The organism is Mongoliibacter sp., from assembly GCF_007692705.1.
In the GTDB taxonomy this organism is placed as follows: domain Bacteria; phylum Bacteroidota; class Bacteroidia; order Cytophagales; family Cyclobacteriaceae; genus Mongoliibacter.
Window position 1 is genome coordinate 1 of record NZ_REBN01000240.1, and the last position, 54171, is coordinate 54171.

The window sequence follows — 54171 nt, forward strand, 5'->3', positions numbered from 1 at the left end:
CCATGAGACATATAATCTTCACCCTCATCTCCCATGATTGGAATATTTCTGACCAGATGATAGCCGGGATTGTCAAGTGGAACAAGTATCATGCTGGCTCTTTGGTATGGATTAGGGTTTTCAGGATCAGTTACCGCCATGACTATCGTAAAAGTGGCTCCATCTGCAGATGAAGTAAACCATTTGTGACCATTGATGATATATTCATCACCAACCCGGACTGCAGTTGTAGAAAGATGTTTTGGATTACTCCCCGCATGCTGTGGCTCAGTCATTGCAAAGCAGGACCGTATTTCTCCTCTTTGAAGAGGGCCTAAATATTTTTCTTTTAGCTCTTTCGATGCGAATTGGTGCATCAATTCCATATTTCCAATATCCGGAGCTTGACAATTGAATACATAATGTCCAAGGGGACTTTTTCCCAAGATTTCTGATATCCTTGCAAAATCCGTGAGGTTTAATCCTAATCCACCTTCATTTTCTGAAAGGTGGGGAGCAAAAAGTCCTTCACTTTTCGCCAAATCACGAAGAGCATTTAGTTTTGGGAGTGCATTTCTAAATGAGCCATAAACTGCCTCCTGTTCAAGTGGTATAATGTGTTTTTTTAGGAACTCATCATACCGGGAAAGTAATTTTTCCAAGTCGTCCCTGATCTGAATAGTTGAAAAATCCATGTTATTTTGGGTTAAATTGTAAATCCACCATCTGCAGTCAAAACTATTCCTGTGGTATAGGAAGAGGCTTTTGAGGCAAGAAACAAAGCTGCTGCTCCAATTTCTTCAGGTTCACCGACACGCTTAATCGGTAAAGCTTTCATCATGTGGTTCATGATTTTCTCATTGCTCCAAAGTGCCTCTGAAAATTTGGTTTGGATCAATCCAGGGCATATCACATTCACCCGGATTTTGTGATCACCCCATTCTTTAGCAAAAACCTTTGTCATGGAGATCAGCCCTGCTTTACTTACTGAATAGATACCAAGACCTTGCTCAGGGGAAATACCACCAATGGAAGAAATATTGATAACAGAAGCATTGGAAGAAGACCTGAGGTAAGGAAAACATAATTTCATCAGATGAAATGGTGCTTTAAGGTTGACATCCATGATTTTATCATATGCTTCCAGACTGGTTTCATGCACCGGTCCGAAGACAGGATTGGAAGCAGCATTGTTGACCAGGACATCAATTTGACCGTAGGTTTCAATAGTTTTTTTGACAAGGTTTTCAAGGTCCTCTCCTTTGCCAACATTACAGGCTATTCCTGTGACCTCATATCCTTTTTGTTTCAATTTTGCAGCCATTTCATCCAAGGAATCCTGCTTTCTGCTAGAGATAACCACTTTGGCACCCGCTGCTGCAAATATCTCAGCGATACTGAAGCCAATTCCTTTACTAGCTCCTGTAATGAGGGCTACTTTGCCCATCAATGAAAATAATCCTGATAAATCCATATTATGTTGTTGGTTAAAGTCAGCTTTCAAGATAAAGAATTCTGCCTTTGATTTCCCATTATGCATAGAAAAATATTATGCATACCGAGTATTTTTGTTTAACTTCAACTCATTAGAAACCCAAAAATATAGAAAATGAAACAAGTGATTTTTAAAGAAACCGGGCTGCCGGAAGATGTACTGGTACTGGAAGAAGCGGAAATACCAAAACCAAAACCCAGTGAGGTGCTCATAAGAGTGACTGCGAGAAATATCAACCCATCTGATGTAATGTTTATTAGAGGTATGTATGGCATTACACCAAAACTTCCTTCGAGTGCAGGGTTTGAGGCCGTTGGAATAGTTGATCAAAGCGATGAAAAGGGTACAGTAGCCAAGGGTAGTAAGGTGATTTTTACAGCTATTGGTACTTGGAAGGAATATGTCTGTGCACCTGCCCAAACTGTAATTCCAGTACCCGATCAAATGCCTGATGAAGTTGCTTGCCAAGCATTTATAAACCCTATGACGGCTTTTGGTATGTTGGAATCCTCTGGTCTTAAGGAAGGAGATTGGGTCCTTATAACTGCAGGAGCATCAGCATATGGGAAATTAGTTATCCAAATGGCTAAAAGTAAAGGTATAAAAGTGGCTTGTACGGTTCGACGTGACGAACAAAAAGGTTCTTTAGAAAAGCTAGGTGCAGACCTGGTAATCAATACTGAAAAAGAAAAACTACAAAAAGTTATCATGGAAAAAACTGGTGATGGAGTTTCCGTGGTATTCGATGCTGTGGGAGGTGTTTTAGGTGCCAAAGCCTTGGCCAGTTTAAAAAATAACGGAAAGCTTATGGCCTTCGGCGCATTGAGTTTGGATAATATGCCAGTGAATTCAGGTTTGATGATATTCAAAAACCTTAAAATTGAAGGATTTTGGCTAACCACCTGGATAGAAAGTCTTAATAATGAAGAAAGGCAAAAAGCTTTTAAAACAGTCCTCGGATATTTGATGAAGCAGGATGTAAAAGTTGATGTGGCTGGAACTTATGCACTTGAAGAATTCAAGGAAGCTTTAGAAGCATATCAAAAACCCGGAAGAAACGGAAAGATAATTTTGAAATAAACATAAAAAGCCCGACCTGCGGGCTTTTTATGTTTTCCATCATACTTTAAAACAACGATGCCTGTACAACCTGAGGTTTATTAGCCTGGATTGTTCCTTTTAACATTTCCTGCATCAGTTTGACGAAACCCGGTTTCCAGTTTTCTAGGTGGATTTTAATTTCTTTTCCCTCATAGCCAACAGGACCCATTAATCTTTCATATCCTATCAACATGCTCCAAATCGTATAAAAAGTGACTTCTGCTTGTAATTCGGGCCTGATGCTTCCATCCCTCAATCCCATTGTAACCATCTGAATTCCGATTTTTCCGCAGTCATGCTGAATTTCCAATAGTTTTTGAAAGTGCTCACTTTCCAATATCAATGGATCAATTTGACGCCTTAATTCTTCATTATTATACTGCTGTACAATACCCATAAAATTTAAAATAGCAGCATAATATATTTTATTTGCCTGAGTAAAATCTATGTAAGCATGTGCTAAGTCTGTGATCATCTGCAAACCTGATTTCCCTTTAACCTTATAGATTTCTCTAAAAATCGATTTGAATTCATCAAAAGCTTTTTTGGTGACGGCCATATAAAGGTCTTCCTTATTTTTAAAATAAAAATAGGTAAGCCCCTTTGAAATACCTGCCTCTTTGGCGACATCTTCCATTTTGGTAGAAGCAAAACCTTTGGTGGTGAAAAGCTTGATGGCTACGTCTAAAATAAGTTTACTCTTCTTTTCTCTTGCAGAAATAGGCATGATGAATATTGGATATGAACAATAGTCAAAGATATTAAACCCCGTTCAATAATAAGGGGAGAAATTTTAAATTATCAGTAAAGTATTGAAAGACAGAAGAGAATTTTTTTTGGTGTTAATCCAATACGCAATCCACAAAAGCATCCCACTGTCCATCATCAAGTCTGTTTCGGATATTTTCGATATAAGTCCTCAAACAAGTCCTTAATTCGTCACCATAAGATTCTTTGAGTTCTAAAAGTTCAGCACGAAACCTATTCCTTAACTCATTTAGCTGCGTCAGCAAACTGGAAGTATTACCCTGGTGGTTGGCGATCAATTGCTTTCTCTGGGCTTCCATATTCTGAAGAAGACTGGAAAAATCTCCTCGATAGTTTCTGGTCACTCTATTCCTACACGCGCTGAAATTATTTGTCGCTCCTCTAATTTGATTGAGTTGAGGAAGACTCAGTCCAATTGACTGAAAACAATTGAAAAGATTGCCTTTATTTCCTTCTAAGCTATTGGCATCTGTTCGGGAAACACCATAAATACCATGAAGACCTTCATTTTTGTCCTCATAAGCCCTGTTTTGGTCTCCACCCTCAACTTCAAACTCAAAAAATGTCTGATGAAGCACATCAGTGATTTTATCTATTTCAGACTCAATTCTAGTTTCATCAATTGGGTCTAAATCTGATTTGGATTGACAACTGACAATCAAAAAAATCAAGATAATAAGTTCATATCCGTTTTTCATCATAAAAGTCATTTTTTGAATCAAATATAAAAAAATGATACCTTAATTTTTGATTTAGTAGCGTTTTTTAAAGAAAAAAAAGCCCTCCGAAGAGGGGTTTTATTACTGTATTTCCATGATATAGTAATTTTTCTTTCCTTTTTGTACCAAAAGGTATTTGCCTTGGAGCAAAGCAAATGATGCCGAGGCATTTGGATCTGTCAATTTTTCCTTATTTATAGAAACTCCTCCTCCTTGGATCATTTTTCTCGCTTCTCCTTTGGAATTGAAAATGATCCCTGAAGCTTGTTCAGACAAGAGGTCTACTACGTTTTGAGTGGACTCATAGTCTTGTCTGGTAAGTTTAGCCTGAGGCACCCCTTCAAAGACCTGAAGAAAGGTACGCTCATCCAGCGCTGCAAGTTCCTCTGTAGAAGATTTTCCAAAAAGAATGGAGGATGCTTTCAATGCCATTTCATATTCTTTTTCACCATGAACCATAATGGTTACTTGCCGGGCAATCTCTTTTTGAAGGCTTCGCATATGTGGCGCTTCTGCATGTTCCTTTTCTAGGTTTTCAATGGAAATTTTATCCATGGTGGTGAAAATCCGGATGTATTTGGCAGCATCTTCATCTGAAACATTCAGCCAAAATTGATAGAATGCATAAGGAGATGTTTTATTAGCGTCTAGCCATACTGAACCCCCTTCGGTTTTCCCAAACTTAGAACCATCTGCTTTGGTGATCAAAGGTACAGTGAGGGCAAATGCAGAACCTCCGGATATTTTTCGGATCATTTCAGTTCCTGTAACTATATTTCCCCATTGATCCGAACCTCCCAACTGAATACTTACACCCTCATTTTTCCACAAGTGGTAAAAATCATATCCTTGTATAAGTTGGTAAGAAAACTCTGTAAAGGAAAGTCCATTTCCATCTTCCAACCTTCTTTTGACAGAATCTTTGGCCATCATATAATTGACCGTGATATGTTTACCTACATCCCTGATGAACTCTAGGAAGCTGAATTGAGACATCCAATCGTAGTTATTGACTAACTCAGCTTTATTGGAGCTACCTTCTGTGAAATCCAGAAACTTGGCAAGTTGGTTTTTTAAACAAGCTACATTGTGATCTAATGTAGCTGCGTCCAACAAATTTCTTTCAGAAGATTTGAAAGAAGGATCACCGATCATTCCAGTAGCACCACCGACCAATGCAAAGGGTTTGTGTCCAGCTCTTTGGAAGTGCAGGAGTGTCATGACTCCAACCAAATGCCCTATATGCAAAGAATCTGCTGTAGGATCGAAGCCAAGATAAGCTGAGGCAGTACCTTTATTCAGGTGTTCCTCTATTTCAGGTGTCATGTCCTGAAGCATTCCTCTCCAGCGCAGTTCTTCTATAAAATTGTTCATGTCAATTCGTTGATTTTTTCAAGCTGCAAATATAGGTTTTTAGCCAAGAGTAGGAAAATATGAATTGTAATTGATTAATATGCGAATTACAGTTATTCACAGTCCTTGAGAAATCTCTAATTTTGGATAAATATTCAGGTACTGATCTTAATAAAAAAAAAACAGCCGAGGCTGCCTTTTTCAAATCATTCTACCTGTTGGATTATCAGCTTTTCAGAATTTTTTCTATTGCTGAAATCTCCTCCGACGAGAATTTGGTATTGCCTGTTGCTTTTACATTGTCTGCGAGTTGTGAGGCTTTGCTGACGCCTACAAGGACAGTGGTGATGCGCTCGTCTTTAAGCAGCCATGCAATAGCCATCTGGGCCATACTTTGAGCTCTATTTTGAGCGATTTCATTCAAAGCTTTGACTTTGGAAATGACTTCAGCAGTGACTTGATCTTCTTTTAAGTACCTTCCGTCTTTGGCTACCCGACTGTCTTTGGGGATTCCTTTTAGGTATTTGTCTGTCAGAATACCCTGTTCTAGAGGTGAAAATGCAATAGCCCCAACACCTTCTTGTTCCAAGACATCCAAAAGTCCATCTTCAACCCATCTATCCATCATGCTATATCTGGGCTGGTGAATCAATAGGGGAGTCCCAAGGTTTTCGAGGATACGAACAGCTTTTGCAGTGTCTCTTGCATCATATTGGGAAATTCCTACATACAAAGCTTTGCCTTGTCTGACGATTTGATCTAAAGCAGCCATTGTCTCTTCCAAAGGCGTATCAGGGTCAGGTCTATGATGATAAAAAATATCCACGTAATCTAGACCCATCCTTTTGAGACTCTGGTCAAGAGAGGCGATCAGATACTTCTTTGAACCATGGTTTCCATAAGGTCCTGGCCACATATCCCATCCAGCCTTGGTAGAAATGATGAGTTCATCTCTTAAGCTACTGAAATCTTTTTGCATAATTCTACCAAAATTTTCTTCGGCAGAACCATAAGGAGGTCCATAGTTATTGGCTAAATCAAAATGTGTTATTCCTAAATCAAATGCTGTCCTTAGTATAGTTCTTGCATTTTTGAAATCCGCATCGTGACCAAAGTTATGCCAAAGTCCTAATGAAATCTCAGGAAGTAAAATCCCACTTTTGCCACATCGACGGAATGGCATTTCGTTGTAGCGGCCTTCATTTGGTAAATAGGTTTTAAGAGGTTCGTGATCGTTTATTTTCATGTGATTGTAATTTTTTTTCTGTAGTCAAAACCTTTCTCGCCCAAAAAACGGGACTGTAGAATCTCGAATGGGGTGATATTTATCCTGCCTTTGAGGTGTTTCCAGTAGCTGGATTTCAGGTTTCTACTTTGTTTGCTATTAGTTTATCAACAACAATATTGATTTTTTCCGGATTATCCTTCACAAATTTGATAGCTGCATCTCTAAGGGCATCCATATTTTTCTTGCTGGCATCGTCCATATTCGGACTGGCCTCGTGTAAATCCGGCTCTAACCTCATAAATCCATCTTGGTTTTTTCCTGCATCAAAAAGCCATTCCAATTGGTGTGAAACGGTCTCGGAATTACCTGACATCATAATATCAATCAATGGTTTTATCCATTGGACAAGACCAAAATTTTTTGCTCGGTCATATGGGAAGGGCTCTTTGACGCAGCCTGTTCCCAAAGAAATCATAAACATGTCCTTGGATGTTGGTTTTTCGATGTTATCAAAATCACATTTCCTTACTTCTGCATAAGCGCACATAGCTGGATTATTGGCAAATACACCTCCATCAATAAGGGGGTAAGATGCTCCAAAACGTGATTTGATAAGTGCTGCTTCAAAATAGGTAGGGGCAGCAGCGGTAGCTTGGGCTACATCACGGATGTAGAAATCATGTGATATATCGTCACATGCTTTTCCCCACTTGAAAAAAGTAGCTTTACGACTTTCAATATCATAAGCAGTAAATAAACATGGCCTAAGCATTTCACTCAAATAAGTGTCGCCGAAATATTCTTTTAGCGCTTTTTTAAGGTTTTCATTAGGGTATTTTTCTTCTCTAACCCCGAATAAAGTCCTCAATCTGTGACCTAAAGGTTTACGGAAAATAGCCCCCCCGTTTTCATGGTAAAGGTTGACGACCTCTTCCATGGAAAACTTAGGTCTTTCGGGTGCAAGAGGATCGGGTGTCAACATCCCACAACCCAATATCCCACCTGTGCTGGTACCTGCTACAAAATCAATGAAGTCCACCAGTCTTGCCTGTGGATTACTTGTCTTTTCTTGTATTTTTTCTTCAATCAACTGTAAGATAGTGCCTGGTATGATCCCCCGGATTCCACCACCGTCTATGCATAATATTGCAACTTTCTTCATGGCTTTAAAAATTTATGGTTAGTGAAAATTTAGTTACATGTACTTAAATGTAAGTAAATCAGATACAAAAGGCCAATAATGACAGTATATATCTGTGCAGAAGTTACTGACTGATGTGCAGATACCCTGAGGTATTAAAAGAAAAATATTCCCGATACAACTGAAAGTGCTGCTATTGCAAAAATCACCAGTAGGGGTTTCCAAGCAAATACTATCCAATCTTTATAAGAAACTCCAGCTGCTGCAAGGATTGCCATCAGCCCTCCATTACTAGGTGTCACCAGGTCCATTATTCCTGCACCATATTGATAAGCGAGGACAACCACTTGTCTTGACATTCCGATCAAGTCTGCAATGGGCGTAAGCAAAGGCATGGTAAGTACCGCCTGACCTGATGTGCTTGGAACAGGGATATGAAGTAGCGCTTGGGAAACCATCATTCCAAAAGCAGATAAGGCTAAAGGCAATTCTTCCAAAGGTGTAAACAAGCCATAGATTATAGTATCTATGATCTGCCCCTCTTCTAATATCAAATAAATACTTCTGGCAAGCCCAACGATTACTCCTGCAAAAATCAACTCACCAAAACCTTCTGAATAGGCCTTACTTGTTCCATTGATTCCCAACTTTCCAATGATTCCGGCAGTAATGCCCATGACAAAAAAAATAGCTGACATTTCGTTATAATCCCAGTCCCAATTACTTAAACCGTAAATCATGACACCAAAGGTTATTGCAACCAAACACAGAATAATCGAATGCGCTGAAGAAAGCTTTTCGGGCTTGTTTGCCTGGTTCCACGACTCAAATTGTTTGAATTTTTCATTCCCATTTCTGATCATATAAAAAACCCAAAAGGACAATGCCAAAATCAGAAAGAACATCCTGTAAAGCCCACCTGAAAAAACCGGGATCTCAGCCACTTTTTGAGCGAGTATCACAGAAAATGGATTGGTAGGTCCAAATGCCCCACCTATAATGGCCGAACCTAAACAAAGGCCTACGATACTTTTTTTACTGTAGCCGATTTTTTCACTTAAAATCATCAAGAGTGGAACCATGGCAATGATCTCTTCCTGTAAACCATTCAGAGCACCTGCTGTGGCAAAAAGAACTCCCACCATACCTAACAAAAACGCCTTTGCGTTTGAAAATTTGAAAATCAATGATTCTAATCCTGCTTGAAATGCACCTGTTTTTTCTACCACATAGAATGCTCCACCAATGATCAAAATCAAAACGACCACCTCTACGCCGGCAATTATACCTTCTGGAATACTCAAGGCCATTTTCCCAAGACCAACAGGATTGTTTTCGATTGTAGTGAAACTGCCTTGTATTACAATTTCTCTTCCTGTATTTTCATCAAGGGTTCTTTGAAACTGTCCCGCTGGGATGAGGTAAGTCAGCAGGGTTGCAAGCATTACAAATGCCAGCATAATGACCATTGGATGGGGAAAGGATAATTTTTTCATTTTAAGTTTATAAAACTAAATGCAAAATTTCACTTTAATCTGTTATGTTTTCCTTTGATTTTATTTGAATCCTTGCCCAAAAAAGGTTCTGAAGACTATCTTAAATTCAATTTAGGGATGGTTTTCCTGGATCCTTTGAAACAACTGTGACATGTGCCTTGGTTTTTCTTTGTGGTCGCAGATTTCTTCAGAGTTTAAAGTACCGGCACCTTCACAAGTTCTACAAGTAGAGAATTCATTCAGGTCACCATCACATCTTGGACATGTGTGTTTGCCTTCTCCATTACACTGATCACATTCATGGTACTCAATGAGATTGAAAACATTTCTTTTGGTAAGCAGTCCATTACCAAAACATTTGTTACAACCTACTACACCTCTTTGTTTGCAAAGACTACAAGATTGAGCCAACTCTTTTTCTCCTTCACAAGTAGTACATGCAACCACACGATAGCCCTGTCTATTACAAAATTCACATGCTTTAATGGCTTCTAATGGCTCTTTGAGATTTTCTTCCAGCACTTTTGCCTCTTCATACTTTTCAGCATTTCTCCCATTGATCTGAAGATACCTGTTGAGGAAGTTCATACTGTTATCATACTGCTCCAATTCATATAGTGTAACAGCAAAATAATATGGCATTTCAGGTGAAATAGGAAGGTTGTTTTCAATGATTTGTCTGAAATAAGTATTAGCCTTTTCATAATCACCCTTTTCCATTTCTTCAAGGGCATAGCTGAAAAGCCTTGATGCCCCACCCAAATTGGGTTGAGTCTGTGCCAAGACACCATTTAAATTACTCAAAGTGAACATGAGTATCAGTATCAATGGGAAGCAAACTGGGAGAAATTTAATTTGACGGGTTAATGTCATGTGTATAGGTACTGTTTGGGTATCGTTTTTCGAAAGTAAGCAGAAAGGCACAAATATACCAATTCAAAAGTTTTTCTTAAAATTTGGAGAAATGTAAGAATTTGCAAGAGCTTTCTTTATTTTTAGGAACATAATGTCTTTATATGAGAAAACCCCTGATCACATTTGTTAAGGTAATCGGTGTTATTATCGGAGTACTTATCTTGATAACGATCGCTTCCTACAGGTCTGATATATCACCCGAAAAATTACTTTCCAAATACACGGATGAAAACTCTTATTTTTTGAAAGTTGGTCAGGAAAATATCCATGTAAGGGTCAAAGGAAGGGGTGAACCTATTTTTCTCATACATGGCAGCTTTTCTTCCCTGCACACATGGGAGGCTTGGGAATCCGAACTGAGTATCTTTTTCAATACTATTTCCATGGATTTGCCCGGTCATGGACTGACTGGTCCATCGGAAAAGAAAGCTTATGGAATTGAAGATTATGCTTTATTGGTTTTTGAAATAGCAGATCAGCTAGGCCTAGAAGAATTTCATGTAGCAGGCAATAGTATGGGGGGAGCTGTTGCGTTAAAAATGGCTTCTGACCATCCTGAGAGAATCATGTCTGTAAACCTCATAGACGCTTCAGGAGCACCAAAACCAAAGAGAGAAGTTGAAAGTGAAGAAAGAAAGAAAACATATGACTCAGGTGCCACTATTTTCAAAGTAGCCAGAAATCCACTATTCAATAATTTCCTGCTCAAATTTACTCCAAAGAAGATTTTTGAAAAAACACTTCAAGAGGTCTTTTATGATCCTTTAAAAGTCAATAATGATTTGGTGACCAGGTATTATGAGTTGATAAGAAGAGAGGGGAACAGGAGGGCTACGCTTGATAGGTTGACCACTTACAAGCCTTATGAAGTTGATTTTGATAAACTTAAAATGCCTGTTTTAATTATGTGGGGTGAGGAAGACGAATGGATTCCTGTGGCTAATGCAGTGAAATTTAAAGAAGCAATACCTGATGCCAAAGTAAAAATATTTGAAAAAACCGGGCATGTCCCAATGGAAGAAAGACCGACAGAGACTGTCAGAGAATATCTTGCATTTCTGGGCATTCAGTTGGATTTGGATTATTTTTCCAGTCCTAAATTCTTAAGCCATGCCCATTGAAGTGATTATTCCTGTATTTCTTTTACTTCAGACAGTTTTGATTTTTTACTTGATTTATGTATTCCAACGCAAGGGATCTCATATGAGTGGGCTCGAAAGACAACTCGCAGAAATCAAACAGGAGCTAAGCCAACAAATGCAAGCCAATAGATCTGAGTTGCAACAAGGTTTGGTAAATCAATTCCAGTTGGTATTTGATAACCTTCGAAGCAATTCCAAAGAGCAGCAGGAAGCATTAAAAGATTTTGGATTGGTGTTTAGAGACAATGTCAATGCTTTCAATTCTCTCCAGAAAGAGAAATTTCAGGAGCTGGTTCAAAAGCAGGAACAAATGCTTCAATCGACTGAGGAGAGGTTGGAAAAAATGCGTGAGACGGTTGATGAAAAGCTACAGAAAACTTTAGAGGCAAGACTGGGGCAGTCATTTGAATTGGTTAGCAAACAGCTATTGGCAGTTCAGAAGGGACTTGGTGAAATGCAGACTTTGGCAACAGGGGTAGGGGACCTTAAGCGGGTCTTGAGTAATGTCAAAAGTAGGGGTGTGCTTGGGGAATACCAATTACAGGGTATTTTGGAGAACATACTTTCTCCTGATCAATATGCTTACAATGTTAGTTTGAAAAAAGGTATGCTTGAAAGGGTGGAGTATGCCGTGAAAATGCCTGGAACCTCTGATGATGGACCTGTTTACTTACCGATTGATGCAAAATTTCCACAGGAGACTTATTACCGGCTATTAGATGCCTATGATGTGGGTGATAAGGCAATGATAGAGGCAGCTAGAAATGACCTTTACAAGGCCATAAAAAAAGCTGCCCAGGACATTTCGCAAAAATACCTGCATCCTCCATATACAACTGATTTTGCTTTGCTTTTTTTGCCGATGGAAAGTCTTTATGCTGAAGTGGTCCGAGATGGGCACTTGGCTCAAATCCTACAAAAAGACTTCAAAATAGTAATTACGGGTCCAACAACCTTGGCAGCCATGCTAAATAGTCTACAAATGGGTTTTAGGACTTTGGCCATTCAACAGAGGAGCTCAGAAGTTTGGAAAGTACTGGGTGCAGTAAAGACAGAGTTTTCGAAATTTGGAGACTTGATCAGTAAAGCCCAGAAAAAAATCAATGAGGCTTCCACTGACCTTGACAATTTAGTGGGAACAAGAACCAGAGTTATTCAAAGAAAATTGAAGGAAGTAGAAGAACTACCGGAGGAAGATGGGAACAAATTATTAGATCCCTAAAAATAAAAAAATGGGGGAATTTAGAATTCCCCCACACTAACATTACCCAAAAAATCAAATTTGTGCTGGAAAAGGATCATAGAATTCTTCTTTTTGTTCAAACTGTATGATTTCATTTTCATTTAAAAGACATGATTCAAGTGTTTCAAGTATTTCTTCCTTGTCTAAATCCTGTCCAATAAATACCAGCTCATTCATCCGGTCTCCCCATTTTTTACTCCATTTGGATTCAATATACTCTTGGTTATAAACGTATGATTCAAATCTAATCCTCTGGGAATACGGCATGCTACACCACCATACACCCGCTTTTTCCATTCTGAATGAACCACCTGCCTGTGAAAAATTCAATGCTTCGTCTGGCCTTGAGGCCAACCAAAATAAACCTTTGGCCCTGATCACTCCTGCAGGATAGTCGTTACTGAGAAAGTCAAACATTCTTTGTGGATGGAATGGCTTTTGATTTCTGAAAACAAAGGAACCGATTCCATATTCTTCTGTTTCTGGTGTGTGCCCATCAGATTGTAACTCTTTTTGCCAACCCGCAGAAGATTGTGCTTCCTCAAAGTCAAAGAGTCCTGTGTTGAGGATTTGAGCAGGCGCTACCTTGCCAAATTGTGACATTAATATTTTGGCATCTGGATTTAATTTTTTGATAGAAGCCTTAAGCAAACCAACAGTGTCAGGATCTACAAGATCTGTCTTGTTCAGGATGATGACATTGGCAAATTCAATCTGATCTGTTAGCAAATTGACTATGGTTCGGTAATCATTTTCCATGTCCGTCAGCTTTCTGTCCATCAAGAGTTCATCTGTATTAAAATCCTTGAAAAAATTGAAACAGTCCACCACAGTTACCATCGTGTCAACGTAACTGAACTTTGAAAGGTCAATCCCATTTTCCTCATCAACAAAGCTAAAGGTCTGGGCAACAGGAACAGGTTCACTAATTCCGGTACTTTCGATCAATAAATAATCAAATCGGCCTTCTTTGGCTAATTTCTCTACTTCTACCATCAAATCCTCTCTAAGGGTGCAGCAAATACAGCCATTACTCATTTCAACCAACTTTTCTTCAGTTCTTGAAAGGGTATTTTCATTTTCCACCAATTTGGCATCCACATTTACCTCACTCATGTCATTGACAATAACGGCTACTTTCAAGCCCTCTTTGTTGTGTAGTATATGATTGAGTAATGTTGTTTTTCCAGCACCTAAAAAACCACTTAGAACTGTGACTGGTAGTTTATTTAAATTCATACTTGTTTAGTCTTAATACCTTTTTATTTATGCAACAATATTGCAAATATAAACTAGATTAATGAAGGCTCCAGCAAAGGATGTAAATTATTTTTAAACCATATTTGTTAGTCATTAAAACAAGTGTTTTTTGAGGAGCATGTTTGCAGGAAAACTAAAAATGTTAATGAATATGAAGTGTAAAAAGGTGTTTTTATTGTATTTTTTTCTTTTTATGGTTTCTGTTTTTTATGCCAATGGACAGAAAATATATGACGTATACCCAGAAGTAAGGGAGAATTCAATTGTGATCAACAATACAGCCTTGGATATGATTGAAGATGAAAAACATGCATCAGCTGCCAAAATACTTGAGTCTGTTTTAGAGGATGATCCCTCTTTTCATCCAGCTTATCTGAATTATTACAGAGCAGGAAGACACGTTCAAGAAAAAATTGAAAAGGTGGTCGAGGTTTTAAAAGTAGGGCTTGAAATTTTTGAAGAAGATGATGAGATGGCTTATTATCTCGGAAATTTATTACAGAAGGAAGAACGGTTCGAAGAAGCAATAGAAGCCTACACAGATGCCATCAATTATAGTAAGGTAAACGGTGAAGATTTTCCACTGGTGTGGGCTTACCATTTCAATAGAGGCAATTGCTATTTGAAAACGGAGCAGTACAAGAAAGCCATACCTGATTATGATTATGCCTTGACGCTAAGTCCTGACAATTATGATATCCTTACCAATAGAGGTTATGCTTATTATAAAACTGAAAAAGGTGAAGCTGCTTGTAAGGATTGGAATACAGCTTTAGATTTAGGAAGTAAAGTTACTGACAAATACCTAGAGACATATTGTAAGTAAATTATAATGTGATTTTTTGGGTAAATATTGAAAAGCATTTACCTTTCGACCAATTGATGTATAGGTTTATTATAAGGACTGTACATATACAAACAAATTATCTTTTATGAATATAGTCATAGCCGGTGCAGGCGATATGGGCTACCACTTATCAGAGCGTCTCAGTTTTGAAAACAAGGATATTACCTTAGTCGATTTGGATAAAGATGCCTTAGATTATGCCTCTGCTCATTTGGACGTTTTGACTGTGTTAGGAGATGCTACATCTATTGAAATCCTTAAAAATGCCAATGTGGCAAATGCCAATATGTTTATGGCAGTGACCACATCAGAAAAAACCAATATACTTGCTGCTATTCTGGCTAAGCAATTGGGAGCAAAGCGAGTAATAGCCAGGGTCAGGAACCACGATTACCTAAATCCAGAGCATGATCAATATTTTAAGAACATTGGAATAGATAATATTATCTCCCCAACTATGCTTTGCAGCGGGGAAATTTCCAGAATGATTAAAAATTCTGTTTTTTCGGATGTTTTTGAATTTGAAGGAGGGAAACTGAACGTAGTGGGAATCACTCTGGACCAATACAGCAACTTGGTCAATAAGAAAATTGCTGATATGCGTGATAACCCTATTTTTGAAGATGTAAAAATCATAGCTATCGTAAGAGATCAGATTACCATCATTCCTAGAGGAAATACCATCATCAGAAATAATGACCATGTATTTTTCATATCCAATAAAAAGGCTGTGAGTTCGATTGTGGATCTTTTGGGGCAAAAAAAGGTATCCATCAAGAATGTCATGATCATAGGAGGTGATGACATGGCTTACACTACTGCATTGACTTTGGAACATGATTATAGGGTAACCTTAGTCCATAAAGATAAGGAAAGGTGTAAGTGGCTTTCAGAAAGGTTAGCTAAAACTCTCGTGATCAATGGAGATTATAAAAATATTGAGCTTTTGATAGAGGAGGGGCTCGAAGAAATGGAAGCTTTTATTTCGCTTACTGAATCTTCCGAAACCAATATCATCACTTCATTGAGTGCAAAAAATCATGGTGTTTACAAAACCATTGCCCATGTAGATACGAGGGAATACATACATATTTCACATAGCATCGGAGTAGATTCATTGATCAATAAAAAGTTGGTTGCTGCAAATCAAATTACCCGGTTTTTCAGAAAGGGAAAAGTGGAAGCCATTTCGGGAATTTATGGGGTTGATGCAGAAATTATCCAATATGTAGTCAATAAAAATAACAGGGTGATTAAGAATCCTTTAAAAAATCTTCATTTCCCCGATACTGCGATAGTGGCAGGTGTTATTAGGGGAGAAGACCAAGTCTTTATTCCTGACGGAGAATTTACCTTACAGTTGGAAGACAAAGCCATTGTTTTGGCTTTGCCGTCAGCTAAAATAGCATTAGATAAACTTTTCCATTAAATATGATTCATTTTAAGGCAATAGGGAAAATCATGGGAGCCTTATTGATGCTCTTGTCTTTGCTAATGCTACCTGGGGTATTTTTTGCATACTATTTTGAAAGTGGAGACCAACTACCTATAATTTACTCAGCATTAGCGTCATTGATCGCTGGAGCTATTTTGTTTTTTTCCTTTTCCAATCAGGATCAGAATATCAGAAAAAGGGAAGGGTACATGATTGTTTCCTTAAGTTGGTTATTCATGAGCATTTTTGGTATGCTGCCATACCTGCTGAGTGGGGTTGTTGATAGCCTCCCTGATGCTATTTTTGAGACAGTATCAGGATTGACTACCACAGGGGCTACAATCCTTACAGACATTGAGGCCACTCCCAAAGGTATACTCTTCTGGAGATCTATGACACAATGGATTGGTGGACTAGGTATCATCGTACTTACTGTTGCTATATTTCCCCTTTTGGGTATAGGCGGTATTGAGCTTTTCGTAGCTGAATCACCTGGCCCTACTTCTGATAAGCTACATCCCCGAATAAGGGAAACAGCTAAAAGACTTTGGTTTGTTTATATAGGACTTACAGTTGCTGTAGGCATACTATATTATTTCGAGGGGATGAATTTTTATGATGCTGTCAACCATGCCCTTACCACAATGGCAACAGGTGGATTTTCGACTAAAAATGACAGTATGGCTTATTTCTCGCCTCTTATTCAGTATACGGCTATTGTTTTTATGTTTTTGGCGGGTACTAATTTTACTGTCATTTATTTTGGGCTGACTGGTAGACTGAAAAAAGTTTTGAAATCGGACGAGTTTAAAGCCTATTCTATTGCAATACTTACCTTTACAGTATTGTTGTTTGGGCCTGTTTTATATTATTCTCAAGAGAATATTGAGAGTGCTTTTAGAGATACCTTGTTTCAAATCGTTTCTTTGATTACTACTACTGGTTATGTAACAACAGATTATACAGCCTATCATTCAGGTTTGACTCTTGTTTTTTTTATGTTTTTATTTCTTGGAGCCTCTGCAGGTTCTACTTCAGGAGGAATCAAATTTATAAGACACCTTACTTTCTTCAAAAATTCATGGTTGGAATTCAAAAGAATAGTACACCCGAGAGCGGTTGTTCCTTTAAAAATCAATGGAGAAAGAGTGACAGGAAAGATTATTACCCATATCATGAATTTCCTACTAATTTACCTGATGATATTTGTAGTAGGATCCATTGTTATTTCTTTGATGGGGTATGACATTTTAACCTCTTTTGGAGCCGTGGCTACCAGCCTTGGAAACGTAGGCCCTGCAATAGGCAGGGTAGGACCTGAGGATAATTTTGCATTCTTTGATCCTTTTTCGAAGATATTTCTTTCCTTTTTGATGTTGCTGGGAAGACTGGAGCTATTTACAATTCTAGTGCTCTTTACACCCTATTTCTGGAGGGCTAATTAAACCTTAGGAATACTGAATAAAAATTCAGAACCTTCTCCTGGAATGCTTTTGGCCCAAATCTCACCATGATTCATTTCGATCAGTTCTTTGGAGAGCATCAACCCTAATCCTGTTCCTTTTTCTTGTTTTGTACCTGGAGACGTTAAAAACTTATTGCTGAAAAGGTTTTCCATGATTTCTGCTTTCATTCCTATGCCATCATCTTTTACAATGAAAATGAATTTATCAGTTTCCTCTTTGACATCAAATACTATTCCGTCACCCTTATGGGTATATTTTAAAGCATTGGTCAGTAGGTTCCTAATGACAATATCCAGCATATCTTTATCAGAATGTACAATCAATGATTCAGGAATCTTATTGATAATGAGTTGGCCTTTATACAAATTGGTTTGATTCAGTAAACTGATGTTTTTTTCGACCAATAAGAAAAAATTTACTTTGGTTTTGTTCACAATCATACCTTTCATCTGATTACGGGACCAAATCAAAAGATTCTCGAGCAGTTGTTCATTTTCTCCAAGACTGCTAGCTACTTTGGGAATGTATTCCTGAAAATCCTCTTTACTCAAATTTTCTTCATTCACCAGCTGCACCATTCCCATGAGTGAATGGAGTGGGCCGCGGAGGTCATGGGAAATAATTGAGAACATCTTGTCCTTCACACGGTTGGTTTCATCAAGTTCTACAGCTTGTTTTTCAATCTGTTTTTTTTGGAGACTCAGGATCTCGTTTTTTTCCCTTTCTTTTTTCAAAAAATGGTAATAAGTGAATAAAACGTAGATGAGTCCTGCCATGATGATCAACATGGCAATAGCCAAGTACCTTTGAATCCGTTTGTTTTTTTCAATCAAGGCATTTTCCCTACTTAGGGCTTCGATTTCATCTTTTTGTTTCCTAATAGTGATAGCAGCAAGGTAGTTTTTTGTTTTTTCTTCATTCAGGATATTTCTTTCTTTTTGTAACAAGTCATTGTAGTAAATGTATTTTTCCTGATCCCCTTTTTGGAAATACAATTGACTGATTTGCTGAAGGATAGGAATCATTGATTCAGTATTTGGTCTCTTTGAATGAAGAGAAATCGCAGTATCCGCATAAGCAATCGCAGCGTCCATGTTTCCTTGTTTAATTTTGAGTTCTACTAGCTTCTCCAAGGCATTTATTGCCCTTACCAGGTCATATTTTTGTCCAAAATTATAAAGGTTCTTAATGTCAATTTCCGCACTTTCATAATCTCCCATATCCAAAAGTAGATTAGCACGGTTGAATTTTGATACAGCAAGTTGTCTTTCATTTCCGAGTTCTTCACGGATTTCAATAGCTTTATTGATCACCTGTATGGCTTCAAGGTATCTTCCCAACTCTCCCAAAACCACGGCCAAACCAGTGTAGTTATAACCCAAACCATCTTTATCTTCTGCTTTCAAAAAATAGCTCTCTGCCTCTCTATAATTTTCCAGTGCTTCCTCAAACAAATCTCTATAAAAGTAAATCTGACCAATGTTATTCAGAGAATGTCCTATTTGAATATCCAATTCAGCCGCTAGGCTCAATTCCAAAGCCTGTTGGTAATGTATGAGCGCCTCTTCTTGGAGGTTTTTATTTCTATAATAAACACCTAACCTATTGATGTTCTGAGTAGCAAGATTGATATTTCCTAATGACTTGGCCAATTCAATTGCTTCTAAATAATAAGCTTGTGCTGTATCGGAGTAGTGAATTTCCCAAACTAACTCTGAAAGCAATTCAAGTCTTTCGGATGGACTACTTGTCTTTTGCAGTAGGCTATGTAAACTATCTGCCTTGGATTTATGATCTGTCAGCAGCTGGTCTTGAGCTAAAACTGAATTAATAAAAATACTAAATACAAAAGTAGATGTATAAAGGAATTTTGCCTGTAAACAAAGGGTGATTATGGCTCTCAAAGTGAGTGTTTTTCTATTTAAGCCTGAAATTATGCTTTTATTGTCCCTTTACAAAATGATTTTTTCATCATGAAATCAATTGTGCTCTCATTTTAGCAATTCTATCCTCCAAGGATTCAGAACTTAGTGAAGCCCTAAGTCTATCGACCATGATTGGAAAGGAAAAAGGAGTAAATTGTCCAGGGTTTTTCAGGACAATTTTCTGCCTGTTTATTTTTTTGATAGCCATTAAGATCTTGTTTTTTTCCATCTGCATATCCAGTACTTCTTTATGCGCTTGCTGCAGCAACAGGTTGTCAGGATCATAGTCCTCAAATACCCCGTAAAGAATTCCCGAATTGGATTGAAGATGTTTGAGTTTGATCGGTTTACCTGGGTAGCCTTGGAATATCAAACCTGATATGGTGGCAACATCTCTGAATTTTCTTTTAGCCATTTCACTTTCATTGATACAGGCTAGGATATCTTCTTCAAGGTTTTTTTCTGTAAAAAGATCTTCCTCCAAAGCATCTTCAATGGGAATAGGCTGGTCTGAATGCAATTCAAAGCCATAATCATTCATGGCGATACTGAGTGTAATAGGATAACTTACCGACAATCTGTAGGCAATCAGTGCGCCTAAAATTTCATGAACCATTCTACCTTCAAAGGGAAAAAAGAAGATATGGTATCCTTCTTTTGATATGTTTTTTTCGATCAAAAACGTATCATTGGCTGGTATAAGCGATAAACTCCGTTGTAAATCCAGAAGTGGTATTAGGTACCTTACTTCTTCAGAATAGTAATTTTGATGTAGACTTTCCTCTAAAATTTCCCTGATTTTTCCAGATAATTTTGAGGTCAATGAAATTCTTCCTCCCATGTAAGAGGGTGTATTACTGCTTTTTTTATTGGATAGCTTAACGATAGCACTCAGTTCTTTGATTTTGACAAACTCCAAGTTCCTACCCGAGAAGAAAAACCTGTCTCCAGGCTTCATTTTTGAGAAAAAGTATTCTTCAACCATACCTAAAAATGCTCCATTTTGAAACTTTACCTTCAGCATGGGATCACTGACAATGGTCCCCATACTCAAACGATGCCTCATAGCTGTTTTTCTGTTGGTAACGTGGTACTTTCCATCAATACCTATTTCCACTTTGGCAAACTCTTCATAACCGCTAAGGGATGAGCCTCCTTTTGTGATAAACGATAGCATCCAATCATACTCTTCTTGACTTAGGTTTTTGAATGAGTAGGTTTCTTTAATGATCCGAAAAAGTTCATCAGGATAAAAACCTTCTCCAACAGCAAGGGTAACCATAAACTGTATCAACACATCATAAGTAAGAGTTGGACAATGTATCGATTCCATATCCTGCTCTAAGGTAGCTTTTCGAAGGGCTGCAGCCTCCAAGAGTTCAAGAGAGTGGGTTGGTACAAAGTAGATTTCACTGGGTAGGCCTGGTTGGTGCCCTGATCTTCCCGCTCTTTGGATGAATCTCGCTACTCCTTTGGGACTTCCGATTTGAATTACAGCATCAACTGGCCTGAAGTCAACTCCCAAATCAAGTGAAGAAGTACACACCACAACTTTTAACTTTCCAAAATGCAGCGCTTCCTCAACCCAAGCCCTTACTTTTTGATCTAAAGAACCATGATGTATGGCTGCCAGACCCGCAAGATCAGGCCGAAGTTCCATAAGTTTCTGGTACCAAATTTCAGTTTGAGCTCTGGTGTTTGTAAAAAGGAGAACTGATTGATGCTTGTCAATAATAGGCAAAACCTTATCAATTAACTTGATGCCCAAGTGACCGGCCCAAGGATATTTTTCAAGTTCGTCTGGAAAGACGGTGTTGATATTGATTTGTTTGTTTACTTCAGCTTTGACAATATGAAGTGGGATTTCGTTACCTAAAAGTACCTTGAATGCCTCCTCAATATTCCCAATTGTAGCGGAGATACCCCAAATTTTGATTTTACTTTGTCGCAAGGAGCGGATATAAGCCATGGCCAATTGCACCTGTACCCCTCGCTTGTTGCCCATGAGTTCATGCCATTCGTCAATGATAATACTATCCAGGTTTTTGAAAAGTATTGAATTTTCTTTCTGAGCCAGAAGCACATGAAGGGTTTCAGGGGTTGTCACTAAGCATTCTGGTGGATTTTTTTTTTGTGCAGTTCTTTCCTTTGTACTGGAATCCCCATTTCGGACAGCTACTTTCCAAGGAAGTCCTAAAGTATCACATACTTCCTGCATTGCTTTTTGGATATCTATGGCTAAAGCCCGCAAAGGTGTTACCCAAATTATTTTAAGCCCATTTTTCTGTGGCTTCTGCCAGGTGTCAGGGTTGTTTTGAATATAATTCAAAATAACCGGGAACCACAGTGCAAATGTTTTACCACTGCCGGTAGGAGCATTAAGAATACCGGATTTTCCATCCAAAAAATCTTTCCAAGTCTGAATTTGAAATTGAAATGGTTTCCAAGACTTGGACTTGAAATAATCAATAGCAGGTTTTAATTCCTTATTCTTCCTTAGCATGTAAAAGTGCTTTGAGCTCCATCAATGTATTCGCTTCTTCTATGGGCTTGTCTTTTCTCCAGCGCTGAATCCTAGGAAATCTTAAGGCAATTCCTGATTTATGCCTGCTGCTTTTTCGAATGCCTTCAAACGCTATTTCAAAAACTAAACCTGGCTTTACCGTTCTTACAGGGCCAAATCGTTCCAACGTATTTTGTTTGACATATTTGTCTACTTCTTTCATTTCAGCATCTGTAAGACCTGAATATGCCTTGGCGAATGGTACCAGGTTTTCTCCATCCCAAACACCCAATGTATAATCTGTATATAAATCAGCACGTCTGCCATGACCCTTTTGTGCATAAATCATCACACCATCTATCGTCAGAGGGTCAATTTTCCATTTCCACCAATTTCCTCGCTTCCTTCCAACTTCGTAGGCTGAGTTTTTGTGTTTGAGCATAAAACCTTCAGCCATCATTTTTCTGGATTCCTTGTGCAACTCTTTCAATGCTCCCCAACTTTCATTAAGAACGATTTCTGAAATATTTAAATGAGGATGTGAAGCCTCTTTGACTACTTTTTCTAAAATCCTTCGTCTTTCTTCAATAGACTTTTTCCTAATGTCTTCACCTTCAAATTCCATAATGTCGTAGCAAATAAAGCTAACAGGTGCATCTTTCAATATCTTTTTACTTAGGTTTTTTCGGCCAATTCTTGTCTGCAAGAGTCCAAAAGGCAAGGGACTCCCATCTCTGTAAGCAATGATTTCACCATCAATCACACAATTGGCAGGAAGGTGAGAAGCCATTTCTGTAAGTTCGGGGAATTTTTCTGTTACCAATTCTTCACCTCTAGACCAGATAAAAATTTCGGATTTTCTATGAATTATCTGTCCCCGGATACCATCCCATTTCCATTCTATTTGCCAATCCCCTAGATCTCCAAGTTCTTCTAAAGGCTTTTCCAATGAATGAGCAAGATAAAAAGGGTAAGGTCTAGATAGGTCGTCTGATAGGTTTTTGGATAGAATCAATTCCTTAAAATCAGTGGATTGGGGATGCCATTGACCCATTAGCCTGTGAGCGACCTCTGTCTTTTCTAAATTAAAGGCATTGGCAACTGCTTGGGTAATCAAGTTTTGGCTGACTCCAACCCTGAAACCCCCCGTAATGATTTTAGTGAAAATAAATTGTTCCTCCTTTTCTAAAACAGACCACGCATAGAGGATTTTAGTTTTTTTTTCATCCTCTGGAATATCTTTCAATTCCATTAGGTAATTAATCCAATAGGAGAGGGATTTATCTTGACTCTGGGAATTGACGGGAAGTAGGAGGGATAGAGTTTCGGCCAAATCCCCCACTGTTTGGTAAGATTCTTCAAATAGCCAGTCAGGTATACCGGTTAGTTCACAGCACCAATCACGAAGCAATCTTGTATTTACTTGTCTTTTGGGTCTTTTATGGGTGAAAAGTGCAAGTGTCCATAATTTATCTTCATCGGAAACATCTAAAAAGTATTTACTCAAGGCCGTCAGCTTATCATTTGTCTTATTGCTTTGGTCTAGTTTAAAAAAAAGTGAGGCAAATTGCTTCATAGTTGGTTTTTTTCCTGATTGGTGATTTATATTACAAAGAAGTGTGAATTTAATACTTAAATTAAACTGAAAATTTAAACTACATAATACTCGCTTTCGTTTTCTTGATTGACAAACTACCCTGTTATGAAAAAGTTAATATATCCGCTCCTTATTTCGCTCTTCTTTATTTCTTGCCAAGAAGAAGACAAAATTGAACAATTATATACTGGAAATGAATTGGAATATACTTTGTACCAAGCATCAGATTTTGAATATTCGGGAGTGCTGTTTGTAAGAGAATTGATGGGAGGGGAGTTGGAGTTGACTATTGAGCTTCAGGGTGAAAAAGGAGAAGAGGAGTATTTTTTTCCAGCCCATTTACATTTTGGAAGCTATGATGTGGTTGATGCACCTATGGCTCATATGTTGAAGCCTATAGATATCCGAACGTTAAAAAGCAGTACTGTTTTGGGAATGCTATCAGATCAAAGGGTATTGACATTTGAAGATTTTAAGACACTAGATGGACATATCAAAGTGCATCTCGCTGATTCTGGACCGGAATACCAAATTATACTGGCTGCTGGTAATGTGGGAGCTAATGACAATAGTCCAGTTAACTTTGACAAAGAAAATGTGACTTTGTGCTCACCATACTTTTAAATTAAGCATCAAAAAAGCCATCTGAAAGATGGCTTTTTTGAACATTTTAAAGCATTAGGCTTCTTCAGGGTCGGTTACTTCATCTATGACATCTCTGTCACCTTCCTGCTCTTCTTCCTTATTTGATTTTTCTAAAAGAATTTCGTGAATCTTATTTTTGATTTCTACAATCTCTTCATACATAATTTTTTGGTATTCCAAATGCTCAGCATCTGAAAAGGGTTTCATCGGGTTATGTACATGGTAGTCTCTCTGATGCTCATCATCATGCGAATGTTCGTGTCCTGGTACTTCAATGATATCCTTATCCCAAGCTTTAAGAAGATCTTTGATGTCGTCGTTCTCAATGCCATTTTCTTTTAAGGTCTTTTCGAGTTCCAAAATTTCTTCCCTGATGTCTAAAGAAGATTGATGAATTTCATTGGCTTCGGCATAAATAGCCGGATCACCATCCTGATCTTTTTGCTGAGAACAGCTTACTACAGAGAGAGCAAAAGCCCCCGCAAGCATTGAAAACAAAACTTTTTTCATAATTGATTTGGTTGGTTAAAAGAAAAGAGGGAAAACCTCTTAAGATTTTCCCTCCAAAATAGTTATTGAATTGTGATTAATCAATATGAACTTCATATACTTTTCTGGTGATATTGCCATTTACATCCTCAGCCCAGATAATAAGTTCCAAATGATCTTCACCTTCAGGAAGAATTATTGCATTTTCTCCTGAAAGAATATCCTCAAATTTCAGTTCTTCTCCGTTGATGATTCCAGGACCACTCATGCCGTCTCTCCATACAGATGTTCCCCAAACTTTTTCATAAAACTCTTCACCTGAAACTCTGCTATTATGGTCATGGTCATGATCTTCGTCTACCAATCTCACCCAAAGGAAAGAAATCTCAGCACTTAATTCGTGGTCACCCATTCCTACGGATCCCACAACTTCCAATGCTTCTCCTGCTTCACCTTCAATCTCACCATCATGTAAATTAGTGACGGAAATCATCGGTGCATACGGTCTTTCAATGTAAAATGTAGCAATGTAATTACTGTTATCTGCAAAACTGGTTTGATTACCATTTACGTCAACCGCAGAAATTACAATATCGTAAGGTCCTGCAAGTACATTGTTTTCAACTCTTGAAGTTGGACCACCCCAGTAAATGTCTGTGGCTGAACCATCAACATTTAAAAATGTAGCTCCTTCAGGAAATCTCAAAAATGCCTGAGAGGCATCAGGTCCATAAATATCCTTCACATTCAAAGCTGTAAATGTATTATTTAATCTTCCGTGGGTATGCCCATCAAATGAATTGTGGACATCTACCAGCACTTGTCCAATACCTGATTCATCTGAAACGCTAAATCGTACGTGCATGTGGTCTGTAGTAGAAGCCCTTACTTCACCTTCCATAGGTCTGAAACTATCCCTACCTTCTGCAAACCCAATTTCAGGTGCATTTAAATCTGATACAGGTGGATTATCATTGTCGTCCGTGCATGAAAAAACAGCTGCAAGAAACAATGAGCTGATCAATAATGGTATTCTTTTCATTGGTTTAGTAATTAATGTAATAAAGTTGTAAATGCAATATGGTTGCAAATATAGCTAGGTAATTTAGTTTAGTCAATAAAATCAGGATTAATTTTTATTTCTTACAGCAATGGGGACTTTGAGAGAAAAGCTAATATTTCTTCCTTGCTCAGGCAAATTCAATAACCTATACCGGCTCAAGTGATTGAAATATACTTCGTTTGTTAGGTTTTGGCCGGAGAGTTGAAACTTCACTTCCTGTTTGGCGATTTTGATATCACCACCAAGCCCTGCTTCTAAAAGGGTATATCCCGGTGTGGATCTTTCATTCCTATCCACACGGTTTTGATCCTCAGCATGTCGTACCTCAGCAAAAAAGTAAAGGTTATCAAGTAGGCGCGCTACTTCTGGCAACTTATATTCAATTCCAGTCAAAGCACTGAATGGTGGGGTCAAAGGTAAAGGTAATCCTGTATCCAGATTTTTATTATAAACATATTCTGCACCAAAGTTGATAGAAAAGCCTTTGAAGGGGGAGAAGGTAGACATCAGTTCACCTCCCGTGAAAATGGCGTTGTTTTGGCGGTATTCCCAAATAATACTAGAGCCTGGTAATGGGGAAAATCTTGCTGCCGGAGAGAGGTAAATATAACCATCATAATAACCAAAGAAAGGACTCAGGGATATCAAAAATCTTTTACTGGAATAGGCCAAGTTAATGTCTGATTGGTAGCTTCTTTCTCGTTCCAAGTTGGCATTACCCACTTCATGACGAAAATTTCCGTGATGAACACCATTGGAAGACAGCTCAATTGGGGTAGGGATTCGATAAGCTGACCCCAAGTTAAATTTTAGGTTGAAATTATCCGAAAATACCCAAGAAAGGCCTGTGGAAGCACTTCCATTAAAAAATTCCTTTTGAATATCAGGATTTCTTTGATCAGTTTCCCCTGTAGGCCTCAACCTTTCAAAGATAGGTTGTAAGTGTTCTTGTATATCGTGATATGCGCCATCCAACCTTAGACCTCCATTAAGGATTAAATTGGGGCTGAATTTGTACTCTCTAAAATAAAAAAGGCCTCCCTGAAATGATTGAAAATTAGGAAGTAAAAATTCAAAACCGCTTTGCTCATTAGAAGAGAATTGGGAGTTAAACCCAATTATAGATTGTCCTTTTTGACCATGAGTTTTATTGATGCGGGCATTTGCTGTAAAGACATCTAATGTAAGGGCTAAAGCAAGGTTACCAAATGGATTGTCAGGACCTACTTCCTGTGTGTGAGGCCTTGAAAATTCCCTTCTTTCATTTTTTTGATAACCAAAGTCCAGTTCTACCCAATTTCCATTGATAAGGATACTATTATTCCACAATACTTTCAAGTGTTGATTACTTTGTTTGGGAATATCAATGTTTCTGAAATCTCCATCGTGTCTTAGGTTGTAAGAATTGGGTACGCCAACTGCACCTGCGAAAATTCCTGCCTCCTGATCAAACTTACTGACAGTTAGTGTGGAATATCCCCAATCTTTTTTTACACCAGCCATGGTAGAAAAATGCCTTTCTCGCCCAGCTGTGTTTTTCAACCTGTTGTTGTTGATAGGCAGGATAAACCCGGCATAATTGAATTGATTGGCAGGAACCCTATAATCCGCAAAATCCTGCATGGTAAACCTACCCCCAAAAATAATATCGCCTTCATTGCCTTCAATTGCAATTGAATTGGAAAACATGTCATTGTTACTCCTGTACATGCTTGTAAAAGAGGCTTCTATTTCATCATTTTGCTTAAATGCGGGCGGGGAAATATTGATGACTCCTGCCATTCCATCGGAGCCATAGAGAAGAGAGGAGGGACCCTTTACTACTTCAACTCTATCTACATCAAAGGGATCAATTTCCAGTCCGTGATCTGCTCCCCATTGCTGGCCTTCCTGCTTGATACCTCGGTCATTGATCATGATTCTGTTGAAACTCATACCTCTGATGACAGGTTTTGCGATACCTACACCTGTATTGATGGTACTGATGCCAGGGAGTTTCTCCAATGCATTGGCGAATGTCCCACCATTGTTTCTTTCCAAATAGTCCCTATCTAAAACCAAAATTGTTTGAGATTGCTCCAAAGGGCCATTTTTAAAAGGGTTTGCTTCAATCGTCAAGCTCTCGAGCTGAATGGCAGATTCTTTCAGGGTTATTTTTACTTCAGAATCTCCTTCTTGGATAAATATATTTTTGTTTTCAGATTTATAACCTACATGGGTAATGTGTAAATGGTATGACCCAGGTCTTAGATTCTTGAATGTAAAATTGCCATCCAAATCTGCAAGTGTACCTTTTCCCAATTCATGAATAGAAATTGTAGCCATCAATCCTGAACCATCTTCATCCTGAACCTGTCCAAACAAAGAAAATCCTGTTTGTTGCGCTTCAAGGGAGAATGTGTTCAAAAAGAATAAAGAAAATATAAAGATATAATGGCGGACCAAGGAAATGCAATATTGTTTCAAATGCAAAAGTATCAAATTGTAAGAATAGTTCCTTGAATAGCCAATGCTTTTTGAAACTTAATTGCAATTTAAATTCGGTTACATGAATGGTCATAATTAAGGATGGAAAAAGTTGAATAAATATATTTTTTTAACTTTTAAATTTAAAATTCTGCAATTCAATTCAAATAGAAGTTTGGTTTAATATGGTGAATACAATATTTAATGTATTTATTTATCTTATTTTTTATTGATCGTAAAATAAAATTTTATAGATTGGTAAGAACATAATATGTATTATTTACATTATCAACTTACTAACCTTTACTAATTATGCTTAAAAAATTTTACGGGATGATCGGTAAACCGATAGGTTTGCTCGTCTTAAGTTTGGCATTTGTAATGACTTCATGTCAAGATGCCGAAAATGAATTGTCTTTTGAGGATTTAGATGTCTTTACCACCGACACACCTCGAGGAGTAATTCCTGGTCAGTACATTGTAGTTTTACAGGAGAATCAACTTACTTTCAGCAGAACAGGTGAGTATACTTCTGTTCAGTCTCTGATGAGAGAATTCACATTGGATTTATTGGCTAGATACGGGGTTGAAGACTCAAGTGTAGAAAGGGTTTATGGAAATTTGATTCCAGGATTTGCGGTGAAGCTGAGCGATGAACAGTTAAACTCACTTGAACAGGATCCTAGTGTAGCTTATATAGAGCCTGATCAATACGCCTACGCCTCTTCAACTACTCAAAGTAATGCAACTTGGGGTTTAGACAGAATTGATCAGCGTGATTTGCCTTTAAATGGAACCTATACTTACAATGCTACAGGGCAAGGAGTTACGGCCTATATTATAGATACAGGTGTTCGCACTACACATGGTGAATTTGGAAATCGTGCACAAAGAGGTTTTGATGCTTTTGGTGGTAATTCTGAGGACTGTAATGGTCATGGAACCCATGTTGCAGGTACTGTGGGAGGTACAGTTTATGGTGTAGCTAAAGCAGTTACCCTAGTGGGTGTTCGAGTATTAGATTGCAATGGATCTGGATCTTGGAGCGGTGTAATAGCTGGTATGGATTGGGTAGCAGCTAATGCTTCCGGTGCTTCAGTTGCCAACATGTCACTTGGAGGTGGAGGAAGTGCTGCGATAGACGATGCGGTAGCCAGAATGTTCGATGCGGGTGTCCCTGTAATAGTGGCAGCTGGAAATGGTGATTTTAGAGGAAGAGAGGCCAATGCGTGTAATTATTCTCCTGCAAGAGCAGCGAGAGCATATACTGTTGGTGCAACTACTAGTACAGACTCCAAGACTTCTTGGTCAAACTATGGAGATTGTGTAGATATTTTTGCTCCAGGTGCATCCATCACAGCTGCTTGGCATACAAGTAATACGGCTACTAATACCATTAGTGGAACTTCCATGGCATCACCGCATGTAGCTGGTGTTGCTGCTCTTTTTTTACAAAGTAATCCTTCAGCATCTGCTCAAGCAGTATATAATTTCCTTTCGGAGACTTCAACAAAAAACAAAGTCACTAATTCCAGAACTGTCAACAACCATTTGCTCTATTCATTAGGTACTTCTTCTGGTGGAGATGATGGCGATAATGGCGGTGATGATGGTGATAATGGGGGTGATGATGGAGACGATGGAGACGATGGTGATAATGGAGGAGACGATCCATCAGCCATTTCGTTAACTGGTTCAGGTACTAAAGTTCAAGGACGTTGGAGAGCAGAACTTTCTTGGTCCGGAGCGAGTTCTTCTCAGGTTGATATATATAGGGATGGTACCAAGATTGCTACTGTAAACAATTCAGGTTCTTATACAGATCAAACCAACCTAAGGGGATCAGGAACATTGACTTATACAGTTTGTGAAGCTGGTTCTGAGGTTTGTTCCAGTGGTGTAACCATTACTTTCTAATTTACAATTACTGAAAAATAGATAAGCCGCGTGTCCATGACAAGCGGCTTATTTTTTATACATTTTTTTTAATTCCGTCAAAATACCTTCTAAACCATTGAGTCGGATTTCATACAAGGTATTCAGCCACATGCCAAGCTTACCTTTAGGAAATCCCTGACCATGCATCCAAACCAGATAGTGTTCAGGAATATCACATAGTAAACGACCCTTATATTTTCCATAGGGCATTGTCTTGGTCACTAGATCTACTAAAATTTCTTTATCCATTTGTCAAAATAAATATAAATTGGCAAGACTATTCTAAAAATTCGTATGAGAAATTTTACAACGATTATTTTGCTTTTAACATTATTACCTTGTTTATCAGTTCAAGCTCAGTCAGCGGAAGGTAGCTGGGAAGGTGTTTTGGATGTAATGGGAACCAAATTACCTTTGGTTTTTAGTTTTGAACAAAAAGATGAAATATGGTCAGGCTTTATGGACAGTCCAAGTCAAGGTGCAAAAGACATTCCTTTGACAAAAGTGCTGTTCGAGGATAACCTCTTACTTTTTGAGCACAGTGCTGCTAACATCACTTTTGAAGGAATACTATTGGGTGATCAGATTTCAGGAACCTTCAAACAGGGAGGAATGTCTTTTCCTTTGGCACTAAGAAAGAGAGATACCATTGAAACTGATGAAATTATTAAGCCCTTGAGACCACAAACGCCTCAAGCTCCTTTTTCTTATGAATCCAAAGATGTGAGTTTCCCAAATGAAGAAGTAGGACTCAATTTATATGGTACACTTACCATTCCTGAAGGTGAAGGACCATTTCCAACCATAATTCTTGTGACTGGTTCAGGACCTCAGGATAGGAATTCTACCATATTTGACCATCAGTCCTTTTGGGTCTTAGCCGATTTTTTCAGTAAAAATGGCGTGATGGTGTTGAGGTATGATGAGAGAGGAGTAGGGGAGTCAGATGGAAATTTCGCGTCTGCAACTTCTGAAGATTTTAAAAATGATGCGCAGCATGCAATTTCTTATCTAAAAACCTTAGAACAAGTAGATACTAGTAGAATTGGGGTGTTGGGGCATAGCGAGGGAGGAATGATTGCGTGGATGATGGCAGCTGAACAAAAGAAACAGCCCTTGGACTTTATTATTTCTTTGGCAGCACCTGTGGTAAATATTCCTGAACTGATGAAAAAGCAAACAGAAGATATTTCCAGAAGCTCAGGAAGCCCTAAAGCACTTGTTGAAAGGCAGGTTGAAATTAATTCCAAGTTTTACAGATTGATCAAAGATAGTGATGATAAAGAAATGGCTATGGAGGCTTTACCTGCTTTGGTTCAAGAAATAGTAGCCGAATATGATGTTTCAGATGAAATTAGAAAGCAGCAGGAAGAATCACTCTTAACCACTTTTGAAAAAAGCATAAATCCTTGGTTTGTATATTTTATGAAATATGAGCCTGAGGTAGATATAAAGAAAATAGAGATTCCAGTATTTGCGGCTTTTGGGGTCAAGGATTTACAGGTTAATGCAGCCCAAAACGGGAACAGGTTAATTGAACTGTTTGAGGGCAAAGATGAATTACTCCGTCTTAAAGTTTACGAAGATTTGAACCATCTTTTTCAAAAAGCCGATACGGGTGCAATTTCAGAATATCAGCAGATAGAAGAAACCTTCAATCAAAAAGTAATGGATGATATCTTGGGTTTTATTAAAGCAATTAAATAATCCTGTCAAAATACATCACAAAGCTGTGGAAGTTAAAATCCCACAGCTTTGTCATCACCTCTCCAATCTGCCCCACCTTCCAGGCGGCCATCAGGAAGTACAAGGATGGCATCTACTTTTCCTAATATTGGTGTATAACCTTCATTGATCTGATATCCCTTTTCCTTCAAGGCTTCAAAGACGTCGTGTGAGAAACCTTCAGGCTCGAAGTTTATATGGTCAGGTAACCACTGATGGTGAAATCTAGGAGCATCTACAGCTTCTTGCATGCTCATTCCAAATTCTACAACATTTAAAATGGTCTGTAATACGGATGTAATGATTGTGGAACCTCCTGGAGTACCCACTACCATTTTAAGGGTACCATTCTTTTCCACCAAAGTAGGAGTCATAGAGCTTAGCATTCTCTTTCCTGGAGAAATGGCATTTGCTTCTGCACCAATCAAACCAAACATATTTGGAATGCCGGTTTTTGAACTGAAATCATCCATTTCATTATTGAAAAAGAAACCTAACTCTTCAGAATAGAGTTTTGAGCCATATGCTCCATTGAGCGTAGTGGTAACGGCCACTGCATTTCCAAACTGATCCACTATGGAGTAGTGTGTCGTCTCATCACTTTCCAGAATTTGGAGGTTTCCTTCCCTGATGTCTGAAGAAAGTGTTGCTTTTTGAGGATTGAAATTACTCATTCTTGATTGCAGGTAGGATTTTGAGATTAACTCCTGAATCGGGACTTCAACAAAATCAGGGTCACCCAAAAAGTAATTCCTATCTGCATATGCTCTTCTTTCTGCTTCCGTCAGTACTTGGATGTATTCAGGACTGTTATGCCCCATTTCTTGAAGATCAAAGTCTTCCAGCATACCAAATATCTGGGCCAATGTGACGCCTCCACTACTTGGAGGTGCCATGGATATGATTTGATTGCCTTTATAATCAAACTTTATAGGATCTCTCCAAACCGCTTCATACGCCTCAAGATCTTCCAATGTAATAATCCCTCCTTTTTCCTGAATAAATTTAGCAATGCTTTTGGCAGTTTCCCCTTTATAAAATTCATCCCTGCTATTTGCAGCAATTCTTTTGAGGGTATTGGCTAAAGCAGGGTATTTGATGGTGTCTCCTTCAGAAAATTCCTGGCTGAAAAAAGTATCTTTTCCGTTGACAGCGATAAAACTATTCCTATTACTAGCCAGTCTTCCTTCTTGATTTTTGGTCACCACTACACCTTTTTGAGCCAAGGCAATCACAGGTTCTAATATCTCTTCAATTGGCAGTGTACCGAATTTTTCATGTACGGCAAAAATCCCAGCGATGGTTCCCGGGACTCCAACTGCCAATGCTCCTGTGGTACTTAAGTTTGGGATTACCTCTCCATTTTCATCAAGATACATATCTCTATGAGCTGCCTGAGGAGCTTTCTCCCTGTAATCAATACTTCCAAATGATCCATCTTTATGTCTAAATACCATAAAACCGCCTCCTCCGAGATTTCCTGCAAAAGGAAAAGCTACGGCTAGTGCCATTTCAGTTGCAATCATGGCATCGAAAGCATTTCCACCCTTTTCAAGCATGGATAATCCTATAATAGAAGCCTCCTCCCGTGCAGAAACAACCATTGCAATTTCTGCAATTAATCCTGTTTTGAGAGATGGTATTGCATCTTTTTGGTTGCAGGAAATAAAAAGCAGTACAAAAAGAAAACATAAGCCTGTACTTCTGCTTTGAAAATTTCGGCTCATCGATTTAGTCTAATAAGGTGTTGTTGAAGAGTTTCAATATTCTCTTGTATTCATCAGTCCAGCTGCTAGGTTCGACGAAGCCGTGATCCTCCACTGGATAGACAGCCATTTCCCAGTTGTCCTTACCTAGTTCAACAAGTATCTGCGCAAGCCTGACCACATCCTGAAAATGGACGTTGACGTCAAGCATTCCATGTGCGATTAATAAATTACCTTTCAGTCCGTCTGCAAAATAAATAGGGGATGATCTTCTATAAGCTATAGGATCATTAAAAGGCTCATTCAAAATATTGGATGTATAACCGTGATTATAATGAGCCCAGTCGGTTACTGACCTTAATGCAGCACCGGAAGTGAATGTTTCTGCTTCATTGAACATGGCCATCAATGTGATAAAGCCACCATAGCTACCACCATATAAGCCAACTTTGCTAGACTCTACGTTGTGGTTTGCTATCAAATAATTTGCTCCGTCAACCTGGTCAGATAAATCTAAGCCTCCCATATGTCTATAGATGCCTGTTCTCCAATCTCTTCCATAGCCTGCAGAACCTCTATAGTCAATATCCAAAACCGTATAACCAAGATCTGTCAAAAGGTTGTGGAACATGTATTCCCTGAAGTAACTTGACCACCACTTGTGTACATTTTGGAGGTAACCAGCTCCATGGACAAAAATGACAGCTGCACCGTTTCTATTTCTTGTGCTAGGCTTATAAAGTCTAGCGGGAACTTCTGTGCCATCTTTTGCCTGAAATTTAATCAACTCGGGATCCCTCCATTCATAAGCTTTGAAATCCTCACTTTGCCCATCTGTCAGCTGTTTAGGTTCTGCTCCAGGTTCGTTTGCCTGGAGATAGAGCTCCCAAGGCTTATTGCTATAGGAATAAAGCACAGCAATGTTTTTTTCATCCGGAGACAAACTGGCATCATTGTTACCAACCATATTGGTTAGTTTTTCCATTCTTCCTCCGTTAAGCGGCATCATATATAGATGACGTTCTCCGGGATGTTCTTCAGATGTTGTCAAGTACCAATATTTCCCATCCTTTGAAATCTGAGGGCTGAATACTTCAAATTCACCTCTGGTCAGCTGTCTTTTCGTCCCACTTCTTACATCTAGGGTGTATAAGTGTGAGTAACCCGTAGTTTCAGATTGGAAGTATATATTTTTATTGTCAGGCAACCATCCGAATACTGCATTTCCCCAGCTGCCTCCTATTCCAGGACCAGCTACCCAAGCTTCATCTCTTTGCCTATCTAAATTTTTAAGTTCTCCGGTTTCCATATCTACCAGCGAAATCCATCTGTCTTTATTATCGTTGGAATAGGCATTGACAACAGCATAAGTACCGTCATTAGAATAATAAGGGCCCGTTAGAACCAATTCTCTTTCTTTTTCTTCCCATGTTTTTTCCGGATAATCTTTAACATAGTCAGGCAAATCCTTAATTCCAGGTAGTTTACTGGTATTCACCATGTAAACTGTATCTTTTTTAAGATTGTAGATAGCCATTTCTATTTTTATGGGGTCATCCCCAACTTTAGTCCTTGCAGGTATATCCGTGGTATAACCAGTAGCATCAGTGTAGTCAGGAACAATGGTTCTTTTGTTATCTACTCTTTCAATGAGAGAGAAACTCACATACTTTTCATCTGGTGAAAGCTGGAGGTTATTCACCTGTTTTTTGTCTGTATAAAAAGTAAAAGGTTCAGGGTCTTTTGTTGCTTTCTGATAGGTTTTGGACAATTCTTTTTTCTCTTCCCTCTCTCTGACGACACCAAGAAGTTCAAGATTGTCTTCTTTAAGCCATTCGTCTTTTGCGGATAGTTTGGCCTCTTTTTCCTCCGGTTTTTTACCTTGTTTGATATGGGTTACTCTTGCAAGGCTTCCTTTTTGCGTATCAAAAACATAGATATTGTTATTCAATACAAAGGAAATTCTATTTTCATTTTTTAGGAATCTGGCATTTGAAATACCTTCACCCATGGACAATAGAATTGATTTCTCACCTGACTCAATGTCAAAAAGTATGAGGTCTCCGTCTCTAGTATAGGTTTTCTTTGTTTTAGCGATATTACTGCTTGCATTCGAAGGAATCCTGTTTTTCTTTTCTTCGTTACCTACTTTGACAATCTTATCAGGTTCATTGAGATGGATTTTATATAAGGAATCAGCAGGATGATTATCCGGGTTGTAATTAAAGTAAACCACATCGCCTTTTTCGTCCCAAGAAATATTGGAAGGGTAAACACCCATCCATTTTGGGTCCTGCATGATCTTGTCTACAGTAAGTGATTGGGCTATCAGCCCTTGGAATGAAATAAAGGTTACAAATAGTAATAAACTAAATCTTCTCATGGAATGGAATTTTTTCTAAAGATGGACTTTAAGACTCAAAAAAGTAAAGAAAAAAGTATATATGGAAAAATAAGTATGCAAACTTAAATCTTATCCAAAAAAGTTTTGAGCTCTTGCTCAATGATTTCAATTTGTGCCAGTAATTTTTTATAGGTATCGTGAGAATTTTCTAAATCAGATTCAATTTCTTCAAGAAGCTTTCTTGTTTCCATAGCACCGACATAACTCATACTTGGTTTTGCTTTGTGACATTTCTTTTTGATCACGGCAAAATCACCATTCTCATAATATTCATCCAAGAGTTTAAGGTCATGAAGATTTGTATCGATAATGATCTGAATCATTTCTCTCAACATTTCTTCATCGTCATCTCCGAAGTATTGGATAATCGTTTGTGGACTTATCAGTTCGTACATAAAAACTTTTTTATAAAGAATAATGCATCTTTTACACAATAATCTGTATTTCAATAAATGATTCGAAAGTTAAGGTAATTTTTTTAAATATAATATTTGTACTGAATAAATTAAAACTTATCGCCTCAGAAGCAATTAAAAGGAACAATTCACCGGGCACATTTTTTTATAGTGCAGCTAAAACTTAATTTCGGGACTTCAAAACTGTTTAGCCGATTGACAAGTTAAACTAATAATATTATGAATAAAAATAAGAGAGTGTTTCTGATAATTGCTGTGATTTTTTTTCTGGTAATGTTATATATAGGTTATGACATTTCCAGCAGAACAACATTTCCAGGATCAAAAGGAAATCTAAAAGAAAGAATTGCACCATCAGACAGTTTGAAAATCCATGAGCAAGAAAGAAAAAATTGATATTGACAAAATAGATCTTGACAAAATGAAGGAGATGACCACAGAAACTCCGGGTCTCCTTCCTTACGCCCATCAGTCTGGAGGTGCTGTTATAAAACCCGAAGATAAGGGTAAGATTACAGGTAGGGCTGTTAGCGCCATGCATTCCCAAACCGAAATGCAGATGTCTCAGATTTATCAACAGATGCAATTGCTGGCAGATCAGGCTAAGGCTATCAAAAGTAGGGTAGAAGTTTCCGAAAGGATTTACCAAACGCCGATGAATTTTGAACCCCTGATCAATCACCATTACTTTTTATATGAAAAGGAAGATGATACTGATTTTTTGAGTATGGTATCTCCTGAAGAATGGGGAAGGAAGAAAAGGTTTCGTAAATTCGTAGCAGAAGTCAAGCTTTTGGCTGATCACACTTGGGAAATCATCCGGCAGGGAGAATAAAAAAAGCGAATGCATCAAATCAAAGTTCAAAATCTTATTCAGGTAATCTCATCTGAAATCCCTGATATTGAAATCGATTTTTACTTAGAGGTAAACGAAAAATACCTTGAAGGTAAAGGTGAGCAAATGTTAGGTGGTATTTTTGATTCACTTGAAGGAACTGGCAGACCACCACATTTACATAGCTTGAAGTTTGATTTTAAAGTCAATCGGTTTTTGTTCCTTTATGATGATGAAATTCACTTTAATAGATATCGTATAAAAACTTTTAAAACAGATCTTTATGAGGTTTTTTCTTTTCAATGGCTCGAGGCATATAAACGTCTCTGCAGAACATATGAAAAAGACTGTTTAAAGGCTGGACTGCAGGAACGTATTTGGAATGGTCCTCCAATTGCTTCAAAGGTTTTTGGTAAGAGTGAGGAGTTTGGAGACCTGAGTGGAAATGGTTCCTCAGGTTGGAAGCTGAATGCTTACAATGATGCACAATATGATCTTCTGACAAGATTGCATGGGTATAAAATGATCCGAATTCCACAATATGAAACTTTGATGATTGGGGGAGGATTGAAAAAAATTGATGAACTTTTAAGAAATCCTAAAGAAGAACATCAAAAAGGTATTATCAATTGGATCAATAGGAAAATGGCATAAAAAGAGCCTCAATTTGAAATTTTGAGACTCCTTCATGTTCTATGTCTCTTGATCAATTTTTCTATGCAAATAACCCGTACATTTCTCTGTCTACTCTTTGAACTATTTGAGAAAAATCTTCAGGATGTGCAACAAAATCAAGTTCATTTACATCTACAATCAATAGCTTTCCCTTATCATACGAACTTATCCATTCCTCATAATGGCTGTTCAGGTTTTTAAGGTAATCTATACGGATTGCATTTTCATAATCGCGTCCTCTTTTCTCTATTTGCCCCACTAATTTAGGAATGTCAGCCTTCAGGTAAATCAACAAATCAGGAGCTTTCACAAAATTGATCATAGAGTCAAATAACGCAAGGTAATTTTCATAATCTCTTTCTGAAATCAATTTTGACTTATGCAAGTTGGCTGCAAATATATAAGCATCCTCATAAATTGTCCTGTCTTGTATGACCGATAGGCCACTATCTCTGATTCTTTTAATCTGATTGAACCTGCTGTTTAAAAAGTAAACCTGAAGATGAAATGACCATCGCTTCATGTCTTCATAAAAATCAGCCAGATAAGGGTTGTTGTCTACCGCTTCCAATTCGGCATTCCAACCATAATGTTTAGCCAATTTTGTAGTCAAAGTGGTTTTTCCACTCCCGATGTTTCCAGACACTGCTATATGCATAGTAATTACTTATAATCTTTGGTGCTATTGTATAATGAAAAGAAAGCCTGACAAGTTTCAAAATTTATCAGGCTTTTGGTTTCAAATTTTGATATTGTCTACTTAAACCTTTCAGATACAACCAGTTCTTTGCTACCTGCAGTGTATTTATAAAAGCCTTCACCTGTTTTGGCACCTTTATAACCAGCTTCTACCATGTTTACCAATAGTGGGCATGGAGCATATTTAGGGTTACCAAAACCATCATGAAGTACACGCATAATTGACAAACAAACGTCAAGTCCAATAAAATCTGCAAGTTGTAGAGGTCCCATTGGATGTGCCATTCCGAGTTTCATAACGGTATCGATTTCCTCTATACCTGCAACCCCTTCATATAATGTAAATATCGCCTCGTTTATCATTGGCATGAGTATCCTATTGGCAACAAATCCAGGATAATCATTTACTTCTACCGGCACTTTTGAAAGACCTTTTGAAAGCTCCATAATCTGCGTGGTGACTTCATCTGAAGTGGCATATCCTCTGATGACTTCAACCAATTTCATTACCGGTACAGGATTCATAAAATGCATACCGATTACTTTATCGGGCCTTTTTGTAACCGCTCCGATCTTTGTAATGCTGATTGAGGAAGTATTGCTTGCCAATATGCAGCCTTCGGGAGTAAACTGATCAAGTTGTCTGAAAAGGTCCAATTTGATGTCTAGGTTTTCTGTGGCTGCTTCTACTACTAGATCAGCACTTTTGACTCCTTCTTCAAGAGATGTGAAAGTTTTTATCCTACCCATTGAGGAAGTTTTATCCTCTTCTTTGATGAGTCCCTTGGAAACTTGTCTATCCATATTTTTACTTATGGTTGAAATGGCTTTTTCTAAAGCAGCTGCAGAAATATCCACTAACGAAACAGAATAACCAAACTGGGCAAAAACGTGTGTAATTCCGTTGCCCATTGTACCGGAACCAATCACTGAAATATTTTTCATTTTATTTGGGTTTAGATTTTAACAGAAGAAACACGGCAGGATCAAAATTGTATATCCACACCTAAAATATATTTCTGAGCTTCAAATCTAGTTCGAATATGAAGTAATTCCAATTTCACTTGACATAAAATCCTTACCTTTAAAAGATGAAAGAACTTGGAAAAATCAACAGCCTATTAATCAATAGGTTTACCGAAAACGGGGCTTATCTCGCATTGCAAGAAGGTGGTGAAGTACTTTTACCAAAAAGTTATCTGGATGGATCTGAAGAAGTTGGAAAAGAGTTAGAGGTGTTTGTTTACACCGATTCAGAGGACAGGCCTGTAGCGGTCACCAATCGTCCTGTTGCTTTGTTGGATGAATTTGCCATCATGGAAGTCAAGCAAACAACAAGTTTCGGTGCTTTTATGGATTGGGGATTACCAAAAGATCTTTTTGTACCGTCTGCGGAAATGGCAAAAAATATGGAAGTAGGTGAGAAGTATCTCGTAAGGGTTTGCCTGGATTATAAAACGGACAGATTGATAGGAGTAAGTAAATATGAAGATTTTTTACTTACTGATACCCAAGGATTTGAAGCGGGTCAAAAAATTGAGGTTTTAATTTTCGATGAAAGTGATCTTGGCTATAAGGGTTTGATAGAAGGGAACTTTGAGGGATTGCTTTATAAAAATGAAACATTCCAGCCCATTCAGGTTGGAGATACCGTGAGCGCTTACGTGAAAAAGAGGAGGGATGATGGTAAACTGGACTTACAACTTCTTCCAATAGGCCGTGAGAAATATGAAGAAGGGGCCGAAAAAATTCTCGAAGTCTTAAAAGTCCGGAAATTTTTGCCCCTTCATGATAAATCATCCCCTGAATCTATCAAAGAGTTATTGGGGATGAGTAAAAAGCACTTCAAGCAATCTATAGGTCAGCTTTATAAAGCAAAAAAAATTGCTATAAAGGACGATGGCATTAGCTTAGTCTAATTCCAATATGATATTAGGAGTAATGCAAAGTACCGCCTTATTCTTTTTGATAGCTATTGGAGCTTTGATTAAATGTGGGAATTTTGTCAGTATGGTAAGCCAACTGTCTTCGTCCCACGTTTTTCCTGCAATTTTGGATTGATAATCAGGATGGGCTTTATTCAAGAGATCTTTGGGTCTAAGATTCAATAAATTTAATATCGATCTCCAACCTGTGGTGGTAATGGGTTCCTTTTCGATATTGATTTCATTGACATGGTTTGATACTGCCTTGGCATAGGCCCTCATCTGTTTATCCACACTGTGTGATGGATTGTAATAGAATAATAGTTCATTTGGATGTATTTTCATAATGCATTGGTTTAGAAGTAATTAATATAAGGTTTAAAAAGCATATAACAAAATAAAAGACTGTAAAATTGCTATTTATAGATTTAACCTAAAGTTATTATTGTCAATGGATATAGAAAATTTCAGAACTCAGAGTAAAACAGCTTACCCTAGGAATAAAAAACTATTATCAAAGTTAAGGAAGCAGAAGAGTAAAGACCTGGATAATATATTTGAAATTGCCCATGATGAAAAATTCGAGCATATCTCTTGTCTCGATTGTGCCAATTGCTGTAAAACAACTAGTCCCATATTTATTCAGACAGATATTGAGAGGCTGGCAAAAGTTTTTAAGATGAAACCATCTGTATTTGTAGATACTTACCTGCTTTTGGATGAAGAAGGTGATTATGTTTTAAAAACTTCACCTTGTCCTTTCCTGAATAAGGATAATACCTGTTTGGTGTATGAAGAACGCCCAAAAGCATGTAGAGAATACCCTCACACCAACCGTAAAAACATGCACGGAATACTTAGTTTGACTTTAAGAAATACCCTTGTTTGTCCCGCAGTTTTTGAAATATTTCAAGACTTTGATAAAGATTTTAGGAAGTAAGCAATTCTCTTTACTATTTTAGCGCAGTAAACCTATTGAAGATAACCATGAATAAAGAAGACCAACATTTTTTGGGAGTAGATGTGGGAGGTACCCATCTAAAAATCGGTTTGGTAAGCAAAGACGGTGAAATTGTTTCGTTTGAAAAAATTGATACTGCGCCATACAGAGATGACCCTAAGGGATTTAACATCTGTTTTATTGAGGGTATGGAAGGAATCCTTAAGAAATATCCGCATGTAAGAAAAGTTGGTATTGGCCTGCCAGGATTGATATCCAAAGACAGGACAACCACTTTAGAGATACCGGCAATTCCTGCCCTGAATGGTTTTAACCTTAAAGGAGAGCTGAAGAAAAAATACCCTAATATTTCTTTCTTTTTAGAAAATGATGCGGCTGCTGCTGCCATAGGTGAATACAGGTTTGGGAAAGCAAATCCTCCAAAAAACTTCCTTTTTATTACCATGGGGACAGGTATCGGAAGTGCATTTGTATTGGATGGGGCAGTATTCAAAGGTTCAAGAGGTAATGCGATGGAAATGGGACACATGCTTTCCAGAGGAAATGAGGGTCTTGAAAAATTGATTGGCCGAAATGGGATCCTGAAAATAATGGAAAGGTTTATACAAGGCTACCCTAGGTTAGTAGGAGATTTGGAAAACAAAGAACTTGGAACTCATCTTTTGGTGGATACAGCCAAATTAGGAAATGAGGTGTCGCTAATGGTTTTTGAAGATGTTGGTAGAATTCTAGGGGAAGCAATTGTTTCAGTAATTCGGGTACTTGATGTAACCCATGTTTACTTTGGAGGCGGTATTTCAGCTGGGTTGGAATTTATGATGCCTTCCCTCGAAAAAACTGTAAGACAATACCTCACTCCATATTATGTAAATGATCTGGTATTGACGAAGGCTACATTGAAGAATGATGCAGGCACCTTAGGCGCAGCGGCATTGTGTTTTATGGAAGAAGATGATTAAATGAATCCAAATAAAAAGTAAAAAGAAGGTCTTAAAACCTTCTTTTTTTGTTTTTAGGGATCCAAAGTACTGATGGTAACCTCACTGACCCGGCTCATCGCATTTAATCTGAAAATTACTTTTATGGGATCAGATTTTAAATCTTCTGAATCACAGTCAGGGCTGGGTTCTACGTAGTAAATAAAAAAGTTTTGACTTCTATCAGCCAATTCTACCCTGTCTGGTTTTCCAAACGTCTTTAGCAATGCTTGATTGTCTTTGCCGAGAAGTTCGTTTTTCACCAACCTGAAGGCATCAATTTGAGGCTCTCTCAAACCCAAGCATCCATTTCTGTCTTTTTTCCAAGCTTCTAAATCCATGCCATCAAGATCTACTTTTAATGAACATGCGCTTATTGAAATCATCAATAAAAGTGAAAGGATGTAAGTATTTAGATTTTTTGACATGTATTAGGCTTGATAAATATTGTTTGATATTGGATTTTCGTAAAAATAGGCTTGTACTTCATACGGAAAAAGAGTTTCTATCTATTTAATTTTACACTGTTCTGAAACTGAAATTAAATTTTTTGAATAATTTTTTTCTTGGATCATGATTTAAATATTTTTCCTAAACGTCAGACAGTTGGATATCAATCATAAGATAAACGCATTATTTAAAACCGAAATTGAGCTAAACAGTTTCAATTTTGTCTAAGCTTTAATCTTTATATTAGCACGCTAAAATATTATCACCTATGTATTATCGATTCGGAAAAGTATTCCACTTCTTATCTATCATGTTTTTCATATTGGTTTTCATTTATATCTACTCTTCGGTACCAGAAACAGTAGCCTATGAAATAGATGACCAAGGAATCATGGTCAAAGGATTCAGTAGAAATTCATTCTTTTATGTCGGGATTGTGATTTTTGCTGTCTTGAATATTTCATTGGCTTTACCGGCCAAGATGATAGAAAAACAAAGTACAGCAAATTTGAAAAGGTTATTCCCAATTGGAGATAAGTTTCGGGATTACATGTTGACTTGGATTTTTAGCTTTATAGGGATCGTAAATGTCTCCTTATGTATTTTGACGCTTTTTGTCCATAGCATCAATAACCAAAATGAAATAAGCAGTAGCTCATTTAGTGGATTCTTTTATATGGTACCAATACTTTTTGTGACTTGGATTGTCGCATTGTTTTGGATTTTATCTCAAAAATTCAAAACATTACAACATGGAACTTAAGAGACATATGCATATCTGCTATTTTGCCTCATGATACATTACCTATCAATTTTAATTTGATAAGATATTTATGGATATTCGCCTTTACCGGTATGAGTAACTCATCTTTTCTACAACTGTAATAAAAGATTAACTCCATAAAATTACAAAGCTTTAAAAATATTACCCATAGGAATAAAAATGGCTGAAAACGTACAATACACAGAAGATAGTATTAAGTCCTTGGATTGGAGAGAACATATCAGGCTCAGGCCTGGGATGTATATCGGTAAACTAGGTGACGGAAGTGCGCAAGATGATGGAATTTATGTATTGGTCAAGGAAGTATTGGATAACAGTATTGACGAACACATGATGGGTTATGGCAGAACCATAGATATCAAGATTTCTGAACACAGGGTTGAAATCAGAGATTATGGACGAGGAATCCCTCTGGGAAAAGTGATCGATTGTGTTTCCAAGATCAATACTGGTGGTAAATATGATTCAGGAGCATTCCAAAAATCCGTAGGTCTAAATGGTGTGGGTACTAAAGCGGTCAATGCCTTGTCCGATTACTTTAAAGTACAGTCATATAGAGATGGTGAAACCAAAGTGGCGGAATTTGAAAAGGGTATTCTTAAAGATGAACGAAAAATAGAAAAGACCTCAGACAGGAATGGAACTAAAGTAATTTTTACCCCTGATGCCTCAGTATTTAAAAACTATCATTTTATCCCAGAGTACCTGGAAAATCAGATTTGGAATTATGCCTTTCTTAACGCGGGCCTCACAATAAATTATAATGGCAAAAAATTCTTTTCTGAAAGAGGGCTCTATGACCTTTTGATGAGAAGAGTTGACGAAGATTCAATCAGGTATCCAATCATTCACCTTAAGGGTAACGATATAGAAATGGCAATTACTCATTCCAACCAATATGGAGAAGAGTATTATTCATTTGTCAATGGCCAGTTTACTACTCAGGGAGGTACTCATTTAGCAGCTTTCAGAGAAGCCTTGGTCAAATCTGTCCGGGAATTCTATAAAAAAGATTATGATGCCTCAGATATTAGACAGAGTATAGTGGGAGCCATAGCCATAAGGGTTCAGGAACCCGTATTTGAATCCCAGACCAAAACCAAATTGGGATCCCAATCCGTTGGTCCTGATGGACCAACATTAAGGACTTTTGTTAATGATTTTGTCAAAACAGAGTTGGATAATTACCTTCATAAAAACCCAATAGTAGCAGATGCTTTACTTAAGCGCATTTTGCAATCAGAGCGGGAGAGAAAAGAAATATCAGGCATTAAAAAACTTGCCAATGAACGGGCTAAAAAAGCCAATCTACACAATAAAAAGCTAAGAGATTGCAGGGTTCATTATGACGACCCCAAAGCAGATGAGGAGAAAAAGAACAATACCATGCTGTTCATAACTGAAGGAGACTCTGCATCTGGATCTATTACCAAATCGCGCGATGTACAGACTCAGGCAGTTTTTTCCCTAAGAGGTAAACCTCTTAACTGTTATGGAATGACCAAAAAGGTGGTGTATGAGAACGAGGAATTCAATTTACTTCAGCATGCCCTCAATATTGAAGATGGTATAGAAGGTCTTCGTTTTCGTAAAATTGTCATTGCTACCGATGCTGATGTAGATGGTATGCACATCCGTTTGCTGATCATGACATACTTCCTCCAATTTTTCCCTGACTTAGTAAAAAACGGACATCTGTTCATCTTGGATACACCATTATTTAGAGTAAGAAATAAAAAGGAAACCCTCTATTGCTACACCGACGAAGAAAGGCAAAGGGCAATTCACAAACTTGGGAAGTCCGCTGAAATTACCCGTTTCAAAGGTTTGGGTGAGATTTCACCAGACGAATTCGGTAATTTTATTGGAGAGGATATTCGCTTGGACCCTATTATTCTCAATAAGGATACAAAAGTGGCCGATCTACTTGGGTTTTACATGGGAAAAAATACACCAAATAGACAGACCTTTATCATAGATAATCTTAAAATTGAAAAGGATTATGCATTCGACGACCCAGCCAAAAATCCGGTCGAAGAAGAAAATGAGGAAAGTGAAGCAGCATAAAACCGTTCCTTAATAGTAAAAAAAGAGTAACCCTTAGCGTATTTCATCTTCCGTGAAATGCCAACATCATTTTTATAAATCTAGAAACATAAGTTTGAATGAGCGATAGTACAAACAATCCTGAAAAGGACGAAAGCTTACACGAGTCGATTCCCGTTACAGGGATGTACAAAGATTGGTTCTTGGATTACGCTTCTTATGTGATTTTAGAACGAGCAGTTCCAGCGATTGAAGATGGACTTAAGCCCGTTCAGCGTCGCATCCTTCACGCCATGAAAGAAATGGATGATGGAAGGTTCAACAAGGTGGCTAATATCATTGGGCAATCAATGCAATATCACCCACATGGAGATGCCTCTATAGGTGATGCAATTGTCAACCTGGGTCAAAAAGACTTATTGATAGAAACGCAGGGCAATTGGGGGGATATCCGGACAGGGGACTCTGCAGCGGCTGCAAGGTATATTGAGGCGCGCTTGTCAAAATTCGCCTTAGAAGTAGTTTTCAATGCTCAGACCACAGAGTGGCAGCTTTCTTATGATGGTAGAAAAAGAGAACCCATTACCTTGCCTGTGAAGTTTCCTTTGCTTTTGGCTCAAGGCGTAGAGGGTATAGCTGTAGGTCTATCAACCAAGATTTTACCTCACAATTTTTGTGAATTGATAGCTGGATCCATCGCTATTTTGAATGGGGAAAAGACCAATGTACTTCCTGATTTTCCAACTGGAGGACTGGCAGATTTTTCAGAATACAATGAAGGACTCAGGGGAAGCAGGGTAAAAGTCAGAGCAAGAATAGAAGAAGAAGACAGCAAAACACTTCTTGTCAAGGATATTCCTTTCGGAACTACGACAAATTCAATTATCGACTCTATCATTAAAGCAAATGATAAAGGAAAAATCAAAATCAAGAAGGTAGTTGACAATACTGCCAAAGATGTAGAAATACAAATTCAATTGGCTCCGGGACAATCTCCTGATATGACAATTGATGCTCTTTATGCCTTTACGGATTGTGAAGTCAGCATCTCTCCCAATGCTTGTGTTATCATTAAAGATAAGCCTGTATTCTTAACGGTCAATGAGATATTAGAATACAATACCAAGCAAACAAGGGCCTTGCTTAAACGTGAATTGGAGATCCGGAAGGCAGAGTTGATGGAGAAATTGCTTTTCTCCTCTTTGGAAAAAATATTCATTGAAAATAGGATATATCGTGATATAGAGGAATGTACTACTTGGGAATCTGTAATTGAAACAATTGATAGGGGATTGGACCCTTTTAAACCTGAGTTTTATAGAGAAATTACTACTGAGGACATCGTAAGACTTACAGAAATCAAAATCAAGCGTATTTCCAAATTTGATACCTTCAAGGCTGATGAACTGATGCGGAAGCTTCAGGAAGAATTGAAAGAGGTCAATTATAATCTTAAGCACCTTACAGAATATGCCATTAAATATTATGAGAACCTACTGACAAAATATGGTAAGGGCAGGGAGAGGAAAACAGAAATACGTGCTTTTGACACCATTGAAGCTACAGTAGTGGCAGCAAACAATGCCAAGCTCTATGTAAATAGGGTAGATGGATTTGTAGGATATGGCCTGAAGAAAGATGAGTTTGTCTGTGATTGCTCAGACCTTGATGATATTATCGTCATCAGAAGAGATGGGAAATGTGTAGTTACCAGAATTCAGGAAAAGGGATTTGTGGGAAAAGACATTCTGCATGTAGCTGTTTTTAGAAAAGGTGATGAACGTATGGTCTACAACCTCATTTATCTTGATGGTGGAACAGGAAGAGCTATGGTCAAACGATTCCAGGTACTTGCTGTCACTAGGGATAGGGAATATGAATTAACAAAGGGATCAAAAGGGTCTAAGGTAATGTACCTGACAGCGAATGCAAATGGAGAAGCTGAGACTGTGACTGTATACTTGACCCAAGGTGCAAAAGCTAGAGTGAAGGTCTTTGATTTTGATTTTGCTTCGATAGAAATAAAGGGAAGAGGTGCAGGAGGAAATATCCTTACCAAGTATCCTGTCAGGAAAATTCAACTTAAAATGGAAGGAGTGTCCACACTTGGAGGACTTGACATATACTATGATTCAGTCATAGGCAGACTCAATACTGATGAAAGAGGAAAATTGATCGGTAATTTTCTGGGTGATGATAAAATAATTGTCTTTTACAAAAATGGAGAATATGAACTTACTTCCTTTGAATTGACCAATAGATACGATGGAAACAATGTTTCTCTGATCGAAAAATTTGATCCCCAAAAAGTGATTTCTGTCATTTACTATGATGGTGCCACCAAAACCCATTTTGTGAAGCGCTTTTTGATAGAGACATCAACGATGAACAAGAAGTTTAATGTGATTTCTGATCACAAAAACTCTGTTTTGAAAGTTGTTTCGACTGAAAAGCAACCTCAGGTAAAAGCCCTTTTAAAGAAAGGAAAAGAGGAAGAAGAACAGGAGTACGATCTTGATATGCTTATCGACGTCAAAGGCTGGAAAGCCATTGGCAATAAGCTTTCATCTCATGAAGTGGTATCATTGACTTTGATCGATGATAAACCTAAAGAAGATGTCAAAACATCAGATAAAGACCCTAAGAATACTTCAGATAAGTCTGAAGATGATGAAAACCTGGAAATTGGCTCTACAGTTGAATTGAAAGTCAAAAAGGAAGAAGAAGATAAGGATCAGTTGGGATTGTTTTGAAAGAGAGAAGTAATAGACAAGAGAGAAACACTACAATAATCTGTACAATCAAAAATTGGTTGAATCTCAAATAACCCCATTGAAATCCCAGTTTTAGGCATTTAATCAATTCGGCTTACACAACCTTGAAAAGGTTTAACGTGAAATTGGTTGTAAACAAATTAAGAGTATGACAAAGGAGATTTTTGATTGGTCTTATCAACTATCATGTTTCATCTTATAAATGCCCTTTAGGTATAAGTAGCCAAATCCAAGACAAATTATCGAACTAATAACCATAAAGGTCATTTTAGCTTGGAGTTCATTTAAATAGGGGTGATCCATCATTATTACCATAGGTACTCCCAAAAGTCCACGCAAGAAAAACACAATACAAATAGCAATCAATACAGGTTTCATCAAAGGGAGCTTAGGAATTAATCCTGCTCCGGAAAATGCATAAAGTGCCCAAACGGCTAAAATAAAAGAGATGAATAAAGTAACTAAGATCGGTTCGGACATTCCCATCTCGGCTTGCTGAGCCATTCCTTCTCCTGCACCAAAAAACCGGTACCAATCAGGACCTCCTATAACAATCCCTACGTGCATGAATGATACAATGCTGGTCAGACTGCCTGCCCAAAAAAGATAATTATTCATAAAAGAAAATATTTAAGAAAAATAGCCCTCAGAAATTAAACTGAGGGCTATATTTTTATTTCCGGATAACCGGAATTTTGATTTGACTTGGATATTTATTGGAATGGTGGATAGTATTGGTTGCTACTACACCTTCAGTTTCATCATAGTTATTTCCACCTGTATTGAGGTTCCTGTCAAACCTCGGGAAATTTGAACTAGAAATTTCTATACGGATGCTATGTCCCTCCTTAAAAAAATTTGAAGTTGACATTGGAGTCATGTTTACCTCATAGACTTTACCGCTCTCCATGAATACCTCTTTTTCGTACCCATCTCTGTAGCGTACCCTTTGAATGGTTTCGTCTAAATTATAGGCTTTTCCATCAGGATATACATCAATGATTTTGATGGTCAAATCTGTGTCTTTTACATCCGAGGATAGGTAAAGTTTAGCCTCAATAAATCCACTTACCTCAATACCTTCTTGCAATGGTTCTGAAGTGTAAACCAGGATGTCTTCCCGCATTTCCATTTCCTGTTGATCAAAAGCACCTCCTTGGACAGAATTTCCTGCGCAGCAAACATTACCACCATAAGAGGTGACCGGATCCATTGGGTCGTATTTAAATGAGTCAGGATTATCTCTTCCAGCTTTTTTATTTCCCAAAGCACCATCACCCATCCTGCTATTTGCATTTCCTTTGCTATTCAGGTAATAGGTTTCCATTTTTGCCTCTTTTGGAGGCCAGGTATCAGAGGTTTGCCATTCATTAGACCCCATGGTAAAATAGGTGACTTTAGGCATGTCAAGAATTGCATTTTGATCACCTTTAAGCCAATAATCAAACCATTTAAATGTAATACCGGGATCTGGTAACCGTGCATCACCCATGCTTCTTTCCCCGACAATAGTGTTTTCTGTAGCCCTTAAAAATGCACAGTGAAGGGTAGGAGCGATGATCAGAAATTGATTTTCCTTTGTGTTTTCATTTTTAGCGGTTTCCCTGATATGGTTGTACATGGCTAAGTTGGGACTTGTAGCTACATCATACCAGGAGACAAACCAGAAGGCAGGTTTTTCAAAATCCATATCATCATGAAAAAGTCCACCTTCATACCATTTTGGATCATTTGGTTTTCTTGTAATCATCTCCTCATAGATTCCTTTGGGGCCATTTACATTTCTGATAATATCCTTTACAGGTAAATGTTTGAATGACTCAGACCAATCCACTCTAGGATATCTAGGGGCCATATCATAAAATCGCTGAAGTCGAAGCAGGTCTTCCTGAGCTATTCCATCAGGTAATTTTGGAGCCATTGGGTCGTGTTGGGTTCCGTATAACCAAGAAGTAAACAACATCTGACCTGCACCACCTCTATACCAGTTTCCTTGCTCATAATAATCACCAATCCTGCCTACACCTGCCCCAAATCCTTGTGGTACCAATGCAGTGTGGGCTGGATGATCTAGAGAAGCTACCGCCATTTGCCATTCTGCCGTTGAAGAACAACCAATAGTACCAATTTTCCCATTACTCCAATTTTGATTGGACATCCAATCAAAAGCATCGTATCCATCGGTCAACGGAACGCCTAAAATATCCCAATCTCCTTCAGAAAAAAATCTTCCTCTTTCATTTTGGATGACATAAGCATATCCTCTTTTCACATACTCCAGTGCCGTTTCCATATGCCTTGTTGCCAGCTCTCCATTACTATATGAATTGAACTGATAGGGTGTTCTTGAAAAAACTATAGGGACTGGATCTTCAGTTTTTGGTCTATAAATATCAGTGGCCAGGCGTACACCGTCACGCATTGGCATCATCACCTTTTGGTCTACAACCGCCACTTCATGCAGTTGGTCCAGGATACTTTTTTCCTGGGCAAATGACAATCCGTAAAGAAGGCATGTAAAGATGAGTATAAGAGAAAATCGTTTTTGGGTCATTTTTCTGTTTGTCTTTAGTGAACTATGAAAGTAAATAATTAATCTCTAAGAAATAAAAAAACACCCATTTCTTAAATATGAACAGGGTGTTTTTATATAATTAGCAGAAAATGAAACCTGATTGGTAAGTATATTTTTAAATTAAAACATCAATTGTTTTTAAAATTGAACGTGTTTTTCAGTTTATCTCCAAAAGTATCATTGTTCTTTTTTCTCTTGGCACGAGCTCTCTTTCTCTTTCTTTTCTTTTGTTCCTTACTTTTTACCAATACAGTCCTTGCAGAAATCCCAACTTGCCCCCTAAAAAATTCTTCCCTGCCTGATAAGTTTACGTTTGGCTTATAATCGAGAGAGATAACAGTGTTAAGCACTGTCATTTCTATACCTGCTATCAGATCAACACCGGTAGTAGGGTTGCCATAAGTGTGTATGATTTGCATGGATTCGGGATCTTTTATTTTACTTTCTTCCCATCCAGATGAAATCCCAGCCCCATAATAATAATTAAACCTTTTGGAGATAATTGGCTTATGGCGTTGCGCCAGAAGGTGAAAAGTAGTATTTCTGGAAAAATCAGATTGTACAATGCCTTCTAAAGTTACATTTTTCAATACTCTTTGTTGGGCTGAAAGACCAAAAGTTCGACTATAGTCATTACTACCCATTCTTAATCCTACTGCTGTTCCATATCGTTGCGCTTCTGCCTGCTGATGGAAGCCTAATAAGAATAGAATGGAGATAAATAAGAGGCACTTTTGCATAATAATCAGGTTTTCAGGCCTATTACACTAAAATCGTTCCAATTAAAAGATCTTTCACCAATCTTCATCTTCTTTTTCGTCAATTATGCTTAAATCGTTAAATATCAGCTTTTTAAAAGTTTCATTGTAGTCTTCAGATAAAAGCTCAAATTCAGATTTATTTAGAAATTCATTCACTTTGAGTAATGCTTCAAACGTAGGGGATTTGGTATGGATTGGGATTTTAAAAATCCTATCATCATTTTTCAGGAAAGGTGTTTCTTCTTTTCCACCATAAAAATAAGGAATGAGTGTAGTGGCACAACTTAGCCCAATGGAATCTATACGATACTCATTAAAATAGCTATTTAACCTGGAGTTAATTTGATCGAAAAATTCTAAAGTTTCTGCCAAACGAACTCTTGATCCTGCTCTGGATTTGCCTTTAGTTTTAAGGTGCTTTATTTGACTCTTACCTTGTTTTTTTCGGACCATGTAAGCTCGAAAAACTTTATGGTCTAATAATTCTCCATTTTCAAAAAATCCAACTGCTGCCTGCCCCGAACGAATTAGTATCAAAACGTAGTTTATAAAATCAGTTTCACGTAATTTTTCGTTTTCTTCATCGAAATCCAAACCCAAGGAAAAACGTAAACTTGCAATACTTTCTTCTTTGTGATTTTTAAAAATTATTTTCCTTTTTTTTGGTTTTTTTTCAATCTGTAAATCACTGTTAAAAAGAAGGTTAAAAGATTGAATTGTTTTTTCAGTGTCTAAAAGTACATTTTTCATGGTGTAAAATTTAAAGATTGACCCATACTGGTCTCATTTTTGTTCCAAAGATTTTATTCTATGCAGCATACAGTAGACCAACTCATAGCACGGATGTGCGACCCTCAGGAAAAGGAGGCTTATTTCTTCGCAGATAAGCTCTCAAAGATAGGCAATCAAGAGGTAATCGATAAGCTGATTTTGATACTGAAATCAGAAAATTACGAAAATGCAATTCTTGCAGCCAGGGCACTTGGAAATATTGAGGAAAATGAAAGCGCATTGGAGGATCTTTTTGAGGTTATCCACAGTAAAGAAAATAAGCTCCGAAACGGGATTTTCGTTCAAACACTTGAAGGATATGACTTGTCAGACCGCTTCGTGGATTTATTCAGGCTGTACCTGTTTGGTAATTTCAAAACTTCTGCGCTGGCAAAAGAATTACTAGATACTGTTGAATTTGAGTTGACTCCCAGAGTCCTGAAAAAAATAGAAAAACACTGGAGTCACTTCAAAAATAATATCGATCAAAATTCAGATGAATTTGAAATAAAAAGGTCAGAAGTAGAAATAATGCTGGAAGAAATTAGAGAAATTTTTTCTGAAGAATAAACAACAATTGATTACGAATAAAAGTTATAAGTATATGAAATTCAGGGATGTAATACTGCTACACGAGGAGTTTTTGGCCGATTTCGGTTTTAGGTTGGATAATAAATCCCTGCATTATACGAAGACATTTGAGGAAGGAAGGCAGATGGTGTTTTTTCACTATACCCACCATGACGATGTTTCTTACTTAGAGTATCACCTTGGAGTTCGTTATGATAATATTGAAAATATCGTTCATAGATTTTTACCCTCTTTAGGGGACTACAAGGAGAGAAGTATAACCTTGGTAGAGACAATGGATAGAATCGATAATGAAATGCCAAGGAGATTTTTGGTAGAAAATGACCTTGAAGTTGGGTCTGTTATTGAAACTGCAGAGGATTTTTTAATCAAAAAAGGCTTTAGATTCTTAGACAAATTTTCGAAGGGAAGAATGTTGGAGACATATTTTAATTCCGATACAAGTACTCCGATAGTAACCCAAAACTTCACTTATAGATCAGCAAGAGGAATCACACTTGCCAAATTTTATAATCCAGAGCGCTTTGAAGCCATCAAAAGCGAATACCTTGATATGTTGAATGAAAAGCAGGTAACCCCATTCAACTTAGCTTGTTTCATTAACCTCATTGATTATCTAGAGCACCTTTAATATTTTCTTTTTACACCACTGATGGCTTTTGCAGTCAAAGGATCTTCAGGCCATGAATGTTTGGGATATCTTTGTTTGAGTTCTTTTTTAACTTCAAAATATGTGTTTTTCCAAAAGTTATTTAAATCTGAAGTTACCTGAACAGGCTTGAATCCAGGTGATAATAAGTGAAGGAGTAGTTGTGTTTTTCCATTATTGATTGTTGGTGTTTCCAGCCAGCCAAAAACTTCCTGAATCCTAACAGCTAATAT

49 protein-coding genes are annotated in these 54171 nt (G+C 37.7%); 20 read left to right on the plus strand and 29 right to left on the minus strand.

All coding sequences use genetic code 11. The annotated features are described in order from the left end of the window. Both EA341_RS16715 and EA341_RS16720 read right to left on the minus strand, forming a co-directional pair. Nucleotides 1–674 (minus strand): acyl-CoA dehydrogenase family protein (locus tag EA341_RS16715; protein ID WP_293016312.1); only part of this gene is annotated, 674 nt, incomplete at its 3' end. Nucleotides 675–685: 11 nt separating this feature from the next. Further along, on the minus strand, nt 686–1453 hold the full coding sequence (locus tag EA341_RS16720) for an SDR family NAD(P)-dependent oxidoreductase (RefSeq protein ID WP_293016358.1): 768 nt from the start codon (nt 1451–1453) through the stop codon (nt 686–688). Nucleotides 1454–1588: 135 nt separating this feature from the next. Here EA341_RS16720 and EA341_RS16725 point away from each other — a divergent pair, with 135 nt between their 5' ends. After that, nucleotides 1589–2554 carry a zinc-dependent alcohol dehydrogenase family protein gene (locus EA341_RS16725; protein WP_293016313.1) on the plus strand — a complete coding sequence of 322 codons (966 nt, stop codon included), beginning with the start codon at nt 1589–1591 and terminating at the stop codon, nt 2552–2554. A 46-nt stretch (nt 2555–2600) separates the two neighbouring features. On the opposite strand, the gene EA341_RS16730 is transcribed toward EA341_RS16725, so the two are convergent. The 7 genes from EA341_RS16730 to EA341_RS16760 form a co-directional block, all read right to left on the minus strand. Then, nucleotides 2601–3302: a TetR/AcrR family transcriptional regulator gene (locus EA341_RS16730; protein ID WP_293016314.1), complete on the minus strand. Its 702-nt coding sequence runs from the start codon at nt 3300–3302 to the stop codon at nt 2601–2603. Between the two features lie 115 nt (nt 3303–3417). After that, nucleotides 3418–4044 carry a hypothetical protein gene (locus EA341_RS16735; RefSeq protein WP_293016315.1) on the minus strand — a complete coding sequence of 209 codons (627 nt, stop codon included), beginning with the start codon at nt 4042–4044 and terminating at the stop codon, nt 3418–3420. Nucleotides 4045–4143: 99 nt separating this feature from the next. Next, nucleotides 4144–5436 (minus strand): tyrosine--tRNA ligase, encoded by a 1293-nt coding sequence (gene tyrS / locus EA341_RS16740; protein WP_293016316.1) that lies wholly within the window; start codon nt 5434–5436, stop codon nt 4144–4146. A gap of 205 nt (nt 5437–5641) precedes the next feature. After that, nucleotides 5642–6661 carry an L-glyceraldehyde 3-phosphate reductase gene (gene mgrA / locus EA341_RS16745; RefSeq protein WP_293016317.1) on the minus strand — a complete coding sequence of 340 codons (1020 nt, stop codon included), beginning with the start codon at nt 6659–6661 and terminating at the stop codon, nt 5642–5644. Between the two features lie 115 nt (nt 6662–6776). Then, nucleotides 6777–7805, minus strand: a complete 1029-nt coding sequence (locus EA341_RS16750) for a patatin-like phospholipase family protein (protein ID WP_293016318.1) — start codon at nt 7803–7805, stop codon at nt 6777–6779. 134 nt (nt 7806–7939) lie between these two features. Then, a complete protein-coding gene (locus EA341_RS16755; RefSeq protein WP_293016319.1) occupies nt 7940–9280 on the minus strand; it encodes a YfcC family protein in 1341 nt (446 codons plus the stop codon). 111 nt (nt 9281–9391) lie between these two features. Continuing rightward, nucleotides 9392–10093, minus strand: coding sequence for a molecular chaperone DnaJ (locus EA341_RS16760; protein WP_293016359.1), 702 nt, complete (start codon nt 10091–10093; stop codon nt 9392–9394). 203 nt (nt 10094–10296) lie between these two features. Between EA341_RS16760 and EA341_RS16765 the strand changes: the two genes are divergently transcribed. Next, a complete protein-coding gene (locus EA341_RS16765; RefSeq protein ID WP_293016320.1) occupies nt 10297–11316 on the plus strand; it encodes an alpha/beta hydrolase in 1020 nt (339 codons plus the stop codon). Further along, complete coding sequence (rmuC, locus tag EA341_RS16770) at nt 11306–12559, plus strand: DNA recombination protein RmuC (RefSeq protein ID WP_293016321.1); 1254 nt, start codon at nt 11306–11308, stop codon at nt 12557–12559. The genes EA341_RS16765 and rmuC overlap by 11 nt, the downstream gene beginning before the upstream one ends. 54 nt (nt 12560–12613) lie before the next feature. On the opposite strand, the gene EA341_RS16775 is transcribed toward rmuC, so the two are convergent. Continuing rightward, the gene (locus EA341_RS16775) at nt 12614–13819 is read right to left on the minus strand and encodes a GTP-binding protein (protein ID WP_293016322.1); all 1206 of its coding nucleotides are present in this window, start codon (nt 13817–13819) and stop codon (nt 12614–12616) included. A 172-nt stretch (nt 13820–13991) separates the two neighbouring features. Between EA341_RS16775 and EA341_RS16780 the strand changes: the two genes are divergently transcribed. From EA341_RS16780 to EA341_RS16790, 3 genes are all read left to right on the plus strand, one after another. After that, a complete protein-coding gene (locus EA341_RS16780; protein ID WP_293016323.1) occupies nt 13992–14666 on the plus strand; it encodes a tetratricopeptide repeat protein in 675 nt (224 codons plus the stop codon). A gap of 106 nt (nt 14667–14772) precedes the next feature. Then, complete coding sequence (gene trkA / locus EA341_RS16785) at nt 14773–16116, plus strand: Trk system potassium transporter TrkA (protein WP_293016324.1); 1344 nt, start codon at nt 14773–14775, stop codon at nt 16114–16116. 2 nt (nt 16117–16118) lie between these two features. Next, nucleotides 16119–17567: a TrkH family potassium uptake protein gene (locus tag EA341_RS16790; RefSeq protein WP_293016325.1), complete on the plus strand. Its 1449-nt coding sequence runs from the start codon at nt 16119–16121 to the stop codon at nt 17565–17567. Here the strand turns inward: EA341_RS16790 and EA341_RS16795 are convergent. From EA341_RS16795 to EA341_RS16805, 3 genes are all read right to left on the minus strand, one after another. After that, nucleotides 17564–19492 (minus strand): tetratricopeptide repeat-containing sensor histidine kinase, encoded by a 1929-nt coding sequence (locus tag EA341_RS16795; RefSeq protein ID WP_293016326.1) that lies wholly within the window; start codon nt 19490–19492, stop codon nt 17564–17566. The two genes, EA341_RS16790 and EA341_RS16795, sit on opposite strands and share 4 nt — an antisense overlap. A 67-nt stretch (nt 19493–19559) precedes the next feature. After that, entirely contained in the window at nt 19560–22016 is a 2457-nt protein-coding gene (locus EA341_RS16800) for a ligase-associated DNA damage response DEXH box helicase (protein WP_293016327.1), read from the minus strand. Next, nucleotides 22000–23592 carry an ATP-dependent DNA ligase gene (locus tag EA341_RS16805; protein ID WP_293016328.1) on the minus strand — a complete coding sequence of 531 codons (1593 nt, stop codon included), beginning with the start codon at nt 23590–23592 and terminating at the stop codon, nt 22000–22002. The genes EA341_RS16800 and EA341_RS16805 overlap by 17 nt, the downstream gene beginning before the upstream one ends. Before the next feature lie 126 nt (nt 23593–23718). Between EA341_RS16805 and EA341_RS16810 the strand changes: the two genes are divergently transcribed. Next, on the plus strand, nt 23719–24237 hold the full coding sequence (locus EA341_RS16810; RefSeq protein ID WP_293016329.1) for a hypothetical protein: 519 nt from the start codon (nt 23719–23721) through the stop codon (nt 24235–24237). Nucleotides 24238–24291: 54 nt separating this feature from the next. On the opposite strand, the gene EA341_RS16815 is transcribed toward EA341_RS16810, so the two are convergent. From EA341_RS16815 to EA341_RS16825, 3 genes are all read right to left on the minus strand, one after another. Next, on the minus strand, nt 24292–24768 hold the full coding sequence (locus EA341_RS16815) for a hypothetical protein (protein ID WP_293016330.1): 477 nt from the start codon (nt 24766–24768) through the stop codon (nt 24292–24294). 76 nt (nt 24769–24844) lie between these two features. Continuing rightward, complete coding sequence (locus EA341_RS16820) at nt 24845–25789, minus strand: DUF4625 domain-containing protein (RefSeq protein WP_293016331.1); 945 nt, start codon at nt 25787–25789, stop codon at nt 24845–24847. An 87-nt stretch (nt 25790–25876) separates the two neighbouring features. After that, a complete protein-coding gene (locus tag EA341_RS16825) occupies nt 25877–28216 on the minus strand; it encodes a TonB-dependent receptor (RefSeq protein ID WP_293016332.1) in 2340 nt (779 codons plus the stop codon). 372 nt (nt 28217–28588) lie between these two features. Here EA341_RS16825 and EA341_RS16830 point away from each other — a divergent pair, with 372 nt between their 5' ends. Next, nucleotides 28589–30193 carry a S8 family peptidase gene (locus tag EA341_RS16830; RefSeq protein ID WP_293016333.1) on the plus strand — a complete coding sequence of 535 codons (1605 nt, stop codon included), beginning with the start codon at nt 28589–28591 and terminating at the stop codon, nt 30191–30193. A gap of 48 nt (nt 30194–30241) precedes the next feature. On the opposite strand, the gene EA341_RS16835 is transcribed toward EA341_RS16830, so the two are convergent. Further along, nucleotides 30242–30463, minus strand: coding sequence for a DUF3820 family protein (locus tag EA341_RS16835; protein ID WP_293016334.1), 222 nt, complete (start codon nt 30461–30463; stop codon nt 30242–30244). A 45-nt stretch (nt 30464–30508) separates the two neighbouring features. Here EA341_RS16835 and EA341_RS16840 point away from each other — a divergent pair, with 45 nt between their 5' ends. Further along, complete coding sequence (locus tag EA341_RS16840) at nt 30509–31921, plus strand: S9 family peptidase (protein WP_293016335.1); 1413 nt, start codon at nt 30509–30511, stop codon at nt 31919–31921. Nucleotides 31922–31953: 32 nt separating this feature from the next. On the opposite strand, the gene ggt is transcribed toward EA341_RS16840, so the two are convergent. The 3 genes from ggt to EA341_RS16855 form a co-directional block, all read right to left on the minus strand. Next, nucleotides 31954–33543, minus strand: a complete 1590-nt coding sequence (gene ggt, locus EA341_RS16845) for a gamma-glutamyltransferase (RefSeq protein ID WP_293016360.1) — start codon at nt 33541–33543, stop codon at nt 31954–31956. A gap of 127 nt (nt 33544–33670) precedes the next feature. Continuing rightward, on the minus strand, nt 33671–36028 hold the full coding sequence (locus tag EA341_RS16850) for a prolyl oligopeptidase family serine peptidase (RefSeq protein WP_293016336.1): 2358 nt from the start codon (nt 36026–36028) through the stop codon (nt 33671–33673). Nucleotides 36029–36111: 83 nt separating this feature from the next. Beyond that, on the minus strand, nt 36112–36444 hold the full coding sequence (locus EA341_RS16855) for an Hpt domain-containing protein (RefSeq protein WP_293016337.1): 333 nt from the start codon (nt 36442–36444) through the stop codon (nt 36112–36114). 240 nt (nt 36445–36684) lie between these two features. Between EA341_RS16855 and EA341_RS16860 the strand changes: the two genes are divergently transcribed. Genes EA341_RS16860 through EA341_RS16870 form a run of 3 tightly spaced genes read left to right on the plus strand, consistent with a single transcriptional unit; the run spans nt 36685 to nt 37954 of the window. Further along, nucleotides 36685–36861, plus strand: coding sequence for a hypothetical protein (locus tag EA341_RS16860; RefSeq protein ID WP_293016338.1), 177 nt, complete (start codon nt 36685–36687; stop codon nt 36859–36861). After that, complete coding sequence (locus tag EA341_RS16865) at nt 36839–37300, plus strand: DUF2452 domain-containing protein (protein WP_293016339.1); 462 nt, start codon at nt 36839–36841, stop codon at nt 37298–37300. The genes EA341_RS16860 and EA341_RS16865 overlap by 23 nt, the downstream gene beginning before the upstream one ends. 9 nt (nt 37301–37309) lie before the next feature. Further along, complete coding sequence (locus EA341_RS16870) at nt 37310–37954, plus strand: hypothetical protein (RefSeq protein ID WP_293016340.1); 645 nt, start codon at nt 37310–37312, stop codon at nt 37952–37954. Nucleotides 37955–38015: 61 nt separating this feature from the next. Here EA341_RS16870 and EA341_RS16875 read toward each other — a convergent pair whose 3' ends face one another. Then, nucleotides 38016–38633 (minus strand): deoxynucleoside kinase, encoded by a 618-nt coding sequence (locus EA341_RS16875; RefSeq protein WP_293016341.1) that lies wholly within the window; start codon nt 38631–38633, stop codon nt 38016–38018. 98 nt (nt 38634–38731) lie between these two features. Then, a complete protein-coding gene (locus EA341_RS16880; RefSeq protein ID WP_293016342.1) occupies nt 38732–39619 on the minus strand; it encodes a 3-hydroxyacyl-CoA dehydrogenase family protein in 888 nt (295 codons plus the stop codon). Nucleotides 39620–39765: 146 nt separating this feature from the next. Here EA341_RS16880 and EA341_RS16885 point away from each other — a divergent pair, with 146 nt between their 5' ends. After that, complete coding sequence (locus EA341_RS16885) at nt 39766–40593, plus strand: S1-like domain-containing RNA-binding protein (protein ID WP_293016343.1); 828 nt, start codon at nt 39766–39768, stop codon at nt 40591–40593. Here EA341_RS16885 and EA341_RS16890 read toward each other — a convergent pair. Next, nucleotides 40585–40944: a glutaredoxin gene (locus EA341_RS16890; protein ID WP_293016344.1), complete on the minus strand. Its 360-nt coding sequence runs from the start codon at nt 40942–40944 to the stop codon at nt 40585–40587. The two genes, EA341_RS16885 and EA341_RS16890, sit on opposite strands and share 9 nt — an antisense overlap. A gap of 106 nt (nt 40945–41050) precedes the next feature. Between EA341_RS16890 and EA341_RS16895 the strand changes: the two genes are divergently transcribed. Together EA341_RS16895 and EA341_RS16900 are read left to right on the plus strand one after the other, a co-directional pair. Beyond that, nucleotides 41051–41539 (plus strand): YkgJ family cysteine cluster protein, encoded by a 489-nt coding sequence (locus EA341_RS16895; protein WP_293016345.1) that lies wholly within the window; start codon nt 41051–41053, stop codon nt 41537–41539. Nucleotides 41540–41586: 47 nt separating this feature from the next. After that, nucleotides 41587–42519 carry an ROK family protein gene (locus EA341_RS16900; protein WP_293016346.1) on the plus strand — a complete coding sequence of 311 codons (933 nt, stop codon included), beginning with the start codon at nt 41587–41589 and terminating at the stop codon, nt 42517–42519. Between the two features lie 53 nt (nt 42520–42572). On the opposite strand, the gene EA341_RS16905 is transcribed toward EA341_RS16900, so the two are convergent. Continuing rightward, nucleotides 42573–42965 (minus strand): hypothetical protein, encoded by a 393-nt coding sequence (locus tag EA341_RS16905; protein WP_293016347.1) that lies wholly within the window; start codon nt 42963–42965, stop codon nt 42573–42575. A 290-nt stretch (nt 42966–43255) separates the two neighbouring features. Here EA341_RS16905 and EA341_RS16910 point away from each other — a divergent pair, with 290 nt between their 5' ends. The 3 genes from EA341_RS16910 to EA341_RS16920 all read left to right on the plus strand — a co-directional run bounded on the left by EA341_RS16910 (nt 43256) and on the right by EA341_RS16920 (nt 48570). After that, nucleotides 43256–43750 carry a DNA topoisomerase IV gene (locus EA341_RS16910; RefSeq protein ID WP_293016348.1) on the plus strand — a complete coding sequence of 165 codons (495 nt, stop codon included), beginning with the start codon at nt 43256–43258 and terminating at the stop codon, nt 43748–43750. Nucleotides 43751–43930: 180 nt separating this feature from the next. Further along, nucleotides 43931–45838 carry a DNA topoisomerase IV subunit B gene (locus EA341_RS16915; RefSeq protein WP_293016349.1) on the plus strand — a complete coding sequence of 636 codons (1908 nt, stop codon included), beginning with the start codon at nt 43931–43933 and terminating at the stop codon, nt 45836–45838. A gap of 98 nt (nt 45839–45936) precedes the next feature. After that, complete coding sequence (locus tag EA341_RS16920; RefSeq protein ID WP_293016350.1) at nt 45937–48570, plus strand: DNA gyrase/topoisomerase IV subunit A; 2634 nt, start codon at nt 45937–45939, stop codon at nt 48568–48570. 198 nt (nt 48571–48768) lie between these two features. Here EA341_RS16920 and EA341_RS16925 read toward each other — a convergent pair whose 3' ends face one another. From EA341_RS16925 to EA341_RS16940, 4 genes are all read right to left on the minus strand, one after another. Next, nucleotides 48769–49209 carry a hypothetical protein gene (locus EA341_RS16925; protein WP_293016351.1) on the minus strand — a complete coding sequence of 147 codons (441 nt, stop codon included), beginning with the start codon at nt 49207–49209 and terminating at the stop codon, nt 48769–48771. A 55-nt stretch (nt 49210–49264) separates the two neighbouring features. Then, complete coding sequence (locus EA341_RS16930) at nt 49265–51145, minus strand: CocE/NonD family hydrolase (protein ID WP_293016352.1); 1881 nt, start codon at nt 51143–51145, stop codon at nt 49265–49267. Between the two features lie 149 nt (nt 51146–51294). Next, nucleotides 51295–51906 (minus strand): hypothetical protein, encoded by a 612-nt coding sequence (locus EA341_RS16935; RefSeq protein WP_293016353.1) that lies wholly within the window; start codon nt 51904–51906, stop codon nt 51295–51297. A 54-nt stretch (nt 51907–51960) separates the two neighbouring features. Continuing rightward, on the minus strand, nt 51961–52677 hold the full coding sequence (locus EA341_RS16940) for a hypothetical protein (protein WP_293016354.1): 717 nt from the start codon (nt 52675–52677) through the stop codon (nt 51961–51963). Nucleotides 52678–52737: 60 nt separating this feature from the next. Here EA341_RS16940 and EA341_RS16945 point away from each other — a divergent pair, with 60 nt between their 5' ends. Further along, nucleotides 52738–53268, plus strand: a complete 531-nt coding sequence (locus tag EA341_RS16945; RefSeq protein ID WP_293016355.1) for a HEAT repeat domain-containing protein — start codon at nt 52738–52740, stop codon at nt 53266–53268. Between the two features lie 34 nt (nt 53269–53302). Further along, nucleotides 53303–53920, plus strand: a complete 618-nt coding sequence (locus tag EA341_RS16950; protein ID WP_293016356.1) for a hypothetical protein — start codon at nt 53303–53305, stop codon at nt 53918–53920. Here the strand turns inward: EA341_RS16950 and EA341_RS16955 are convergent. Then, nucleotides 53917–54171: ATP-dependent helicase C-terminal domain-containing protein (locus EA341_RS16955; protein ID WP_293016357.1), on the minus strand; the 255-nt coding region annotated here is incomplete at its 5' end. The two genes, EA341_RS16950 and EA341_RS16955, sit on opposite strands and share 4 nt — an antisense overlap.

What these genes read in the sequence shown, in the direction of transcription:
- EA341_RS16720 (WP_293016358.1), bottom strand. Translation starts at nt 1,453, where the DNA reads ATGGATTTATCAGGATTATTTTCATTGATGGGCAAAGTAGCCCTCATT.
- EA341_RS16725 (WP_293016313.1), top strand. Translation starts at nt 1,589, where the DNA reads ATGAAACAAGTGATTTTTAAAGAAACCGGGCTGCCGGAAGATGTACTG.
- EA341_RS16730 (WP_293016314.1), bottom strand. Translation starts at nt 3,302, where the DNA reads ATGCCTATTTCTGCAAGAGAAAAGAAGAGTAAACTTATTTTAGACGTA.
- EA341_RS16735 (WP_293016315.1), bottom strand. Translation starts at nt 4,044, where the DNA reads ATGATGAAAAACGGATATGAACTTATTATCTTGATTTTTTTGATTGTC.
- tyrS (WP_293016316.1), bottom strand. Translation starts at nt 5,436, where the DNA reads ATGAACAATTTTATAGAAGAACTGCGCTGGAGAGGAATGCTTCAGGAC.
- mgrA (WP_293016317.1), bottom strand. Translation starts at nt 6,661, where the DNA reads ATGAAAATAAACGATCACGAACCTCTTAAAACCTATTTACCAAATGAA.
- EA341_RS16750 (WP_293016318.1), bottom strand. Translation starts at nt 7,805, where the DNA reads ATGAAGAAAGTTGCAATATTATGCATAGACGGTGGTGGAATCCGGGGG.
- EA341_RS16755 (WP_293016319.1), bottom strand. Translation starts at nt 9,280, where the DNA reads ATGAAAAAATTATCCTTTCCCCATCCAATGGTCATTATGCTGGCATTT.
- EA341_RS16760 (WP_293016359.1), bottom strand. Translation starts at nt 10,093, where the DNA reads ATGTTCACTTTGAGTAATTTAAATGGTGTCTTGGCACAGACTCAACCC.
- EA341_RS16765 (WP_293016320.1), top strand. Translation starts at nt 10,297, where the DNA reads ATGAGAAAACCCCTGATCACATTTGTTAAGGTAATCGGTGTTATTATC.
- rmuC (WP_293016321.1), top strand. Translation starts at nt 11,306, where the DNA reads ATGCCCATTGAAGTGATTATTCCTGTATTTCTTTTACTTCAGACAGTT.
- EA341_RS16775 (WP_293016322.1), bottom strand. Translation starts at nt 13,819, where the DNA reads ATGAATTTAAATAAACTACCAGTCACAGTTCTAAGTGGTTTTTTAGGT.
- EA341_RS16780 (WP_293016323.1), top strand. Translation starts at nt 13,992, where the DNA reads ATGAAGTGTAAAAAGGTGTTTTTATTGTATTTTTTTCTTTTTATGGTT.
- trkA (WP_293016324.1), top strand. Translation starts at nt 14,773, where the DNA reads ATGAATATAGTCATAGCCGGTGCAGGCGATATGGGCTACCACTTATCA.
- EA341_RS16790 (WP_293016325.1), top strand. Translation starts at nt 16,119, where the DNA reads ATGATTCATTTTAAGGCAATAGGGAAAATCATGGGAGCCTTATTGATG.
- EA341_RS16800 (WP_293016327.1), bottom strand. Translation starts at nt 22,016, where the DNA reads ATGCTAAGGAAGAATAAGGAATTAAAACCTGCTATTGATTATTTCAAG.
- EA341_RS16805 (WP_293016328.1), bottom strand. Translation starts at nt 23,592, where the DNA reads ATGAAGCAATTTGCCTCACTTTTTTTTAAACTAGACCAAAGCAATAAG.
- EA341_RS16810 (WP_293016329.1), top strand. Translation starts at nt 23,719, where the DNA reads ATGAAAAAGTTAATATATCCGCTCCTTATTTCGCTCTTCTTTATTTCT.
- EA341_RS16815 (WP_293016330.1), bottom strand. Translation starts at nt 24,768, where the DNA reads ATGAAAAAAGTTTTGTTTTCAATGCTTGCGGGGGCTTTTGCTCTCTCT.
- EA341_RS16820 (WP_293016331.1), bottom strand. Translation starts at nt 25,789, where the DNA reads ATGAAAAGAATACCATTATTGATCAGCTCATTGTTTCTTGCAGCTGTT.
- EA341_RS16830 (WP_293016333.1), top strand. Translation starts at nt 28,589, where the DNA reads ATGCTTAAAAAATTTTACGGGATGATCGGTAAACCGATAGGTTTGCTC.
- EA341_RS16835 (WP_293016334.1), bottom strand. Translation starts at nt 30,463, where the DNA reads ATGGATAAAGAAATTTTAGTAGATCTAGTGACCAAGACAATGCCCTAT.
- EA341_RS16840 (WP_293016335.1), top strand. Translation starts at nt 30,509, where the DNA reads ATGAGAAATTTTACAACGATTATTTTGCTTTTAACATTATTACCTTGT.
- ggt (WP_293016360.1), bottom strand. Translation starts at nt 33,543, where the DNA reads ATGGTTGTTTCTGCACGGGAGGAGGCTTCTATTATAGGATTATCCATG.
- EA341_RS16850 (WP_293016336.1), bottom strand. Translation starts at nt 36,028, where the DNA reads ATGAGAAGATTTAGTTTATTACTATTTGTAACCTTTATTTCATTCCAA.
- EA341_RS16855 (WP_293016337.1), bottom strand. Translation starts at nt 36,444, where the DNA reads ATGTACGAACTGATAAGTCCACAAACGATTATCCAATACTTCGGAGAT.
- EA341_RS16860 (WP_293016338.1), top strand. Translation starts at nt 36,685, where the DNA reads ATGAATAAAAATAAGAGAGTGTTTCTGATAATTGCTGTGATTTTTTTT.
- EA341_RS16865 (WP_293016339.1), top strand. Translation starts at nt 36,839, where the DNA reads ATGAGCAAGAAAGAAAAAATTGATATTGACAAAATAGATCTTGACAAA.
- EA341_RS16870 (WP_293016340.1), top strand. Translation starts at nt 37,310, where the DNA reads ATGCATCAAATCAAAGTTCAAAATCTTATTCAGGTAATCTCATCTGAA.
- EA341_RS16875 (WP_293016341.1), bottom strand. Translation starts at nt 38,633, where the DNA reads ATGCATATAGCAGTGTCTGGAAACATCGGGAGTGGAAAAACCACTTTG.
- EA341_RS16880 (WP_293016342.1), bottom strand. Translation starts at nt 39,619, where the DNA reads ATGAAAAATATTTCAGTGATTGGTTCCGGTACAATGGGCAACGGAATT.
- EA341_RS16885 (WP_293016343.1), top strand. Translation starts at nt 39,766, where the DNA reads ATGAAAGAACTTGGAAAAATCAACAGCCTATTAATCAATAGGTTTACC.
- EA341_RS16890 (WP_293016344.1), bottom strand. Translation starts at nt 40,944, where the DNA reads ATGAAAATACATCCAAATGAACTATTATTCTATTACAATCCATCACAC.
- EA341_RS16895 (WP_293016345.1), top strand. Translation starts at nt 41,051, where the DNA reads ATGGATATAGAAAATTTCAGAACTCAGAGTAAAACAGCTTACCCTAGG.
- EA341_RS16900 (WP_293016346.1), top strand. Translation starts at nt 41,587, where the DNA reads ATGAATAAAGAAGACCAACATTTTTTGGGAGTAGATGTGGGAGGTACC.
- EA341_RS16905 (WP_293016347.1), bottom strand. Translation starts at nt 42,965, where the DNA reads ATGTCAAAAAATCTAAATACTTACATCCTTTCACTTTTATTGATGATT.
- EA341_RS16910 (WP_293016348.1), top strand. Translation starts at nt 43,256, where the DNA reads ATGTATTATCGATTCGGAAAAGTATTCCACTTCTTATCTATCATGTTT.
- EA341_RS16915 (WP_293016349.1), top strand. Translation starts at nt 43,931, where the DNA reads ATGGCTGAAAACGTACAATACACAGAAGATAGTATTAAGTCCTTGGAT.
- EA341_RS16920 (WP_293016350.1), top strand. Translation starts at nt 45,937, where the DNA reads ATGAGCGATAGTACAAACAATCCTGAAAAGGACGAAAGCTTACACGAG.
- EA341_RS16925 (WP_293016351.1), bottom strand. Translation starts at nt 49,209, where the DNA reads ATGAATAATTATCTTTTTTGGGCAGGCAGTCTGACCAGCATTGTATCA.
- EA341_RS16930 (WP_293016352.1), bottom strand. Translation starts at nt 51,145, where the DNA reads ATGACCCAAAAACGATTTTCTCTTATACTCATCTTTACATGCCTTCTT.
- EA341_RS16935 (WP_293016353.1), bottom strand. Translation starts at nt 51,906, where the DNA reads ATGCAAAAGTGCCTCTTATTTATCTCCATTCTATTCTTATTAGGCTTC.
- EA341_RS16940 (WP_293016354.1), bottom strand. Translation starts at nt 52,677, where the DNA reads ATGAAAAATGTACTTTTAGACACTGAAAAAACAATTCAATCTTTTAAC.
- EA341_RS16945 (WP_293016355.1), top strand. Translation starts at nt 52,738, where the DNA reads ATGCAGCATACAGTAGACCAACTCATAGCACGGATGTGCGACCCTCAG.
- EA341_RS16950 (WP_293016356.1), top strand. Translation starts at nt 53,303, where the DNA reads ATGAAATTCAGGGATGTAATACTGCTACACGAGGAGTTTTTGGCCGAT.